Origin of the sequence: Methylobacterium sp. Leaf456 (assembly GCF_001425465.1) — a bacterium.
In the GTDB taxonomy this organism is placed as follows: Bacteria; Pseudomonadota; Alphaproteobacteria; order Rhizobiales; family Beijerinckiaceae; genus Methylobacterium.
In genome coordinates this window covers 218,889-275,417 of the sequence record NZ_LMQV01000042.1, presented here as the reverse complement: position 1 = coordinate 275,417, position 56,529 = coordinate 218,889, and the positions used below count along the sequence as shown (strand labels likewise).

General features: G+C 68.9%; 50 protein-coding genes and 1 tRNA gene (1 of these 51 cut by a window edge). 23 read left to right on the top strand and 28 right to left on the bottom strand.

What is annotated here, in order from left to right; all coding sequences use genetic code 11:
- Window positions 1-47: 47 nt before the first annotated feature.
- Together ASG52_RS21460 and ASG52_RS21455 are read right to left on the bottom strand one after the other, a co-directional pair.
- The gene (locus ASG52_RS21460; RefSeq protein WP_056247570.1) at window positions 48-476 is read right to left on the bottom strand and encodes a hypothetical protein; all 429 of its coding nucleotides are present in this window, start codon (window positions 474-476) and stop codon (window positions 48-50) included.
- 334 nt (window positions 477-810) lie between these two features.
- Entirely contained in the window at window positions 811-1,080 is a 270-nt protein-coding gene (locus ASG52_RS21455; RefSeq protein WP_056247568.1) for a hypothetical protein, read from the bottom strand.
- Between the two features lie 536 nt (window positions 1,081-1,616).
- Between ASG52_RS21455 and ASG52_RS27485 the strand changes: the two genes are divergently transcribed.
- The 3 genes from ASG52_RS27485 to ASG52_RS26680 all read left to right on the top strand — a co-directional run bounded on the left by ASG52_RS27485 (window position 1,617) and on the right by ASG52_RS26680 (window position 4,589).
- Entirely contained in the window at window positions 1,617-2,984 is a 1,368-nt protein-coding gene (locus ASG52_RS27485; protein WP_156384064.1) for a hypothetical protein, read from the top strand.
- Window positions 2,985-3,519: 535 nt separating this feature from the next.
- The gene (locus ASG52_RS21450) at window positions 3,520-4,002 is read left to right on the top strand and encodes an Hsp20 family protein (RefSeq protein ID WP_056247566.1); all 483 of its coding nucleotides are present in this window, start codon (window positions 3,520-3,522) and stop codon (window positions 4,000-4,002) included.
- A 98-nt stretch (window positions 4,003-4,100) separates the two neighbouring features.
- Complete coding sequence (locus ASG52_RS26680) at window positions 4,101-4,589, top strand: hypothetical protein (protein ID WP_082552671.1); 489 nt, start codon at window positions 4,101-4,103, stop codon at window positions 4,587-4,589.
- Window positions 4,590-5,131: 542 nt separating this feature from the next.
- Here ASG52_RS26680 and ASG52_RS21445 read toward each other — a convergent pair.
- Window positions 5,132-5,207, bottom strand: a tRNA-Thr gene (locus tag ASG52_RS21445).
- Window positions 5,208-5,432: 225 nt separating this feature from the next.
- On the opposite strand from ASG52_RS21445, the gene ASG52_RS21440 reads away from it, so the two are divergent.
- Complete coding sequence (locus ASG52_RS21440; protein ID WP_056247564.1) at window positions 5,433-5,900, top strand: sigma factor-like helix-turn-helix DNA-binding protein; 468 nt, start codon at window positions 5,433-5,435, stop codon at window positions 5,898-5,900.
- A 9-nt stretch (window positions 5,901-5,909) separates the two neighbouring features.
- Here ASG52_RS21440 and ASG52_RS21435 read toward each other — a convergent pair whose 3' ends face one another.
- From ASG52_RS21435 to aroA, 3 genes are all read right to left on the bottom strand, one after another.
- Window positions 5,910-8,372, bottom strand: a complete 2,463-nt coding sequence (locus ASG52_RS21435) for a sensor domain-containing protein (RefSeq protein ID WP_286159128.1) — start codon at window positions 8,370-8,372, stop codon at window positions 5,910-5,912.
- A gap of 423 nt (window positions 8,373-8,795) precedes the next feature.
- Window positions 8,796-9,434, bottom strand: coding sequence for a (d)CMP kinase (gene cmk / locus ASG52_RS21430; RefSeq protein ID WP_056247560.1), 639 nt, complete (start codon window positions 9,432-9,434; stop codon window positions 8,796-8,798).
- The gene (aroA, locus tag ASG52_RS21425; RefSeq protein WP_056247558.1) at window positions 9,434-10,795 is read right to left on the bottom strand and encodes a 3-phosphoshikimate 1-carboxyvinyltransferase; all 1,362 of its coding nucleotides are present in this window, start codon (window positions 10,793-10,795) and stop codon (window positions 9,434-9,436) included. Before aroA ends, cmk begins: the two co-directional genes overlap by 1 nt.
- Window positions 10,796-11,010: 215 nt before the next feature.
- On the opposite strand from aroA, the gene ASG52_RS21420 reads away from it, so the two are divergent.
- From ASG52_RS21420 to glpX, 4 genes are all read left to right on the top strand, one after another.
- Complete coding sequence (locus ASG52_RS21420) at window positions 11,011-11,316, top strand: hypothetical protein (RefSeq protein WP_286159127.1); 306 nt, start codon at window positions 11,011-11,013, stop codon at window positions 11,314-11,316.
- A 259-nt stretch (window positions 11,317-11,575) separates the two neighbouring features.
- Window positions 11,576-11,950 carry a TIGR02300 family protein gene (locus ASG52_RS21415; protein ID WP_082552670.1) on the top strand — a complete coding sequence of 125 codons (375 nt, stop codon included), beginning with the start codon at window positions 11,576-11,578 and terminating at the stop codon, window positions 11,948-11,950.
- A gap of 282 nt (window positions 11,951-12,232) precedes the next feature.
- Window positions 12,233-13,552 carry a homoserine dehydrogenase gene (locus ASG52_RS21410; protein ID WP_056247555.1) on the top strand — a complete coding sequence of 440 codons (1,320 nt, stop codon included), beginning with the start codon at window positions 12,233-12,235 and terminating at the stop codon, window positions 13,550-13,552.
- A 131-nt stretch (window positions 13,553-13,683) separates the two neighbouring features.
- A complete protein-coding gene (glpX, locus tag ASG52_RS21405; RefSeq protein ID WP_056247553.1) occupies window positions 13,684-14,682 on the top strand; it encodes a class II fructose-bisphosphatase in 999 nt (332 codons plus the stop codon).
- A 435-nt stretch (window positions 14,683-15,117) separates the two neighbouring features.
- On the opposite strand, the gene cckA is transcribed toward glpX, so the two are convergent.
- The 7 genes from cckA to flgB all read right to left on the bottom strand — a co-directional run bounded on the left by cckA (window position 15,118) and on the right by flgB (window position 21,484).
- A complete protein-coding gene (cckA, locus tag ASG52_RS21395; protein ID WP_056247550.1) occupies window positions 15,118-17,796 on the bottom strand; it encodes a cell cycle histidine kinase CckA in 2,679 nt (892 codons plus the stop codon).
- A gap of 125 nt (window positions 17,797-17,921) precedes the next feature.
- Window positions 17,922-18,989 (bottom strand): flagellar biosynthesis protein FlhB, encoded by a 1,068-nt coding sequence (gene flhB, locus ASG52_RS21390; RefSeq protein WP_056247548.1) that lies wholly within the window; start codon window positions 18,987-18,989, stop codon window positions 17,922-17,924.
- Between the two features lie 12 nt (window positions 18,990-19,001).
- On the bottom strand, window positions 19,002-19,778 hold the full coding sequence (fliR, locus tag ASG52_RS21385) for a flagellar biosynthetic protein FliR (RefSeq protein ID WP_056247546.1): 777 nt from the start codon (window positions 19,776-19,778) through the stop codon (window positions 19,002-19,004).
- Window positions 19,779-19,811: 33 nt separating this feature from the next.
- Window positions 19,812-20,078, bottom strand: a complete 267-nt coding sequence (gene fliQ / locus ASG52_RS21380) for a flagellar biosynthesis protein FliQ (protein ID WP_056247544.1) — start codon at window positions 20,076-20,078, stop codon at window positions 19,812-19,814.
- A gap of 246 nt (window positions 20,079-20,324) precedes the next feature.
- Window positions 20,325-20,633 carry a flagellar hook-basal body complex protein FliE gene (gene fliE / locus ASG52_RS21375; RefSeq protein WP_056247542.1) on the bottom strand — a complete coding sequence of 103 codons (309 nt, stop codon included), beginning with the start codon at window positions 20,631-20,633 and terminating at the stop codon, window positions 20,325-20,327.
- Window positions 20,634-20,635: 2 nt separating this feature from the next.
- Window positions 20,636-21,046: a flagellar basal body rod protein FlgC gene (gene flgC / locus ASG52_RS21370; RefSeq protein ID WP_056247540.1), complete on the bottom strand. Its 411-nt coding sequence runs from the start codon at window positions 21,044-21,046 to the stop codon at window positions 20,636-20,638.
- 15 nt (window positions 21,047-21,061) lie between these two features.
- The gene (gene flgB / locus ASG52_RS21365) at window positions 21,062-21,484 is read right to left on the bottom strand and encodes a flagellar basal body rod protein FlgB (RefSeq protein ID WP_056247536.1); all 423 of its coding nucleotides are present in this window, start codon (window positions 21,482-21,484) and stop codon (window positions 21,062-21,064) included.
- Between the two features lie 271 nt (window positions 21,485-21,755).
- Between flgB and ASG52_RS21360 the strand changes: the two genes are divergently transcribed.
- From ASG52_RS21360 to ASG52_RS21350, 3 genes are all read left to right on the top strand, one after another.
- The gene (locus ASG52_RS21360; protein WP_056247535.1) at window positions 21,756-23,042 is read left to right on the top strand and encodes a FliO/MopB family protein; all 1,287 of its coding nucleotides are present in this window, start codon (window positions 21,756-21,758) and stop codon (window positions 23,040-23,042) included.
- A 330-nt stretch (window positions 23,043-23,372) separates the two neighbouring features.
- Window positions 23,373-24,452, top strand: coding sequence for a recombinase RecA (recA, locus tag ASG52_RS21355; protein ID WP_502691100.1), 1,080 nt, complete (start codon window positions 23,373-23,375; stop codon window positions 24,450-24,452).
- A 358-nt stretch (window positions 24,453-24,810) separates the two neighbouring features.
- Window positions 24,811-25,029, top strand: a complete 219-nt coding sequence (locus tag ASG52_RS21350; protein WP_056247531.1) for a hypothetical protein — start codon at window positions 24,811-24,813, stop codon at window positions 25,027-25,029.
- Window positions 25,030-25,035: 6 nt separating this feature from the next.
- Here ASG52_RS21350 and ASG52_RS21345 read toward each other — a convergent pair whose 3' ends face one another.
- On the bottom strand, window positions 25,036-25,743 hold the full coding sequence (locus ASG52_RS21345) for a peptidoglycan-binding domain-containing protein (RefSeq protein ID WP_056247648.1): 708 nt from the start codon (window positions 25,741-25,743) through the stop codon (window positions 25,036-25,038).
- A 154-nt stretch (window positions 25,744-25,897) separates the two neighbouring features.
- On the bottom strand, window positions 25,898-27,778 hold the full coding sequence (locus ASG52_RS21340; protein WP_056247528.1) for an ATP-binding protein: 1,881 nt from the start codon (window positions 27,776-27,778) through the stop codon (window positions 25,898-25,900).
- Between the two features lie 352 nt (window positions 27,779-28,130).
- Between ASG52_RS21340 and ASG52_RS21335 the strand changes: the two genes are divergently transcribed.
- Complete coding sequence (locus ASG52_RS21335) at window positions 28,131-28,424, top strand: hypothetical protein (protein WP_056247526.1); 294 nt, start codon at window positions 28,131-28,133, stop codon at window positions 28,422-28,424.
- Window positions 28,425-28,599: 175 nt separating this feature from the next.
- Here the strand turns inward: ASG52_RS21335 and dgcA are convergent, their stop codons facing one another.
- The 4 genes from dgcA to ASG52_RS21315 form a co-directional block, all read right to left on the bottom strand.
- Window positions 28,600-29,583, bottom strand: a complete 984-nt coding sequence (gene dgcA, locus ASG52_RS21330) for an N-acetyl-D-Glu racemase DgcA (protein WP_056247524.1) — start codon at window positions 29,581-29,583, stop codon at window positions 28,600-28,602.
- A gap of 15 nt (window positions 29,584-29,598) precedes the next feature.
- Window positions 29,599-30,609 carry an N-acetyltransferase DgcN gene (gene dgcN, locus ASG52_RS21325; RefSeq protein WP_056247647.1) on the bottom strand — a complete coding sequence of 337 codons (1,011 nt, stop codon included), beginning with the start codon at window positions 30,607-30,609 and terminating at the stop codon, window positions 29,599-29,601.
- Window positions 30,610-30,686: 77 nt separating this feature from the next.
- Window positions 30,687-31,781 carry an NAD(P)/FAD-dependent oxidoreductase gene (locus ASG52_RS21320; protein ID WP_056247522.1) on the bottom strand — a complete coding sequence of 365 codons (1,095 nt, stop codon included), beginning with the start codon at window positions 31,779-31,781 and terminating at the stop codon, window positions 30,687-30,689.
- 170 nt (window positions 31,782-31,951) lie between these two features.
- The gene (locus ASG52_RS21315) at window positions 31,952-32,692 is read right to left on the bottom strand and encodes a hypothetical protein (protein WP_286159126.1); all 741 of its coding nucleotides are present in this window, start codon (window positions 32,690-32,692) and stop codon (window positions 31,952-31,954) included.
- Between the two features lie 256 nt (window positions 32,693-32,948).
- Here ASG52_RS21315 and ASG52_RS21310 point away from each other — a divergent pair, with 256 nt between their 5' ends.
- From ASG52_RS21310 to ASG52_RS21300, 3 genes are all read left to right on the top strand, one after another.
- Window positions 32,949-34,139 (top strand): YihY/virulence factor BrkB family protein, encoded by a 1,191-nt coding sequence (locus ASG52_RS21310; protein WP_056247518.1) that lies wholly within the window; start codon window positions 32,949-32,951, stop codon window positions 34,137-34,139.
- 375 nt (window positions 34,140-34,514) lie between these two features.
- Window positions 34,515-36,755: a TonB-dependent siderophore receptor gene (locus ASG52_RS21305; protein ID WP_056247516.1), complete on the top strand. Its 2,241-nt coding sequence runs from the start codon at window positions 34,515-34,517 to the stop codon at window positions 36,753-36,755.
- A gap of 20 nt (window positions 36,756-36,775) precedes the next feature.
- Window positions 36,776-37,972, top strand: coding sequence for a PepSY-associated TM helix domain-containing protein (locus tag ASG52_RS21300; protein ID WP_056247514.1), 1,197 nt, complete (start codon window positions 36,776-36,778; stop codon window positions 37,970-37,972).
- Here the strand turns inward: ASG52_RS21300 and ASG52_RS21295 are convergent.
- The 3 genes from ASG52_RS21295 to ASG52_RS21285 all read right to left on the bottom strand — a co-directional run bounded on the left by ASG52_RS21295 (window position 37,930) and on the right by ASG52_RS21285 (window position 39,803).
- Complete coding sequence (locus tag ASG52_RS21295) at window positions 37,930-38,421, bottom strand: cupin domain-containing protein (RefSeq protein ID WP_056247512.1); 492 nt, start codon at window positions 38,419-38,421, stop codon at window positions 37,930-37,932. The two genes, ASG52_RS21300 and ASG52_RS21295, sit on opposite strands and share 43 nt — an antisense overlap.
- A gap of 160 nt (window positions 38,422-38,581) precedes the next feature.
- The gene (locus ASG52_RS21290) at window positions 38,582-39,001 is read right to left on the bottom strand and encodes a hypothetical protein (protein WP_056247510.1); all 420 of its coding nucleotides are present in this window, start codon (window positions 38,999-39,001) and stop codon (window positions 38,582-38,584) included.
- Between the two features lie 331 nt (window positions 39,002-39,332).
- Window positions 39,333-39,803 (bottom strand): hypothetical protein, encoded by a 471-nt coding sequence (locus tag ASG52_RS21285; RefSeq protein WP_056247509.1) that lies wholly within the window; start codon window positions 39,801-39,803, stop codon window positions 39,333-39,335.
- Between the two features lie 208 nt (window positions 39,804-40,011).
- Between ASG52_RS21285 and polA the strand changes: the two genes are divergently transcribed.
- Window positions 40,012-43,143: a DNA polymerase I gene (polA, locus tag ASG52_RS21280; RefSeq protein WP_056247507.1), complete on the top strand. Its 3,132-nt coding sequence runs from the start codon at window positions 40,012-40,014 to the stop codon at window positions 43,141-43,143.
- Window positions 43,144-43,272: 129 nt separating this feature from the next.
- On the opposite strand, the gene ASG52_RS21275 is transcribed toward polA, so the two are convergent.
- The 3 genes from ASG52_RS21275 to ASG52_RS21265 all read right to left on the bottom strand — a co-directional run bounded on the left by ASG52_RS21275 (window position 43,273) and on the right by ASG52_RS21265 (window position 46,681).
- Window positions 43,273-43,593: a GIY-YIG nuclease family protein gene (locus ASG52_RS21275; protein WP_056247504.1), complete on the bottom strand. Its 321-nt coding sequence runs from the start codon at window positions 43,591-43,593 to the stop codon at window positions 43,273-43,275.
- A 207-nt stretch (window positions 43,594-43,800) separates the two neighbouring features.
- On the bottom strand, window positions 43,801-44,817 hold the full coding sequence (locus ASG52_RS21270) for a D-cysteine desulfhydrase family protein (RefSeq protein WP_056247502.1): 1,017 nt from the start codon (window positions 44,815-44,817) through the stop codon (window positions 43,801-43,803).
- A gap of 16 nt (window positions 44,818-44,833) precedes the next feature.
- Complete coding sequence (locus ASG52_RS21265) at window positions 44,834-46,681, bottom strand: ABC transporter transmembrane domain-containing protein (protein WP_082552669.1); 1,848 nt, start codon at window positions 46,679-46,681, stop codon at window positions 44,834-44,836.
- A 330-nt stretch (window positions 46,682-47,011) separates the two neighbouring features.
- Here ASG52_RS21265 and rpmE point away from each other — a divergent pair, with 330 nt between their 5' ends.
- Entirely contained in the window at window positions 47,012-47,266 is a 255-nt protein-coding gene (rpmE, locus tag ASG52_RS21260) for a 50S ribosomal protein L31 (protein WP_056247499.1), read from the top strand.
- A gap of 105 nt (window positions 47,267-47,371) precedes the next feature.
- On the opposite strand, the gene ASG52_RS26675 is transcribed toward rpmE, so the two are convergent.
- Both ASG52_RS26675 and rcdA read right to left on the bottom strand, forming a co-directional pair.
- Window positions 47,372-50,665: an FG-GAP-like repeat-containing protein gene (locus ASG52_RS26675; RefSeq protein ID WP_082552668.1), complete on the bottom strand. Its 3,294-nt coding sequence runs from the start codon at window positions 50,663-50,665 to the stop codon at window positions 47,372-47,374.
- 157 nt (window positions 50,666-50,822) lie between these two features.
- Window positions 50,823-51,356, bottom strand: a complete 534-nt coding sequence (gene rcdA, locus ASG52_RS21250; protein ID WP_056247494.1) for a protease adaptor protein RcdA — start codon at window positions 51,354-51,356, stop codon at window positions 50,823-50,825.
- Between the two features lie 675 nt (window positions 51,357-52,031).
- Between rcdA and rpmH the strand changes: the two genes are divergently transcribed.
- The 6 genes from rpmH to ASG52_RS21220 all read left to right on the top strand — a co-directional run bounded on the left by rpmH (window position 52,032) and on the right by ASG52_RS21220 (window position 56,155).
- Window positions 52,032-52,166, top strand: coding sequence for a 50S ribosomal protein L34 (rpmH, locus tag ASG52_RS21245; RefSeq protein WP_012253788.1), 135 nt, complete (start codon window positions 52,032-52,034; stop codon window positions 52,164-52,166).
- 72 nt (window positions 52,167-52,238) lie between these two features.
- Entirely contained in the window at window positions 52,239-52,724 is a 486-nt protein-coding gene (gene rnpA / locus ASG52_RS21240; RefSeq protein WP_056247492.1) for a ribonuclease P protein component, read from the top strand.
- On the top strand, window positions 52,717-54,561 hold the full coding sequence (yidC, locus tag ASG52_RS21235) for a membrane protein insertase YidC (RefSeq protein ID WP_056247490.1): 1,845 nt from the start codon (window positions 52,717-52,719) through the stop codon (window positions 54,559-54,561). The genes rnpA and yidC overlap by 8 nt, the downstream gene beginning before the upstream one ends.
- 226 nt (window positions 54,562-54,787) lie before the next feature.
- Window positions 54,788-55,447 (top strand): ribosome biogenesis GTP-binding protein YihA/YsxC, encoded by a 660-nt coding sequence (yihA, locus tag ASG52_RS21230; RefSeq protein WP_056247489.1) that lies wholly within the window; start codon window positions 54,788-54,790, stop codon window positions 55,445-55,447.
- The gene (locus ASG52_RS21225) at window positions 55,444-55,824 is read left to right on the top strand and encodes a DUF423 domain-containing protein (RefSeq protein WP_056247487.1); all 381 of its coding nucleotides are present in this window, start codon (window positions 55,444-55,446) and stop codon (window positions 55,822-55,824) included. The genes yihA and ASG52_RS21225 overlap by 4 nt, the downstream gene beginning before the upstream one ends.
- 16 nt (window positions 55,825-55,840) lie before the next feature.
- Window positions 55,841-56,155: a hypothetical protein gene (locus ASG52_RS21220; RefSeq protein ID WP_056247485.1), complete on the top strand. Its 315-nt coding sequence runs from the start codon at window positions 55,841-55,843 to the stop codon at window positions 56,153-56,155.
- A 19-nt stretch (window positions 56,156-56,174) separates the two neighbouring features.
- Here ASG52_RS21220 and ASG52_RS21215 read toward each other — a convergent pair whose 3' ends face one another.
- Window positions 56,175-56,529, bottom strand: the 3' portion of a protein-coding gene (locus ASG52_RS21215) for a carboxymuconolactone decarboxylase family protein (RefSeq protein WP_056247484.1). The gene runs 263 nt beyond the window's last position; the window shows 355 of its 618 coding nt (coding positions 264-618); its start codon lies off the right edge, out of view; it ends in the stop codon at window positions 56,175-56,177.

Genomic DNA, 56,529 nt, shown 5'->3' with positions numbered 1-56,529 from the left:
CGCCGGCTGCCACGTTCGCCCCGTTCGTGCGCGGCCGGCGCGTCCTCTCAGCCGTAGGGACCACGAAATAGGTCGCCCAGGGCCTTCCGCCGGAACACGGTAAGCCAGCGTCGTCGAAGGTGCTCAGGCCGGTCGTGGAGCATGTGGCAGCGCTGACACCAGGCCGCGAGGTTGGCCGGCGTGTTGTCGGCAGTGTCGTGGTTCCGGTGCGCGGTGGCGAGCACCACCCGCGTCGTTCGAACGGTCGTGAGCACGTCGTCGGCACCGATCGCGAGACAGACGATCCGGCCGGCGCCGTCGCGCCAGGACGCGGTCTCCTCGTCCCACCATCGCCCGTCACCGTGGCAGAACACCGTCTGCCCATGGGGACGGCCGCAGCTCTCGCAGCGCCCCTTGGCCCGGCCGAACCGGATCACCACCGACAGCTCGCGCCAGTCGATCGGGTAGAAGAAGCGATGCTCGCGCCGGATCGGCATGATGGGGATCGTGGGACGGGCAATAGCGAAGCTCTTGCCTAGGCCTCACCGCCCCGCTTGTCACCCGTAGGCGATCCGCCTGAGCGGACCACGAGCGCTGGGTGATCCGCAATTAATTGCGCGGGCCGGTCCCCCACCCCGAAACGCCCAGGGGCGCACATATGAAAACGGCGGAGCTTGTGCCCCGCCGTGCAATCATCAGGCTGTCAGCCTCAGAGGCCGAGCAGTACGTTGGCCGAGCCCACCACGGTCATGGCGACGCCGCTGACGAAGACGCCGATCATGGCGTAGGAGAACGCCTTTAGGATACGACCTTCCATCACTCAACCGCCGATTAGCAGCGGTAGCCGCCCGAGACCTGACCGTACTGCTTGGTCGGGAAGTGCTGCTGGTTGGCGTTACCCTCGGCCGCCGAACTCATCGGGCAGCGATCGTAGAGCGGGCCATCGAAGCTGTTGATCGAGCCCGTCGTCGTCACGTCGTAGGGCATGGTCGACACGTAGCGCCCCGGAGGAGCGTCGTAGCCGAAAGCCAGAGCGGACGAGGCCGGAGCAGCAACGCCAAGAGCAATGGCGGTGAGGGCGGCGGCAACACGGGTCATCATGGTGATCTCTCAACTCCTCAACGCAGCGTGCCCGGGTCATCCTGGGCTTTATCATCTTGCGTGATCTCGATGTGGGGATTGGTTTGCCGGCGTGACGTGCCAACGCACACGCTTCGCAAGGGAACGATCTCGAACCGGGCTCGGCAGTGTCGAGACATGGGGGGCTCGACGCTAGCGCCAGTTGATCGGCCTGCCAGGATGAGAGACTGCAAAGGGTGGTGACCGAACACCGACCCTCCACCTTGAAGCAGACGTTCTGCATCCGACCCAAATCAATTTATTTGGGCTCACCGAAGCAAAACCCGAAAGCCGACACTGAGCGGCGTATCTTTGTACGACTGTGCTCGTTGCGGAACATGTGCCCTTGATCCGCGCCGTAACGCACGCCAGACACACACTGATCGGTTTGACCAATGTGCACGAGCCTGCCAAAGGAGGCGCCACGCTTGCGATGATTAACGAGCCCCCCTAAAACCTCGTCATCGCAGAGTCGGCCGCAAATTGAATTCAGATTGATTTACAGCTGAGCATTCAAGATGGCAACCTCCACAAAGATAATTGAAAATATTATTTCTGAACTATCGGTCATACACAAACAAGGTCCAGCCGACATTACGAAAGGCGATGTTTTCCCTTTGCCAAGGCTTATACCGGCAGGACAACTCGGACAGACGATCCAGATCAACAAGAAAACAGACGACCTCATCACCTCGCTCGCTCACGAAATGAAGCGGAGCCGTCTGGAACTTGGCAGGGGCGTCAAAAACGATGAATGGCGACAATGGGTGCGCTCAGCGATCGGACCGCTGCTCGCAAAAACGTCATTAAAAATCAATCCTTCCACCTCCGCGCCGATCGTTTTGTCGGACCTGGAAGCAGTTCTTAAAGAATTGATCGATAATCTTGTCCCAAGGGAATATGCCTTCGGGGTTAGATTGTTTGGCAATCACGATGTCCAAGCATTCTCGTTCGGGCCGGCGATGTTCGAGCCGCGGGAAGATTGGCTGGATCGTAAAGCAAAGGCCGGCGACATATCGGCGATCAGCCAAAGACGCGTGAAGCAAATCTGGTCTGGAAAGAAACTTGCCGCAAGAAAACACAATATCGATCAGATGCGCGAGCAGGACATAATAAAATCAATCGGTACTGCGCCTTATATTTGCACAGTACAACTGAAGGCCGGATTTGCATCCGACGCCGGCCTGGAGACAGCGTTAGCCACAGCAAGGCTGGCGTTAGCCTGCGTATCTCTAGCGTTTGAAAAATCGTCCCGTGCTCTTTCGGGTTTTGGGCTGCACTATGATGGGCCTATCCATCTGCAGAAGGTTCTAACTTTTATACCAGGCAATATTATACTGTCTGGCTCCCGATTTAATCGGCTACCATTCGGTCCAAAAATATCCGACGCGGATTGGAAAGCTGAATTGACAAATCTTTCCCTTCCATACGCAAGCTGTTCGGACGTCCTGGATTATTTCACTGACAGCACGTCAAACAAACCACAAAATCTTGTGTTGAATGCTTTGCTGCAGTCTCTGCTCTGGTTCGAGAGGGGATGCAGAGAGGGGAACGATTTGGTCGCAATCATAAACCTTACCGCGTCTCTGGATGCCCTGGCCAAAGGTGATAGAGAAGGCGGGATCGTCCGCATCCTCGATGCAAGGCTCGGATTTAAACCTTCAGCGATTGCAACAGCAAGAGGTCAAACTTTCCAAGCTCTTGTGAAGGAATTTTATACTCAAGGGCGCAGCCGTGGGATACACGGTACGAGCGATCGTGTCGGCTATGACTGGTCGGATAGGCGTGCGACGGTCGAGTTTCTTGCTCGAAATGCCTTATTGGAATGTCTTGATTACGCAGCAAAAAACCCCGGAATGACAGCGCCCGGCGATTTTCAGAAGTAGTTAAGACTTTTTATCAATTTTAATTGCCTTTGTCCCGTAGAATTCCGTATTTCATGTTCGAATATTGGCGAATCTCTGAGCGCCTGCGATGGTAGGCGAGCGAGCGTAGTTATGGCATTTGCTTCGTCCAACGCATGTTCAAGAGCAGACTGTAGCAAATCCACCCGATTCGGACTTAGGTCATTCTCCACCAAGGTGCCGCAAAGCGGACGTTCCGAGGGTCCGAAAAGGGTCGATAGCGGTCCCTGATAGCTCGCGGCGGTAGGCATCACCCTGCGCAATCAATTGCCGGGCGAGCCGGAAGCGGTCTTCGGTGTGAACGAGTGCCGTGTTGCGTCACCGGCTACATGGCCCTGCAGAACGGATGAGCCTGAGACGGAAGGATCGAGCAGCAGAAAGTTTCTCAGGGCGAAGGAACCCACACTGACCCTCCGCGTTACGTGCGCGCGAGGCCCGATTGGGCTCGCATTTTGGGCGCCGGGCCAAGGTGTCCGGCGGCTCTCGTCATCACGTTGCTCTCAAGGAGGATGTGGTCATGAGGACCTACGACTTCGCACCGCTCTACCGTTCCACCGTCGGCTTCGATCGGCTGTTTTCGATGCTCGATCAGGCCGCACGGGTCGAGCCGTCCACGCAGTGGCCCCCTTACGACATCGAGAAGGTCGCGGAGAACGCTTACCGCATCACCATGGCGGTCGCGGGCTTTGGGCTGGACGAGATTGAGCTGACCCAGCACGACACCACCCTGCTCGTGACCGGTCAGAAGAAGGACAAGGATGAGGAACGGGCCTACCTCCACCGCGGTATCGCGGCGCGCGCCTTCCGCCAGACTTTCAACCTCGCCGACCACGTGAGGGTCACAGGCGCCAGCCTGGAGAACGGCCTGCTCGCCGTCGACCTGAAGCGCGAGGTGCCGGAGGCGCTGAAATCCCGTCGCATCGCCATCGGCGGCACTCAGGCCGCGGTCGGGCAGGACAACGCGCCTGCCCAGGTCGAGAATCACGCCAAAGCCGCCTGAGGCTGGCCTCGACCCATCGACGAGCGATCCTCGGGGGCCAGCGCCCCCGGGGCCAGATCCTTTTCGTGCAACCTCGGCACCATCAGGGAGGACGATCCATGTCGATGATGGAAACGCACCCCACCCGCTCTGGACCGATGAACCCGTCCGGCGCTCCTGCCGCCTCGTTCGAGGCGTGGCAGGCCCTCATCGCGCCCGGCGACGTGTTCCGGCACCCGCGCGAGGTTCTGGTACACCCGCACCTCTCCCGTGAGGAAAAGCGTGCGATCCTGGCGTCCTGGGCGTCGGACGCCTGCGCCTTAGAAGACGCGCCGGCCCTGCGCTGCCTGACCGGCAGCAAGTCCGAGCCCGTGTCGGTAGACACAGTGTTCGCCGCACTGGCCGAACTCGACCGCAAGCCCATCGCACTTCCGGTCAAACGGGTGCCGCCTCGCAGGCGGGCGCGCGGACTATCGAATCTGCGCCGTTACCTCCGATCTCGTCGCCGATATGACGATGACGACCCTCCGCCATGCCCTGCCGCTGTGAGGCCCCGGCCGCGGCCCCCATCGGGTATCGATGCCCTCGCTATCGCCATGCCAGCTTGAGTCAGAGTTCGAGGATGCTGGCGATCCTCGCATCCTCAGACGTTAGGAGACCGACCTGACAGCACCGGCAAGGGTGCGCTTGATCGTCGAGCGCGCCGCCTCGATGGCGATGCTGAGGACGCAGACGCGCAATTAATTGCGCAGGAATCGCAGGCGCTCAGCCAGCCGGCATCGCCCACACACGCTGTTGGCAGGAGCGTTGGCCTCTAAGTGGAGAGCCCGCCTTCCGTCCACTTCGCTGAACCGCGGTCTGCGCCTCTGCTCGGTTTCACCACGGCACTGGCTAAGCGATCGTCAGGCAGAAGACCGCGACCAAGCCGAGGGAGGCAGCTCCAACTGGGAGCGAAGCAGAGTCCCGATCCTACGGCACGAATCGGTCTTCAACCGGCGGAACGCCACAGGAACCCGTTCGGGAGATTTTCGGGACTTTTTGTCCCGAACCGTCGCGAATCAGGTCGACTGTTCCCTCTCGGTTCTAACGTACACATTGGTAAAAGGCCCCGGGGCCATCACAATTTTTGTTGTGGTGCAATGAGTTAGGGTGGTGCCGGTTGCGGGACTTGAACTCGCGACCTACCGCTTACAAGGCGGTTGCTCTACCAGCTGAGCTAAACCGGCGCTTCCGTTTCGCTACCAGCCCGCTTTCGCGCGCGCAACAAGCCGGGGATGTTTCTGGCTCGTTTCCGGACACTGTCGTTCGGCTGAATGCCCGTTTCAGAGTGAATTCAACCGCCTCGGCCTAATCCCGCCTCCGTCCCGGATCGCCGGGGCGGGTGCGGCCGGTCCTGAAGTGTTTTGGCGTCCCGGCCGCCCCCCACGCCATCGCATGGGAGGAGCCTCGCGATGCGGCCTGTCGGACCGTCGGCCCAAGCCGACCTGCGTGAGCGCCTGCTCGGCGCGGTGCCGGCGCTTCGGGCGTTCGCCCATTCGCTGGCCGACGATGGCGCGCGGGGCGACGACCTCGTGCAGGACACGCTGCTGCGCGCCTGGAGTTGCACGGACGGCGCCGCCCGCGGCGACGTCACCGCTTGGCTGTTCGCGATCCTGCACCGCCGGTTCTATGCCGAGCGACCGCCCGCCCTCCGACGGGTGGAGCGGCCCCCGCAAACCGAGCCGCTGGAGTTCCGCGAAGCCCTGGGGCGGCTGCCCGACACCCAGCGCGAGGCGCTGCTGCTCGTCGGCGCGCAACGCTTCAGCCACCGTGAGGCCGCCGCGATCTGCGGCGTGGCGGTCGGCACGCTCAAGAGCCGCGTCGCCCGCGGCCGCGCCCGCCTCGCCGCGGATTTGGGGCTGCGGCCCACGGGTCACTGAAGACGGGCCTCACGCCGCGTGCGGCGGCGACGCCTCCTGCCGCGTCGCGGCCTCGGGCAGGCGCGGGCGCGCCTCGGGACGGCCGAACAGGAAGCCCTGCAGGTCGGGGCAGCGCTCCTTGACCAGGATCAGGCGCTGTGCCTCGGTCTCGACGCCCTCGGCGGTGACCGCGAGGCCGAGGCTGCGCGACAGGCCGAGGATCGCCCGCACGATCGCGGTCGATTGCGGGTCCTGGCCCAGCCCCTTCACGAAGCTGCGGTCGATCTTGATCCGGCTTAAGGGGAAGCTGTGCACGAAGCTCAGCGACGAGTAGCCGGTGCCGAAATCGTCGAGCGCGATGCGCACGCCGAGCGCGGCGATGCGCTGGAGCAGGGCCAGCGCCAGCTCGCGGTTCTCCAGCACCGCGGTCTCGGTGATCTCGATCTCGAGCCGCGCGGCGGGCAGGCCGGAGGCGGCGAGCGCCGACTCCACCGTCTCGGTGAAACGGGGGTCGCGCAGCTGCGTCGCCGAGACGTTGACCGCCACGGTGAGCCCGGCGGGCCAGCGCGCGGCCTCGCGGCAGGCCTCCCTCAGCACCCAGGCGCCGATCTCGGGCATCAGCCCCGCCTCCTCGGCCACCGGCACGAAGATCGCGGGCGAGATCGCGCTGCCGTCGACCCGGTGCCAGCGCAGCAGCGTCTCGAAGCCGATCGTGGTCCCCGTCCGGGCGCGCACGATCGGCTGGTAATGCAGACTCAAGGCCCCCTCGCGGAACGCCCGGCGCAGCTCGGATTCCAGCGTCGCGCGGGCGTTGACGATCTCGCTCATGCTCGGATCGTAGAAGCGGTGGCGGTTACGGCCGTCGTTCTTGGCCCGGTAGAGGGCGAGGTCGGCGTCGCGCAGCAGCTCGTCCGACGTGTGGGCGGTCTCGGAGGAGACCGCGATGCCGATGCTGGCGCCCACCGTCAGCGACAGCCCGTCGAAGGTGAAGGGCCGGTTGAGGGCGTCGATGATCCGGTCGGCGATGTTCGGCAGGTGGACCACCTCGACCGCGTCGAGCACCACGGCGAACTCGTCGCCGCCGAGCCGCGCCACGAGGTCGTGGGCGCGCACCGCTCCGCGCAGGCGGCGGGCGACCTCCTGCAGCAGCCGGTCGCCGACGCCGTGGCCGAGCGTGTCGTTGATCGGCTTGAACCGGTCGAGGTCGAGGAACAGGATGGCGCGGCGCTCGTCGTCGGACCGCTCGCCGCCGGGCCCAGAGAACCGCAGCACCGCGGCGAGGTGCTCGTGCAGGGTCGTCCGGTTGGCGAGCCCCGTCAGCGCGTCGTGGCGGGCGAGGTAGCGGATGCGGTCCTCGTAGCGGCGGCGCTCGCTCGTGTCGGTGAAGGTCGAGACCCAGCCGCCCCCGGCGAGCGGCCGGGTGGTGGCGGACAGGATGCGCTCGGGCCCGGCGATTTCGGAGACCACCGGCCGGTCCGTCGGCAGGTCGTGCCGCAGGTGATCGTGCACGAAGGCGTCCGCCGCTGCCGGGCCGAACGCAGCCGCGAGGAAGACGTGTGCGCTCAAGCCCACCGGTGAGACGTCGGCGGCGGTGTCGAGCATCTCGGCGAGCCGCGCGTTGGCCAGCACCAGCCGGCCCTCGCCGTCGATCAGGCACAGGCCCTGGGACATGTTGGCCAGCGCGAGGTCGAGTTTTTGGCGCGCGGCTTCGAGCTTGAGATCGGTCACGCGCTGCTCGGTGCAGTCGCGGGTGATCTTGGCGAAACCCAGGAAGGCGCCCTCGTCGTCCTTGATCGCGTCGATCACCACATGGGCCCAGAAGCGCGTGCCGTCCTTGCGCAGGCGCCAGCCCTCGGCCTCGAAGCGCCCTTCCGCCCGCGCGGTGGCCAGTCCGTGCTCGGGCAGGCCCGCGGCCCGGTCCTCAGGGCTGTAGAAGCAGGAGAAGTGGCGCCCGACGATCTCGTCCGCAGCGTAACCCTTGGCCCGCTGCGCCCCGGCGTTCCAGTTGGCCACCGTGCCGTCGGGGCCGAGCATGTAGATCGCGTAGTCGGTCACGCCCTGCACCAGCAGGCGGAAGCGCCGCTCGTGCTCGCGCGAGGCGTCGATCATCCGCTGCTGGTCGGTCCAGTCGCGGGTCACCTTGGCGAAGCCGAGGAAGGTGCCGTCCTCGTCGTGGATCGGATCGATCACGACATGGGCCCAGAAGCGGGTGCCGTCCTTGCGCAGGCGCCAGCCTTGCGTCTCGTAGCGGCCGTCCTCGCGCGCCGAAGCGAGACCGCGCTCGGGTAGGCCCTCGGCCCGGTCCTCCGGGGTGTAGAAGCAGGAGAAGTGGCGCCCGACGATTTCCTCGGCGGCGTAGCCCTTCGCCTGTTGCGCCCCGGCATTCCAGTTCGCCACCGTCCCGTCGGGGCGGAGCATGTAGATCGCGTAATCGGTCACGCCCTGCACCAGCAGGCGGTACATCGCGTCGGAATCGTAGGATCGATTCGGCATCGTCGGCTCTTCGACAGGCATCTTGCCTACATCGAGAGCCCACAAATGTTAATCAGCTTGAAAAGCCTCGATTTTTCACGCGGGCGGCTGTGTCGCAGCCGGCCCCGTACTCAAGTCATCTGGCCTGGTTCGAGTCCAGAAAATTGCGCGCAAGCCAAGCGGATGGACCCAAAAGAAGCCCGACGCACCCGTATTCGCCGCTAGAGCCGAGCGCATAAGAGGGTATCGCACAAGTTATCACGATTGCGTGAAGCGACCTGCGGAGCGGACGAAAACCCAGCCCAAGACCTTGCCCTGAATCCGGGATTCCAAAGGACGAGTCCTTTGCCGGGGCACCGGGGCAGAGCCCCGGTTTCCCTCGAAAATCAGGACTCTGCCCTGGACCCGTAAAAGGATTTATCCTTTCGAAACCTCAATTCAAGCCTACAAGCCACCGAGGCGGGTGACGATCGCGAGCGCCTCGGCGAAGGCGGCGTCGGCGTCGAGTTCGGTCGTGTCCAGCACCACCGCGTCGGCGGCGGCCTTGAGCGGGGCGGCGGCGCGGCTCGAATCGCGGGCGTCGCGGGCGCGGATGTCGGCCAGGATCGCCTCGGGCGAAGCCGCCTCGCCCCGGCCCGCGAGTTCGCGGTGGCGGCGGCGCGCCCGCTCCTCCGGGGTCGCCGTGATGAACAGTTTGACCCGCGCATCGGGGCAGACCACCGTGCCGATGTCGCGCCCGTCGAGCACGGCGCCTTCGCCCCCCCCGGCGAAGCGCTGCTGCCAGGACAGCAGGGCGGCCCGCACCTCAGGCACCGACGAAACCCGCGAGGCGGCCTCGCCCATCGCCCGCTCCCGCAGGCGTGGATCGGAGAGACCCTCGGCCGAGAGCGCGGCGGCAGCCCGCGCCGCTGCCGCCTCGTCGCCGAGATCGGTGTCGGCATCGATCAGCGCCAGCGCCACCGCGCGATAGAGCAGGCCGGTGTCGAGATGCGGCAGGCGGAAATGCGCGGCCAGCCGCTTGGCGAGCGTGCCCTTGCCGGAGGCGGCCGGGCCGTCGATGGCGATGACGAGGGGCGCGCCCATCAGCGGCTCGCCTCCTCGACGATCTCGGCACCCAATGCCGCCATGGTCGGGCGGAAGCTCGGGAAGCTCGTGGCGATCATCGCCCCGTCATCGACCGTCACCGGGTTCTGCGACGCCATCCCCATGACGAGGAAGGCCATGGCGATGCGGTGGTCGAGATGGGTCGCGACCGTACCGCCACCCTTCGCCGCCGCGCCGTTGCCGGTGACGATCAGGTCGTCGCCCTCGATGGCGTGGTCCACGCCGTTGGCCGCGAGCCCGGCCGCGACCGCGGCAAGCCGATCGGATTCCTTCACCCGCAACTCGTGCAGGCCGTTCATCCGGGTGGTGCCCTCGGCAAACGAAGCCGCGACCGCGAGCACCGGGTACTCGTCGATCATGGAGGGCGCGCGCTCGGCCGGCACGTCGACGCCGGTGAGACGGCTCGCCCGAACGCGCAGGTCGGCCACCGTCTCACCGCCCTCCTCGCGCTCGTCGAGGCGTTCGATGTCGGCGCCCATCTCGATCAGCGTGGTGATGAGGCCGGTGCGCAGCGGGTTCATCATGACCCCGCGCAGGGTCACCTCGGAGCCCGGCACGATCAGCGCCGCGACCAGCGGAAAGGCCGCCGACGACGGGTCGGCGGGCACGATCACGTCGGTGCCCCGCAGGGTCGGCTGGCCGGTGAGTGCGATGGAGCGACCGTGGCCGCCCGCGCCGTAGGGCTCGACGGTCACCTCGGCCCCGAACAGGCGCAGCATCCGCTCGGTGTGGTCGCGCGACGCCGCCCGCTCGATCACGGTGGTGACGCCCGGCGCGTTGAGGCCGGCGAGCAGCACCGCCGACTTGATCTGCGCCGAGGCGACGGGAAGCTCGTAGCGGATCGGAATGCCCTCGCGCGGGCCCCGGATCGTCAGCGGCACCCGCCCGCCCTCGGCCTCGGAGACGATCTCGGCGCCCATCTGCAGCAACGGATCGAGGATGCGCCGCATCGGCCGCTTGCGGAGGCTGGCGTCGCCGTCGAAGGTCGCGGTGACGGGCTGGCCGCCGACCACGCCCATCATCAGCCGCGAGCCGGTGCCGGCATTGCCGAAATCGAGCACGCCCGCCGGATCCTGCATCCCGCCGATGCCGGTGCCGAGGACGCGCCAGCGGCCCTCGCCCTCGCGGGTGATCGTGGCGCCGAGCGCGCGGGCGGCGTCCGCCGTGCGCAGCACGTCGTCGCCTTCCAGCAGGCCCTCGACGCGGGTCTCGCCGATGGAGAGCAGCCCGAAGATCATCGCCCGGTGCGAGATCGACTTGTCGCCCGGCGGCTTCAGGTCGCCGCGGAGCGCGTGGCCCGGACGCGCGGTGAGGGGCTGTGGATCGGAATCGTGCGACACGGGAGGCCAGGGCTTCCGGCGAGAGGGCGGGACGGCCCCGCATGCGTGGATGTGGGGCTTTTCGGACGTGAACGTCCGACGGGAAGCGGCCCGTTACCATGCGGGTCCGGCCGCGTCATCCGAAGCCCCCATGCGCCGACCCGCGCATGGGGGCAACGCGCGGGGGCGACTCGACAGAGGCCAACATAAGTTTATGTTCGCCCGCCATGACGCCCGTGCGCCGTTGCCTCCGCAAGGTCGATGAAGCCGCCGCGACCGCCGATCCGGCGCTCGCCGCGCACATCCGCGAAGCCTTGGGCGAGCTGGAGGCGGCCTACGCCCGCCCGAGCGAGCGCATCGTCGCCCTCGAAGCGCTCCTCCACGAATTCGGGCGCGGCCACTCGGCCGGAAACACGCTGCTCGCCCGCCTCCTGCGCGTCGCGGTCGATCGGCGCCAGGGCACGTGGTCCCACCGCGCACGCGTGCGGGGCATGACGCAGGCGCCGCGGCTGACGGCCTCGCTGCAGGCGACCGCTCTGTGACGGATCGGTGACGGCAGCGGTCTGTGAGGCTGTGGCGCATCGAGCACAGCGACGGCCGGGACGATGCAGTAACGCTCGCCCCAGTTCCTTCCTGAGACCCGGAACCACCTGAGAGGCGCGCTCATCCACCGTGATGGCGCGCCTTGCTTTTTTCCGGATGGGCCCGCGCCGCGCACCCATTTGACATGGGCGGAGGCTGCGACTAACGGGGCCGCTTCTCCTCGCCCCCCTTCGACATACTGCCCAGAGGTTCGCTGCCGTGGCTAGACCGGAACTCGGCGTCAAGCGCCAGTGCATGAATTGCGGTGCCAAGTTCTACGATCTCGACCGCGATCCGGCGACCTGCCCGAAATGCGGCACGATCTACCAGGTCGCCACCAGCCGCGTCGCCCCGCCGATCGCCAGCCGCGCCGCTGACGAAGACGAGGAGGAAGAGGAGAAGGCCGGCCCGGAGATCGTCTCCCTGGATGAGGCCGAGACGAACGACGATTCCGACGACATCAGCGTGGACGACGAGAGCGGCGACGAGGCCAGCTCGGGCGGCGACGACGACACCTTCCTGGAAGAGGAAGACGGCGACGACGACGTCTCCGACCTGATAGACAACGATTCGGACAACGACGAGGAGGGCTGAGGCCCGCCTCGCTTTCCAATCCTCCACCGTCATTCCGGGTTCGCTTCGCGCCCCGGAATGACGGTGAAGCGGGATCGACTTACCCTCGCATCGGCGACGGGCGTCGCTCCACGGCCCGCCCCGGCGGCCCCGGTTTCCTTGCGCCCCTGCCGAAATCGTTGCAGAAGTGCGCGCCGTTCCGGACGCGCCTTCGTGCCTCCCGCCGGCCTCCCGCCCGGAGGCCCTTGAGAGCCGCTCCGCCGTCCGGGCCGCACACCCGAATCCACGCAAGACGGCACGCCCATGACCCAGCCCCTTCGCCTCGGCATCGCCGGTCTCGGCACCGTCGGCGCCGCCGTGGTGGGGATGGTGGCGCGCCGCGCCGAGGCGCTGGAAGCCTCCGGCCGCAGCGTCGTCGTCACCGCGGTCTCGGCCCGTGACAAGTCCCGCGACCGCGGCCTCGACCTTTCCGGGTTCACGTGGTTCGACGATCCGGTGGCGCTAGCGCAGTCCGACGACATCGACGTGTTCGTGGAACTCGTCGGCGGGGCCGAAGGGCCGGCCAAGGCGGCGGTCGAGGCGGCCATCGCGTCGGGCAAGCATGTCGTGACCGCCAACAAGGCGCTGCTCGCCCGCCACGGCGCGGCGCTGGCCAAGGCCGCGGAAGAGCGGGGCGTGGCGCTGGCCTACGAGGCCTCGGTCGCGGGCGGCATCCCGGTGATCAAGGCGATCCGCGAGGGGCTCGCCGGCAACGCGGTCGCCCGCGTCTACGGAATCCTTAACGGCACCTGCAACTACATCCTCAGCCGAATGGAAGCCGAGGGGCTGACGTTCGAGGCCTGCCTCAAGGACGCGCAGGCGCTCGGCTACGCGGAGGCCGACCCGACCTTCGACGTCGAGGGCTTCGACACCGCCCACAAGCTCGCGATCCTGACGAGCCTCGCCTTCGGGGTCGAGATCGACGCCGACGGCGTCTCGGTCGAGGGGATTTCCGCGATCCAGCCGCTCGACCTCGCCATGGCGGACGAGCTCGGCTACCGCATCAAGCTGCTCGGCGTCGCCCAGGCGACCGAGGCCGGCATCGAGCAGCGCGTCCATCCGACCATGGTGGCGAAGTCGTCCGCCATTGCCCAGGTGATGGGCGTGACCAACGCCGTCACGGTCGATGCCGACGCGGTCGGCGAACTCACCCTGATCGGCCCCGGCGCGGGCGGCAAGGCCACGGCCTCGGCCGTCGTCGCCGACATCGCCGACGTGGCCGCGGGCGTGCGCCGCCCGACCTTCGGCCGTCCGGTCGCCGCGCTCTCGCCCCCCCGGCGGGTCGAGATGCAGCGCCACGAGGGCGGCTACTACATCCGGCTCACCGTCCACGACCGCACCGGCGTCGCCGCGGGCGTGGCCACCCGCATGGCCGAGGCCGGCATCTCGATCGAGAGCATCGTCCAGCGCCGCTCCGCCAAGGCCGCGTCGAGCGATCCGAGGGGCCAGTCGGGCCAGCCGGTGCCGCTGGTGCTGATCACCTACGCGGCGACCGAGGGGACCGTGCGCGAGGCGCTCGCCGCCATCGACCGGGACGGTTTGCTGGCGGAAGCCCCCCAGCTCATCCGCATCGAGCGCGAATAGCGGGGACGCCGTCCCTGCACCATCGTGCCGGGCTTTTCGGCGGACGAAGCCTGCGGCATGAACTCTCGTGCACGGCATGTGTTAGGCACCGACGGAAGGTCGGGCTTTCCGGGACGAGGGACTCAAGGGCGATGGCGGCGGCCGATACCGGAATCTTCAGCGATCCCACCGCGCGGGGCCTGACCCTCGAACTCGTGCGCGTCACCGAATCCGCGGCCATCGCCGCCGCGCGCCTGCGCGGCCAGGGCCGCGAGAAGGAGGCGGACCAAGCCGCCGTCGATGCCATGCGGGCCGAGCTGATGGCCCTCGCGGTCGAGGGCACGGTGGTGATCGGCGAGGGCGAGCGCGACGAGGCGCCGATGCTGTTCATCGGCGAGCAGGTTGGCAACGGCTCCGGCCCGGCGGTCGACATCGCCGTCGATCCGCTGGAGGGCACGACGCTCTGCGCCAAGGACATGCCCGGCGCCATCGCGGTGATGGCCTTGGCCGAGCGCGGCACGCTGCTGGCGGCACCCGACGTCTACATGCAGAAGATCGCCATCGGCCCCGGCTACCCGCCCGGCACCGTCGATCTCGATTGGAGCCCGGCCCAGAACATCGCCTCGCTCGCCCGCGCCAAGGGCGTCGAGCCGTCCGGCCTCACCGCGATCATCCTCGACCGGCCCCGGCACATGGACCTGATCGCCGCCGTGCGGGCCACGGGGGCGGGCATCCGCCTGATCTCGGACGGCGACATCGCCGCGATCATCCACTGCACCAAGCCGGACGAGACCGGCGTCGACATCTACATGGGCACGGGCGCCGCGCCCGAGGGCGTGATCGCGGCCTCGGCGCTCCGCTGCATCGGCGGCCAGATGCAGGGCCGGCTGATCCTCGATTCCGCCGACAAGCGGGCGCGGGCGGCCAAGATGGGCATCACCGACCCGGGCCGGAAATACGACATGCACGACATGGCCCGCGGCGACGTGATCGTCGCGGCAACGGGCGTGACCACAGGGGCGCTGCTCTCGGGCGTGCGCTTCCGCCCCGGCCGGATCGAGACCGAAACGGTGGTCTACCGCTCCAACACCGGCACGGTCCGCCGCATCGCCAGCGAGCACCGCCGGCCGGAGGTTTCTCCGCACAGCTGAGCGGCGCGGCTCAGACGCCTCGGATGACCCGCACCGTCATCGCGAGGTGGGGCCGAAGCGATCCAGGGCGCGACCTTTTCGGAATTGGCGAGACCGCAGCGACAGCACGGCCACCAAGGGCCTGTTCGACTCGACTCTTCGAGATCGAACCGGTGTGATGCTGCGATGATCCCAATCCTCACCCTCCTCCGGTGTTGCAGAGCGAAGCGGAGCCTCGAAGGAGGGCTCCAGGGATCGCGCAGCTGGCTGGAGCCCTCCTTCGAGGCTGCTTCGCAGCACCTCAGGATGAGAGGGTCCGATAGGATGAAGGTGGTCGGACGGGCTCCGAGCGACGCTTTCGTCGAGTGCGGAGCACTGGATTGCTTCGGCTTCGCGTCGCAATGACGGGGTGAGGCGGCAACGACGGTCCCGGCGAGCGAGCCGAGGCGCCCTCCCCTACCCCGCCGCCATCGTCGTCTTCACCGTCTCCACCAGCTGCTTCAGGCTGAAGGGCTTGGGCAGGAAGTTGAAGGCCTCGCCCTCGGGGAGGTTCTTGCGGAAGGCGTCCTCGGCGTAGCCCGAGACGAAGATCACCTTCAGGTCGGGGCGGTGCTTGCGCAACTCGCGCAGCAGGGTCGGGCCGTCCATCTCGGGCATCACCACGTCGGAGACGACGACGTCGATGCCGTCGGCATGCTCCTCGATCAACCGCAGGGCCTCGACGCCGGAGGCCGCTTCCAGCACCGTGTAGCCGCGGGCCGAGAGCGCGCGGGAATTGACCGCGCGGACCGGGTCCTCGTCCTCGACCAGCAGCACCGTGCCCTGGCCGGTATGGTCGGCGGCGGGCTTTTGCGGCTCCGGCTTGGGGGCCGGCTTCGGCTCGGATTTGGCTTCCAGCGCGCCCGGCTCGCCGACGGTCGGCGTCGCCTCGCTCGGCTCGGAGGTGCGCTCGGGGCGGGGCAGCGCCGCGACCGGCTCGGGCTCCGGCAGGGTCTCGGTGCTCGGCTCGTGGCGCGGCAGGTAGATGCGGAACGTCGTGCCCTCCCCCACCGTCGATTGCACGTCGATGGCGCCGCCCGACTGGTTGACGATGCCGAACACCGTCGAGAGCCCGAGCCCCGTGCCCTTGCCGATCTCCTTCGTGGTGAAGAACGGCTCGAAGATTTTTTGCAGCACCGCCGGGGGAATGCCCTCGCCGGTGTCGGTGACCTCGATCATCACGTGGTCGCCCGCCGGGATGCCGACGGGGCGCTCGGCATCGACCGCGCAATTGGTGGTGCGGATCGACAGGCGCCCGCCGCCGGGCATGGCATCGCGGGCGTTGACCGCGAGGTTCACGATGACCTGCTCGAACTGGTTCACGTCGGCCTTGATCGGCCAGATCTCGCGGCCGTGGCGGAAATCGAGCTGCACCCGCTCGCCCAGCAGCCGCTTCAACAGCAGCGTCAGGTCGGACAGGGCCTCGCCGACATCCATCACCTCCGGCCGCAGGGTCTGGCGGCGGGAGAAGGCCAGCAGCTGACGAACGAGCGACGCGGCCCGGTTCGCGTTCTGCTTGATCTGCATGATGTCCTGGAAGGCGTGGTCGGTCGGCCGGTGGCTCGCGAGCAGGAGATCCGAGTAGCCGATGATCGCCTGGAGCACGTTGTTGAAGTCGTGGGCGATGCCGCCCGCGAGCTGGCCCACCGTGTCCATCTTCTGGGTCTGGGCGATCTGCTGCTCGAGCTGACGCTGGGCCGTGGTGTCCAGCGCGTAGAGGATCACCCGCTCGCGGTCGGCGTCGGTTTCGGCGCGCTGCGTCCCGTCGGCGTCGGCCGGGCTCATCCACACGCGGGCCGAGCGCTCGCCCTCGCCCAGGAGCCCGATCTCGATCGGGTCGAGCCCGCCGAAGCCGTTGGCGGCCCGCGCCAGCGCCGCCTCGATCGCGTGGCGGTCGCGCTCCAGCACGGCCTCGCGCATCATCGGCTCGGGCGCGTCGCGGCCGGCCTCGGCCGAGGGCTGGCGCGGCATGCCGGAGAACAGGCGCACGAACGAGGCGTTGGCGCGGATGACGCGGCCGTCGCCGTCGAGCGTCGCGATGGCGATCGGGCTGGTGTTGAGGAAGCGGGCGAGCCGCACCTCCGCCGCCCGCTGCGGCTCGTCGGAATCCGAGCCCGCCGAGCGGTTGAGCACGAAGGTGCGGGACGGGCCGGGCGCCCCGTCCTGGCCGTAGGCGACGCGGTGATAGAGCCGGGTCGGCAGCGGCTGGCCGTTGCGGCGGCGCAGGTCGATGTCGAAGCGGTCGGTGCGCACCTCGCCGGGCAGGCCGGGGGCGGCGGACAGCACGTCGGCGCCCGGCGCGATCTCGAGAAGCTTGAGCCCGCCCGAGCCGACGGTGGCGAGGTCGTAGCCGAGCCAGGAGGCGAGCGTGGCGTTCATGTAGACGATCGCGCCCGCGGCATCGATCGACAGGAAGCCCGCCGGGGCGTGGTCGAGATAGTCGATCGCGTGCTGGAGCTCCTGGAAGACGTTCTCCTGGCGCTCGCGCTCGTGGGTGATGTCGCTCACCGTCCAGAGCGCCGCCGCGCCGCGGGGGCGCGGGATCGGCCGCACGGCGATGCGGTACCACGCGAAGTCGCGCTCGGCCGCGCCGCCGGGCGGCGGCGACATGCGGATCTCTTCCGTGTAGGCGCGCTCGTCGCGGGCGGCCTGGGCGAGGCGGTAGACCGCTTCCGACACCTCGGGGGCGCCCACGAAAATCCGCTCGATCGAGCGGAGGTTGGAAAAGCTGTCGCCGCCGGCCAGCCGCATATAGGCTTCGTTGGCGTAGATCATCCGCCCGCCGTCCTCGACGACGAGCTTGCCCTCGGGCGCCGCGTCGGTGATCGCGCGGGTGATGTCGTCGCGGGAGGCCGGGCCGGCGAGCTGGATCGCCCCGATGGCGAGCGCGAACAGGAAGAACACGCCGGCCATGGCGAGCAGCGCCAGCAGGCCGAGGATGAGCGGCTGGGCCTGCTCGTTGGCCACGAACGACAGGCCGACGGCGGCCCCCACGAGGAGGCCGGCCAGCATCAGCAGCAGCCCGACCCGGCCGGGGCGCTCCGAGCGGTCGATCGAGCCCGACGCCGGCACCGCTGGTCCGCTGACCTCAGCCATCAGGCCCTACCCATCCCCGCGTCACCCACCTTCCGGGCTGACGCCTTCGCGGGCATCCTATCCGGACAAAGGTGCATAAACCGTGGCATTTGAGGGACTTCGCCGTCTCGGGACGAGGTGCCTCCTTATGCCGCGCGGCGGCGCAGGCGAAGCACGAAACCGATCACCTCCGCAACCGCGCGATAATGCTCGGCCGGGATCTCGTCATCGACCTCGACGGTGGCGTAGAGGGCACGCGCCAGCGGCGGGTTCTCCAGCACGGGCACGTCGTGGTCCTTGGCGACCGCGCGGATGCGCAAGGCCAGGGAGTCGACGCCCTTGGCGACGCAAATCGGCGCCCCCATGCCGGCCTCGTAGCGGAGCGCCACGGCGAAGTGGGTCGGGTTCGTCACGATCACGGTGGCAGTGGGCACGGCGGCCATCATCCGCTTCTTCACCTTGGCCTGGCGCAGCTGGCGCTGGCGGGCCTTCACCTCGGGGCTGCCCTCGCTCTCCTTGTGCTCCTGCTTCATCTCCTCCTTGGACATGCGCAGGCGCGCCCGCCAGCGGTGACGCTGGTAGAGCGCGTCGGCGAGCGCGATCGCCGCGTAGATCGCCAGCATCCCGCCCATCATCTTGACGGCGAGCGTGAGGGTGGCGGCGAGCGCGGCGCCGGGCTCCAGCTGCGCGAAGGATTCCACCCGGTCGTGCTCGGCCCACAGGATCGCGCCGGCCACCACGCCGACGAGGATGAGTTTTGCGAGTCCCTTGCCGAAGTTGACCCAGGCCTCCATCCCGAACAGTCGCTTCATCCCGGCCATCGGCGAGATGCGCGAGAATTGCGGCATCAGGCTCTGCGCCGTCAGGATCGGCCGGTGCTGCAGGAAGCCCGCGGCCAGCGCCGCCACCACGGCGAGGCCGAGCGGGATCGCGAGCGCCTTCAGTCCGATCCAGGCCGCGCGCATGGCGACGCCTAGGAACGTGCCGGGATCGGCCGGCACCTCGCCGGCATGCAGGAGGAAGCCGCGCATGTCGCGCGACAGGCCCTCCGCGATGGGCTTGGCCGAGACGATCAGCGCCAGCGTCAGCGCCGCCAGGATGAAGAAGGTGTAGATTTCGGATGAGTTCGGAACGTCGCCGCGCTCGATCGCCTGCTCGATGCGGCGGAAGGTCGGTTCTTCGGTCTTGTCTTCCTGGTCGGTTTCCTCGGCCACGGCTCTAGCGCCTCATCGGCCGACGAGCTGGCCGAGATAGCGGCCGAGATCGTCCAGAAACAGGCTCATGAGCAGCCCCAGCGCGCCCGCGAGCAGCAGCATTCCGATGATCACCGAGGCCGGCACCGCGAGGAAGAACACCTGCAATTGCGGCATCAGCCGCGACAGCACGCCGAGCCCGAGATTGAACAGGATCGCGAAGACGATGAAGGGGCCGGCGATCCGCACGCCCAGCGCGAAGCTGCGGGCAAACGCATCGAGCGCGAGCTTGGCCGCGTCCCCCAGCGCCGGCAGCCCGGTCGGCGGCAGCACGACGTAGCTGCGGGCGATGCCCTCCAGCGCGAGGTGATGCAGGTCCGTCGCCATCACCAGCGTGATGCCGAGCAAGGACAAAAAGTTGCCGATGGCGGCCTGCTGCCCGCCCATCGTCGGGTCCACCGTCATGGCGTAGGACAGGCCGAGCTGCTGCGAGATGACGTTGCCCGCCGTCGTCAGCGCTGCGAGGATCATGCGCACGCACAGGCCAAGCATCAGCCCGATCAGGATCTCGCTGAACAAGAGCCCGATCAGCACCGGCGGGGCGAGCGTGCCGTTCACGGCGGGCAGCATCGGCCGCACCACGGGAAACAGCACCAGCGTGACGAGGAGCGCGAGCGCCAGCCGGACGCGCGCCGAGACGAGCTGCTCGCCCACTCCCGGCATCAGCATGATCAGCGTGCCGACGCGGGCGAAGGTGAGGAGGTAGGCCGCGGCGAGCCCCGGCAGCAGCAGGTTGAGCGAAGCGGGCATTCTGGCCGCTTCTACACCGCGGCGGGGCGCGCATCATCCACCCGCGGCGATGCGGGCGGCGATGCGGGCCATGTAGGCCGCCATGGCATCGCCCATGAACGGCAGCATCAGCAGCAGCACGCCGAACACGGTGACGATCTTGGGCACGTAGATCAGGGTCTGCTCCTGGATCTGCGTCAGCGCCTGGAACAGCGACACCACGAGGCCGACCAGCAGCGCGACCAGCATCAGCGGCCCGGCCACCTTGAGGAAGACGAAGATGCCGTCGCGGGCGACGTCGAGGATGGCGAGGCCGGTCATGTTTCTTGGATGTCCCGTCTCTGGGCTGTGAGTTCCCTCTCCCCGCCGTGCGGGGAGAGGGCTTCGGCGACCTCGTCGTCGCCGAAGCGAGGCGGCAGCCGATGGTGAGGGGGCGTTTCAAGGTGAGGCAGGACCGGATACGCCCCTTCACCGCCGCTGCAGCTTCGCCTCCGCTTCCTGCATGGACGACGAGGTACATGCAGGCCTCTCCCCGCGTGCGGGGAGAGGGGGACAAGAAACAAAAAACTAGATCGGCATCCGCATGATCTCTTCGTAGGCCGAGATCACCCGGTCGCGCACGGCGACCAGCGTCTGGAGCGCGGTCTCGCTCTCGGCCACCGCGGTGACGACATCGACCACGTTGGCCTTGCCCGATGCTGCCGAGAGGGCGGCGCGGTCGGCCTTCTCGCCGGATTGCGCCACGCCGTCGAGGGTCTGCTGCAGCAGGCCGGAGAAGCCGGAGGCCCCCGTCGCCTGGACCGGTTTCGGACCCGTCGGACGGCTGATGCCCTGGGCGGCGGCGTAGGCGCCCGCGGCGAAGGCGGAACTCGGCATGGTCAGGCCTTCAGGATCTCGAGGGTCTTGGAGATCATCCGCCGCGTCGCGGTGACCATGTTGAGGTTGGCCTCGTAGGAGCGCTGGGCCTCGCGCATGTCCATGTTCTCGATCAGCCCGTTGACGTTGGGCAGGCGCACCTCGCCGCGGGCGTCGGCCGCCGGGTTGCCGGGGTCGTACTTGGTGCGGAAGGGCGACGGATCGCGCCGCACGCGGCCGGCCTCGACGACGTGGGCGTTCAGCTCGCGGTCGAGGCGGCTGGAGAAGGTCGGGATCTTGCGGCGGTAGGGCTCGCCGCCCGCGGTGCTCGCGGTGGAATCCGCGTTGGCGATGTTCTCGGCGATGATGCGCATCCGCCCGGACTGCGCCTTGAGACCGGAGGCGGCGATGCCGAGGCTCTTCAGGAAGTCCATGGCTCAGCTCCTCGCTCAGCGCTTGCCGACGGCGATCTTCAGGGCGTCGAGGCTCTTCTGGTAGAGCGAGGCGACGAGCTGATAGTCCGACTGGTTGTCGCCGGCCTTCATCATCTCCTCCTCAAGGTTCACGCCGTTGCCCGAGGGGCGCACCTCGAAGCCCTTGAAGCGGCGGGGGTCGGCGTTGGGCCCGCCTTCCGTCGAGAGCCCGAAATGGGCCGGCTCGGTGCGGGCGAGCCCGTCACCGCCAACCGAAGCGCCCAAAGGCGCCGCAAGTCCGGCGGCAGGGCCGTTGCCGGCGGGCTCGGCCAGATCGCGGGGCCGAAAATTCGGCAGGTCGGCGTTGGCGACGTTCTCGGCGAGCAGCGCCTGGCGGGCCTGATGCCAGTGCATCCGGGTGCGCAGCATGCCGAGGATGGGCAGGTCGGTGAGGGACATGGGAAGACCTTGCCGAGAAATCCGGCCGTCTCCGGTGTGGGAACGAAGGCGGCGGACCCGGCAGAAAATGCCGCCGCCATGGTTAAGGACGCGTTAACTCGGCAAATCCTGCCCGGTCGCCGCGGCTTTCGTACCGAAACGGGGCAGGACGCGGCGCACGGGCCTGTTAACGAACGATTCGGATTTGTTGCGGTGCCATCGCCCCGCAGCGATAATCGCGCGGTCTCAAGAGCGGGCCCGAATGGGGCCCCGACTGCGAAAGACACGGGTCTTGCAAGCGTTCTTCAGTTCCGACGGTTCGTTCGTCGTGCAGTTCCTGGTGATCTTCCTCGTCATCCTGGTTCTGCTGATCGGGGCGGTGCTGCTGTTCCGGCGTTTTTCCGGGCGCGGCCGATCGCTGACGGCGGGCGCGAACGGGCGCGGGCGCCAGCCGCGGCTCGGCATCGTCGACATCTACGAGCTCGACCGGCAGCGGCAGCTCATCCTGCTGCGCCGGGACAATGTCGAGCACCTGCTCCTCGTCGGCGGCCCGAACGACGTGGTGATCGAGCGCAACATCCAGCGCGGCGCGGGCGCCCGCTACGCCCCCGAGCCCGACCAGACCGCCGATCCCGCCCACGACGGCGCCCGGACCGAACGTTTCCTCGACAGCCCGGCCCCGCCCGCCTTCGCGATGCCGGAAATCGTGCCGCCCGCCATGCCCGGCGCCGAGCCGCCGCACCCCGAGCGCACGCCGCCGCTCGATCCCGGACTGTTCGAGCCGGAGGTCGTGGCGCCCGCCGCCGCGCCGGCCCGCTCCCGGCCCGCCTCGCCGGTCAGCCGCCTGATCCGGCGTACCGCGCCCCCGCTCGCCGACACCCCGCCCGAGCCCGCGCCGGTCCCTGCTCCTGCCCCGCCGCCAGCCTCCGAGCCGGTGCCGGAGACGCCGCCGGTGATCGCCGGGCGCGGGCCGCGACCGGTCGATCCGGCGGTGCTGTCGGACATGGCGCGCCAGCTTCAGGTCGCGCTCAAGCGCCCCTCCTCCGCGGTGACGCCGCCGCCGGGCGGGCCCGAATCCCCGCCCCTGCCGCCCGCCCCCGACCTGCGCCCCGACCCGCTCGCCGCCGCGATGGCCGCCGCCCAGGCCGAGCCGGCGCCGGCCCCGAAGGCGCCTGCACCCGCCAAGCCCGTTCCAGCCAAGCCGGCCGTAGATGCGAAGCCCGCGCCCGAGGCAAAGGTCGAGGCCGCCGCCAAATCCATCCCAGCCCTGACCGCGCTGGCCGATCCCGCCCCCGTGACCGTGGTGCCGCCCCCGCCCCCGCCCCCGCCGCCGGCACCGCCCCAACCTGCGCCGGCCCCGGCCAAACCCGCCGAGGCCGCGCCCAAACCCGCCCCCAAGCCTGCGCCGGAGGCGAAGCCCGCCCCCCCGCCGGCCCCGCCCAAGCCGGCAAAGCCCGAGACCGCGAAGCCGGAGGCTCCCGCCGCCGAGACCACGACGCAGAATCCGTTCTCGGTCGAGGAGATCGAAGCCGAGTTCGCCCGCCTGCTCGGGCGCCCGCTCGACAACAACAAGGGATAGCGTCTGTCCCCTCCCCCTTGTGGGGAGGGGTTCGGGGTGGGGGTGGTTCAAGGTGGGGCGCCGAGCTTCATCCGGCACCACCCCCACCTCCTCCCTCCGCCCCACAAGGGGGAGGAGAAGCGCAGCGGCGACCGACGCGATTCTTCGGAAGCCACGTCGGCGGAGAGAGACAGGGATGCGTCCCTCTCAACGGGATCGGCACCCAAACCGCCTTCGGCGCTTGCGCGATGAGAACAAAACAAGTACGAAATGCATCGGCCCGGGCGCATTGAGCCTTGCGCCCCTCCCATGCATAAGGAGCCTCACGCGATGGCCCAGCCTGCGCTGAAGATGGTGGAATCCACGACGATGGCTGCTGCGGACAAGGACAAGGCGAAGGCGATCGAAGCCGCGCTGACGCAGATCGAGCGGGCCTTCGGCAAGGGCTCGATCATGCGCCTGGGCAAGAACGACAAGGTCGCCGAGGTCGAGACCGTCTCCACCGGCTCGCTCGGGCTCGACATCGCGCTGGGCGTCGGCGGCCTGCCGCGGGGCCGCGTCGTCGAGATCTACGGGCCGGAATCCTCGGGTAAGACGACGCTGGCGCTCCACACCATCGCCGAGGCCCAGAAGAAGGGCGGCGTCTGCGCCTTCGTCGATGCCGAGCACGCCCTCGACCCGGTCTATGCGCGCAAGCTCGGCGTCAACCTCGACGATCTGCTGATCTCGCAGCCCGATACCGGCGAGCAGGCCCTGGAGATCACCGATACGCTGGTGCGCTCGGGCGCCATCGACGTGCTCGTGGTCGATTCGGTCGCAGCCCTCACCCCGCGGGCCGAGATCGAGGGCGAGATGGGCGAGAGCCAACCCGGCCTCCAGGCCCGCCTGATGAGCCAGGCCTTGCGCAAGCTCACCGGTTCGATCTCGCGCTCGAACTGCATGGTGATCTTCATCAACCAGATCCGGATGAAGATCGGCGTGATGTACGGCAGCCCCGAGACCACGACGGGCGGCAACGCGCTCAAGTTCTACGCCTCGGTGCGCCTCGACATCCGCCGCGTCTCGACCCTGAAGGACCGCGACGAGGCGATCGGCAACCAAGTCCGCGTCAAGGTCGTCAAGAACAAGGTCGCGCCGCCGTTCAAGCAGGTCGAGTTCGACATCATGTTCGGCGAGGGCGTGTCCAAGGTCGGCGAGTTGGTCGATCTCGGCGTGAAGGCCGGCATCGTCGACAAGTCGGGCGCGTGGTTCTCCTACGACAGCCAGCGCCTCGGCCAGGGCCGCGAGAACGCCAAGGGCTTCCTGCGCGACAACCCGGACATCGCCAACAAGATCGAGGCATCGATCCGGCAGAACTCGGGACTGGTGGCCGACCGCATCCTCGAGAACGCCAAGCCGACGGCGGACGACCTCGACGAGGGCGAGGCCTGACGGCCTCCTACGACATCTGAAGCACGATCCGCGGGGCGGGAGGTTCATCCTCCCGCCCTTTTTCGTGTTCGCCGCGGACTTTCCGGATTCGTCCCTGCGGCAAACCCGACGCAAGTCCGCGGCTTGCGCCAGCGCACATCATGGCAAGATCGACCTACTTGGTATAATGAATACATGGATTAAAGGAAGAAACAATCTCCTATAGATTAGTCCAAAGATAAGGCCTCCTTGATCGAAGTCATTTCTTGGATTAAACATCTCTTGTACGCCGTCCGTCCTAATGGCTGCGGACGTTGCAGCGCCTCCAGAAATGACTTGGCCCGCCTTCGGCGGCGGGCCTCTTTCTGCGCGATCAGAGATGAATCAGACGATATCGACGCTGAACCAGAGGCAGATGCGCGCCTTGCAATGGCTGGCGGATCAGGAGGAGCACCGATGGATCCCGGTCCACGACAGCGGCCCCTGCCGCACCACCCTCAACGCCCTCGTCCGCCGCGGCCTCGCGGTGCGCTCCTCGGCCAACACCGACCATTACCGGATCACCATGCACGGCCGCGCCGTGAGCCCGGTGATCTGACCCGGCTCAGCCCTGCACCGCAGCGGCCTTGGCGGTGGTGAGTTCGCGCAGCGTCCGGCCGGCGGCCTCGCCCTTGACCGGGAGCTTGCGGTCGCGCTCGAACCGCTCGATGGCGGCCCGGGTGCCGGGGCCCATCAGGCCGTCGTCCTTGAGCGGGCCGTAGCCGAGCTTGACCAGGGCGCGCTGGGCGCGGGCCACCGCCGGATCGGGCTTTGCCGGGTCGGCCTTTGACACATCGACCTTGGCGGCCTCCTTGGCGGAGGACTTCGGCGTCACCGAGGCGGTGGTCTCGCCGGAGCGGATCATGTCGGCGATGGCGTCGCGGGGGGGCGGTGCCTCGGCGCGCACCTCCCGCGCCGGAGCGGGGCGGACGGGCGAAGGTTTCGCCTCGGCCACCTTCGCGTCCGGGGCCTTGGGCGCGACCGCCTTGGCCTCGACGGTCGGCAGGATCGGCGCCGGGTGACGGCCGTCCTGGAAGCCGACCGCGTTGAGGCAGACGTAGATCGCCGCCCCACACGCGGCGAGCGAGCCGAGCGCACCGCCCGGATGGCGCAGGCACCAAGTCCCCGCGGCGCGGGCGAAGGCCTTGGCGGAATCCGGGACGCCGTGCGTCGCTGCGTTCGGTTTCGTCCGGCGCGGGGCCGCCCGGCCGCCGCGCATGTCGCCCGGCACCACGATGTCGCGCCGATCCCGTCCGGCGGGTGTCTCCCGCATCATCCCATTCCTCTTGTGTCAGACCGATCGGCGATGATCGTCCCGCGTCGGCGGGCGCCCCGTTCGAGAAGACGAGACGCGGGCGCGGTTTTCCTCCGCCGGGGGCCCGGACCCGAACCGTCGGACATCTTGCGGGAGGCCCGGTTAAAGTTCCTCACCCGGCCCGCCGCATCGGCGAACGGGCGGCGGGCGCCGGGTCGAACAGGCCGACTGGCAGGCGGATCGGCTCCGGCGCGATCTCGGGGGCCGCCCCCCGCACGGAGGTGCGGATCGGGGCCGGCCCATCGCTGCCGCGGGCGCGGCTGCAATCGAGCGGGAGCGTCACGGCGATCAGGGTGCCCTGGCCCGGCGCGCTCTCGACCGAGACCGAGCCGCCGTGGAGGCCCGCGAGCCCGCGCACCACCGAGAGGCCGAGGCCGGTCCCCTCGTGGCTGCGGCCGTAGCCGCCGCCGACCTGGAAGAAGGGGTCGCCGAGCCGCGGCAGGTCGGCCTCGCTGACACCGATGCCGTCGTCGGCCACGACGAAGTCGAGATAGCCGCCGCCGCGGCGGACCATCACCTCGACCCGCCCGCCCCGCGGCGTGAACTTCACCGCGTTGGAGATCAGGTTGATCAGCATCTGGCGGCAGGCGCGGGCGTCGGCGATCAGCGCGCTGCCCGCGGGGACGGGGGCGAAGCTCAGCGCCACGCCCGAGGCGTCGGCCTTCAATCGCATCAGGTCGCAGCAGCCGCGGATCAGCGCCTCGACGTCGATCGGCTCGGGCTGGAAGTCGAAATGGCCGCTGCGGATGCGCGAGATGTCGAGCAGCGTGTTGACCACGTCGAGGAGGTGGCGGCCCGAATTGCCGATGATGCCGGCATATTCCTGCGCCCGCTCGGCCGAGAGCGTCATGGCGCCCTCGCCGGCCAGCACGTCGGAGAAGCCGATGATGGCGTTGAGCGGCGTGCGCAGTTCGTGGCTGACGGTGGCGAGGAAGTGCGTCTTCACCTCGTCGGCGCGCTCGGCCTCGGTGCGGGCCCGGTCGAGTTCGGCCGCGCGGCGGCGGTGCTCGGACACGTCGCGGGTGACCGCCACGACGGTGCCGCCGTTGGCGCCGGCGAGCGCGGATTCGATCCGGTGGGCGCGCATCTCGGCATAGATGGTGCGCTCGCCGTCGGCGCGCGGCGCATCGAGATGGAGGCGGAACGGCACGGTGGCGGGGGTGCCGCTGGCGGCGACGTCGCTGATCGCCTGAAGCAGGGCCGGCCGGTCGCCGATATGGACGCGGTCGAGCAGGCCGTGGCCGCGCAGGCGGCCGGGATCGGCGCCGACGAAGCGGGTCGAGGAGCCGCTCGCCTCCAGCACCCGGCCGTTGGCGTCGTGCCACGTCACGAGGTCGTCGATGGCCGAGAGCAGCAGCCGGTCGCGGGCCTCGTTGTCCTGCATCCGGGCGCGCCACTCGCCCTCGCGGCGGATGTGCTCGATCGCCTGCGCGGTGATGTGGCCGATGGCCGTGATGGCGAAGACCGGCAGCGCCACCGCGTTCGGCCAGTCGAGGGCCGGGCCGTCGATCGGGAAGTGGCCGGAGATCGCCACCGCGATGGCGCCGAGGACCGCGATGATGGCGGCGGCGAGCGTGGCCCGGCGCGAGCCGGACACCATCGCCTCCAGCGGCACCGCGACCAGCCAGATCGCGGCGGCCGAACTGGGGCCTCCGGTGAGCGCGGCGAGGCAGACGAGCAGCCCGGTGAGCCCGGCCGAGGACAGAGCGTGGGCGACCCAGAGCGAGCCGGTGCGCGACAGGACGACGGCGGCCAGAACCGGCAGGAACAGGCTGGCGATCGCCACCGCCTCGACGCCGCTCGGCACCCCGCGCCAGACGAGATAGGGCGGGAGTGCGGCCATCATCACGGCGCCGGTGGCGAGCCGGGAGACGAGGAAGCGCTCGTGGCGGAAGCGCACGCCCGGCTCGGGCAGGGCCGAGGCGTGGACGAGCCCGGCGAGCCGGTCGTCGAAGAGAGACGCAAGGGTACCGTCGTTACGCAACACCACCACGCACAGCGCCGGATGTCGGACCGAATTCGGCCCCCGTCCCGCGCCCCTCGACTGCTCGTTTCGAACCCCCGAACCGTCGCAGAGGCGGTTTAAGCGAGGATGAAAAGGGTCAGTCGGTTGCCGTCCATCGGGGCGTCCGGAGCCCCCCGGAGGACCCGATTCGAGGGGGTTGTCGGGTGCTGTCCACAGGGCCGGAGAGGGGCATCGTGAAGGGGAACGGGAGCCGAAAAAGCCTTCGTTCACCACGTCCGCGCATCGCCGCGGTTTTCAGGCTCCGGCAGGGTCGGATCGCTCACCCGGCGGTGGCAATCTCAGGGCGTTCCCGAAGCGGCCCCGAGCCCGGACCGGCCCCATGACCTTCCTCCTGCGCGCCGCCCTGGTGATCGGCGTCCTCTCCTACCTCGCCGCCACGCGCCAGGGCACGGCCCCTACCGGCCTCGACGCGGCGGCCCTGCGCTCGACCGTGGCGACGACGACCGGCAGCCTCGCGAGTCTGGCCGCCTCGCTCCCACCGGAGGCGCGGACGGAAGCGTTGCGGCTCGGCGGCGAGGCGGTGGCGCGGCGGCTGACGGGCCAGCCGGCTTCCGCCGACACGCTCTCGGCGAGCGACCGGGCGCCGGCGTGGCGGGGCGCGGGCGGGCATTGAAGCGGTTTACACCCCGCTCTCTCCCACCCACACCCTCATCCTGAGGTGCTGCGAAGCAGCCTCGAAGGAGGGCTCCAGCCCGCCGCGCGATCCCTGGAGCCCTCCTTCGAGGCTCCGCCTTCGGCGAAGCACCTCAGGATGAGGGGGTTGGGGTCGGTACGGGGCTACCCTGCCCTCACCCCCACAGCTCCGCCAGCGGCGGATGTACGACGCTGCCCTCGTAGAGCAGGGCCGGCGTGCGGTCCTGCGCCAGCAGCAGCGGGCCGTCGAGATCGACGTAAGCGGCGTGGTGGGCGATCAGCATGGCCGGGGCCATGGCGAGCGAGGTGCCGACCATGCAGCCGACCATGATCTCGAAGCCGCGGACGCGGGCCTCGTGCGCCAGCCGGATCGCCTCGGTGAGGCCGCCGGCCTTGTCGAGCTTGATGTTGATCGCGTCGTAGCGCTTGGCCAGCGCGTCGAGCCCGGCCCGGTCGTGCAGGCTCTCGTCGGCGCAGATCGGAATTTTTCGGGAGATTTCGGCCAGCAGGCCGTCATCGTCGGCGGGGAGCGGCTGCTCGATCAGGGCGACGCCCGCCGCCGCGCAGGCCGCGAGGTTGGCTTGAATCGTCTCCGCCCGCCACGCCTCGTTGGCGTCGACGATCAACCGCGCATCCGGTGCGCCGCGGCGCACGGCGGCGATGCGCTCCGGGTCACCCTCGCCGCCGAGCTTCACCTTCAGCAGCGGCCGGTGGGCGGCGGTGCGGGCGGCCTCCTCCATCGCCTCCGGTTCGCCGAGGCTCAGCGTGTAGGCGGTGGTCACAGCGCCGGGCTCGGACAGGCCGGCGATGGCCCAGGCCGGGCGGCCCTGGCGCTTGGCCTCGAAATCCCACAGGGCGCAGTCGATGGCGTTGCGGGCCGCCCCCGGCCCCAACCGCTCGAACAGGTCCGAGCGGGTGCCGCCGCCGGCCAGCCACGCGGCTTGGGCTTCGATCGCGGCGGCGACGCTCTCGACGCTCTCGCCGTAGCGGGCATAGGGCACGCACTCGCCTCGCCCGCGGATGTCGCCGTCCTCGATCGCGGCGGTGACGACGACGGCCTCGGTGCGGCTTCCGCGGGCGATGGTGAAGGCGCCCGCGATGGGGAAGCGCTCGACGGCGACGGAGAGGCGGCGGGACATGCTTTCCAGTCCTTCTCAGGCCGGGAACGCGGCGGCGAGCCGGTCGAGGATGCCGTCCACGCCGAAGCGGACCGGATCGGTCGCGGGCAGCTCGTGGGCGGCCTCCGCCTCCTGCAGCAGCGTACGAGCCTGCGACTCGGGCAGGCCGTGCGTGTTCACCGCGATGCCGACCGGGCGGATGTCGGGATTGGTGAGCCGCCCGAGTTGCACCGTCAGGTCGATCACCTCCCGGATCGTCGGCAGGCGCGCCTCGACGCCGCGCATATGGGTGCGGGTCGGCTCGTGGCAGACCACGAAGGCGTCGGCCTGCGCCCCGTGCAGCAGGCCAAGGCTGACCCCGGCGAACGAGGGGTGGAACAGCGAGCCCTGGCCCTCGATCAGGTCCCAGTGGTTCGGATCGGCGGCGGGCGAGACCCACTCGACGGCGCCGGAGATGAAGTCGGCCACCACGGCGTCGATGGCGACGCCCCGGCCGGAGATGAACACGCCAGTCTGCCCGGTGGCACGGAAATCCGCGTCCAGCCCGCGCGCGCGCATGCCCTTTTCGAGTGCCAGGACGGTGTATTTCTTGCCGACCGAGCAATCGGTTCCGACGGTCAGGAGGCGCCGGCCGGGGCGCTTGGTGCCCTTGCCGGTCGGAAACGTTTCGGTGGTGTGGCGGACATCGTGCAGGGCGCGGCCGTGGCGCTCGGCAGCCTTCGCGATCTCAGGGATCGAGCCGAGGCGCGCATGCAGGCCGCTCGCCACGTCGAGCCCGGCGTCCAGCGCGGCGACGATCTCGGCGACCCAGTGGTCGGGCAGCACGCCGCCCGCGTTGACCACACCGACCACCATGGTCTTGCAGCCCTTGGCGACCGCCTCCTCCAGCGTCAGGTCCGGGATGCCGAGGTCGGCGGCGCATCCCTCCATGCGCAACTGCCCGACACACCATTCGGGCCGCCAATCGTTGATGCCGTAGGCGGTCTTGGCCGCCAGCGTGTCCGGCACGTCGCCGAGAAACATCAGGTAGGGCGTGGCGATCTGCATCGATTCGGTCCCGTCCGGCACGTAAGTCCATGCCGTCTATGCGCGATCCGTGCCCAATGCGCGAGCCGCCCATCGGTTCAGGCGTCGAGCCGGGCCGCCACCTCTTCGGCCAGCGACAGCGACGCGGTCAGCCCCGGACTCTCGATGCCGAAGAGGTGAACGAGGCCCGGCAGGCCGTGCTCGGCCGGGCCGTCGATGCGGAAGTCGGCCGCCGGCGCGCCGGGGCCGGTGAGCTTGGGGCGGATGCCGGCGTAATCCGGCGTCAGGCGGTCCTCGGTCAGCGCCGGCCAGTAGCACCGGATCGCCGCGGCGAAGGTTTTGGCGCGGGCCGGATCGACGGCGTAATCCTCCGCCTCCACCCACTCGACATCGGGACCGAAGCGCATGCGGCCGGCGAGATCGAGGGTGAGATGGATGCCCAAGCCCCCCTCAACCGGGGCCGGGTAGATCAGCCGGGAGAAGGCGGGGCGCCCGGTGCAGCCGAAATAGCTGCCCTTGGCCAGCACCTGTCGCGGCACCCGATCCGCTGCGACGCCCTCGATGGATCGGGCGAGCGCCTGCGCCCCGAGGCCGGCGGCGTTGACGAGCACATCGACGGTGAGCGTGTCCAGCGCCGGCCCGCCGAAGCGGACGAGCCAGCGACCGTCCCGGCGCTCGGCCGAGAGGATCGGGGTGCGGAGCGCCAGGGCGCCGCCGGCATCCTCGATCTCGCCCAGCAGCGCCAGCATCAGGGCATGGCTGTCGACGATGCCGGTGGCGGGCGAGTGCAGGGCCGCGACGCAGGACAGCGACGGCTCCAGTGCGAGGGCCTCGTCGCGCTCCAGAAAGGCCAGACCCTCGACGCCGTTCGCCAGCCCCCGGGAAAAGATGCCCTCGATGGCGGCGCGCTCTTCTTCGCGCGTGGCGACGATGAGCTTGCCGCAGAGGCGGTGCGGCACGCCGTGGCTCTCGCAGAAGGCGACGAGGCGGCGCCGCCCCTCGACGCAATGGCGGGCGCGCAAGGAGTCCGGCGGATAGTACATCCCGCCGTGGATCACCTCGGAGCTGCGGGCCGAGACACCGGTGCCGAAACTGTCCGCCGCCTCGGCGACGATGACGGAGGTTCCACGCCGCGTCAGCGCCCGCCCGACCGCGAGCCCCACCACCCCGGCCCCGACGACGAGCGCCTCCATCGGCCGATGCCCTCCTCACGCGCGCATCCGGTGCCGGGACGGCCGACGCGCGCCGGGACGATGGGTGGAAACCGAGGCGGTTGGCAACGGGGAGCCGACCGGGCTCGGCGGTTCCAGGGAAGCCTGTCCGACAGGCTCCGAGAGATCGCAGCCGATCCTCCGAGAAAAAACTACTGCGCGACCTTCCACAGGTTGATCACCCGCGTGCCCTCGCCGGCCTCGTTGCGGGCTTGGCGGGTCAGAGTCTCGATCTCCTCCTTCGGCGCGAGGCGGCGGGCCTTGGCCAGCACCTTGCGGGCCTCTTCCGCCGGCATGGCGCCCTGGGGGAGCATCATGGCGAGGAGCTGCTTGCGGATCTTGGGATCGAGGGAGCGGGCGCTGCGCACGTCCTCGAAATCGCTCATACGGTGGCGGGCCGCCTTGGTGCCGCGTCCGCGCTCCTCGTGGCCCAAGAAGACCCTCGGGCCGTTCGGCATCACCACGATGTCGCCGGGGCGCAGGGTCTCGTCGCGCAGGATGGCGGCGGTGGGGTTGGCCGCGATCGCCTTCTGATCCACCGGCTGCTTGCCGCTGACGCCAGAGACGTCCTCGGCGTTCGGCAGGGCGGCGTAGCGCACCTTCGGCTTGGCACGCTGCTCGGCCCCGCGGGCATGGCGGCGCCAGCGGTAGCGCTGGTTCACTTCGCCGCCGCCGTAATATGCGCTGGGCGCAGCCTGGACCGGCGCGGGCTGCTCGGCCTGCCGCGGCGTGCCGCCGAACAGATGCCCGAACAGGCCGCCCAAGCCGGCCTCCTGGGCGTGGACGCCCGCGACCGTCGAAAGAATCAGGGCGGACGAGGCCAGGACGAGCGCGGCGCGCCGTCCGGAGCGGGGCAGGATCGAGGGCATCGACGGCTCCTGAAGCTGCCTCACGACGCTCCCGCTCCTCGGGAGTCCGTTTGCGCCCGACGGGGGCGAAAAGTCGTGAGAGACACTCGGCGAGGTTGGTCGCGTTCGACCGATGCGCACTCAACATGGAGCTCGGCTGCAGAGTTCCGGCGGGGCGGTGCCGCGATTGTGATTTTTTTAAGACTTCGTCCGATCCGCCTTACGCCGATGTGAACCGGCCGTGCCGAGGGTCGGTTGCCCGGGAGTGCCGCATTCTGCCGCGGACGGAGCCGATCGCCCGATGTCGACGAACGAGCCTGCCTTGCCCGCGACCTTGCCCGCCCCCCAACCCGATCCGCGCCACGCCACCCTGTGGACGCTCGCCGTCTCGGCCGCACTGCTCGGCCTCGTCGCCCTGCCGCGCCGGCCCGCCCTGCGGGCGGGCGACGCCCCGCGTCCCGACACGTCCGCACCGGCCGGCGGCGCTGACAACGCGCGCCAAGAATCCCCCTCGCACGAGGGCGCGGACGCCCACCGGGTGGCGCAGGCCGAAAAACACCGCGGGCGCGCGGCCGACAGCCCCGAAAAGATCCCGGCGGCGGGGTGGTGGGACATCCTCAAGCGGGCCTACCACGATGTCGGCGAGAACCGGCTGACGCTGGTCTCGGCGGGCGTGACCTTCTTCGTGCTGCTGGCGCTCTTCCCGGCGGTCGCCGCTCTGGTCTCGGTCTACGGCCTGGTCGCCGACGTCTCGACGATCAATCAACAGATCGCGTCGCTGCGCGGCATCCTGCCCTCGGGCGGACTCGACATCGTCGCCGAGCAGGTCAAGCGCGTGACCGAGAAGGGCGACACGACCCTCGGCCTCACCGCGCTCACCGGCATCGTGCTCTCGGTCTGGAGCGCCAACGGGGGCGTGAAGCACGTCTTCGACGCGCTCAACCTCGTCTACAACGAGCGGGAGCGGCGCGGTTTCTTCAAGCTGAACCTCGTCTCGCTCGGCTTCACGGCCGGCGCGCTGCTGTTCGTGGTATTGGCGCTCGCCGGCATCGTCGCCGTGCCGGTGGCGATCCAGACGCTGGGCCTCAGCACGGAAGGCTGGTGGATCGCGCTGCTACGCTGGCCCGCGCTCTTCCTCGTCGTGCTCGGCATGCTCGCGGTGCTCTACCGCTACGGCCCGAGCCGCGACGCGCCGCGCTGGCGCTGGGTGACGCCCGGCGGCACGCTCGCGGCCTTCCTGTGGCTCGCGGGCTCGCTGCTGTTCTCGTGGTACGTCTCGAACTTCGGCTCGTACGACAAGACCTACGGCTCGCTGGGCGCCGCCATCGGCTTCATGACGTGGATCTGGATCTCGACCACGATCGTGCTGCTCGGCGCCCAGGTCAACGCCGAGACCGAGCACCAGACCGCCGAGGACACCACGGTCGGCGCGCCCAAGCCTCTGGGCGAGCGCGACGCCAAGATGGCCGACACGGTGGGGGCGGCGGCCTGATGCCGTCGGATCGGACCAGCCTCGGCGCCGTCTCCGACCCATGGCTTCACGGCGGCGGCTCCCGGCTGTCGTCGTGCTGCGTCGTCTTTCGGCGGGCCGGCCTCCATCGCTCTTCGATGGGCTCAAACGGCGGCCCGGCATCATGTTTCGGAATCACGGCGGCCACAATGCAGGTTATCGCCTCATGACTGGAAGTAAATTTCCGAACAGTCGAGCGTTCGATGCCTAATTTGGAAGTGTTATAATAAAAATATGAGATATTGGCGCTAAACTCAATTTCGCTTGACTGTGAGGATTAACATTTTTTAATACCCGTACCCGACAGCCGGAACGATCCGCCCCTGCGGCCCCGACCGGGACGGAGACTCCGTTTTCATGTTTCGATCTGCACGTGCCGCGCCCCTCCTCGCTCTCGGCACGCTCCTCGCCGCGTCCGGCGCCGGTGCGCAGGACGGGGACAATCCCGTCGTCACCCTCGACGAGTTGTCGGTGGCGGGCGACGGCAAGCCGATCTCGCGGGGCTACCAGCCGGTGCGCTCCTCGGTGGCGACCATCACCGAGACGCCGCTCATCAAGGTGCCGCAGGCGGTGGCGGTGGTGACCGAGCAGGTGCTTCAGGATCAGGCGGTGCGCAGCCTCGACGAGGCGCTGGTCAACGTCTCGGGCATCACCCAGACCAACACGCTCGGCGGCACGCAGGACGCCTTCATCCGCCGCGGCTTCGGCGACAACCGCGACGGCTCGATCCTACGGGACGGCCTGCGCACGGCCCTGCCCCGCGCCTTCATGCCGACGACCCAGCGGGTCGAGGTGCTGAAGGGCCCGGCCTCGGCCCTCTACGGCATCCTCGATCCGGGCGGGCTCATCAACATCGTCACCAAGAAGCCGCGCTTCACCCAGGCGGGCTACCTCGAAGTGTTCGGCACGAGCTTCAACGGAGGCGGCGTCGAGATGGACCAGAGCGGGCCGGTCGAGGGCACGAACCTCGCCTACCGCTTCATCGCGCAACACCGCAATCAGGAATACTGGCGCAACTTCGGTATGCAGAGCCAGCAGGTGATCGCGCCGTCGGTGACCTGGGAGGGCGACGACACCCGGGTGACGCTGGCCTACGAATGGTCGCATTACCGCACGCCGTTCGACCGCGGCACGGTGTTCGATCCCTTCACCCGCAAGGCGGTGGCGATCCCGCGGGGCCGCCGCCTCGACGAGCCCTGGTCCGTCACCGCGGGCGAGAGCCACGTCGCCTCGCTCTCGGTCGAGCGCCGCTTCAGCGAGAGCTGGAAAGCGAGCCTCAATTATGCGTTCAGCCACAACTTCTACCAGGACGACCAGTCCCGCCGGGTCAAATACGATCCGGCCACCGGCGACCTGACCCGCCGTTCGGACGCGACGCAGGACTCGAACTTCACCGTCCATTCCGGCCGGCTCGACATCGTCGGCCAGGAGACCCTCTTCGGTGTGCCGCACGAGATCCTGGTCGGCGCCTCCTACGACGAGTCGAACGTGGTGCGCAGCCGCATCATCCGCGATTCCAACCGGACACTGTTCGACGTCTTCAATCCGGCCTACGGCCGCACGCAGACGAGCACCTCCGTATTCGATTCGGACAGCAACCAGCGGGAGCACATCGCCACCGCCTCGGTCTACGCGCAGGATTCGATCTCGCTGACCGAACAGTTCATCGTCACCGGCGGCCTGCGCTACCAGTCGTTCGATCAGGTCGCGGGCCGCGGCGTCCTGGGGCCCCTGGCCGGCACGAACTACAATCCCGCCATCGACACGAACGTCGACTTCCGCCGCAACACCGACGTCTCGGGCGGGCGAGCCGTGCCGCGGGTCGGCCTCGTCTATCTTCTGACGCCGACGCTCTCGCTCTACGGCTCCTACAGCGAGACCTTCCGGCCGAACGCGTCGATCTCGAGCCCCATCGGCGCGCTGCCGCCGGAGCAGGGCGACGCCTTCGAGATCGGGCTGAAGACCGAATTGTTCGACGGGATCACGGCCACCGCCGCGCTCTACGACATCATGAAGTCGAACGTGCTGTACACTAGCACCTCCGGCGGCGAGACGGTGACCAACGTCGCCGGCCGGGTTCGCTCGCGCGGCTTCGAACTCGACGTGGCGGGCCAGATCGCCGAGGGCTGGAGCCTCATCGCCACCTACGCCTACACCGACGCGAAGGTCGTCGCGGACACGGACACGAGCCTGATCGGCAACGGGCTCGCCAATGTCGCCCCCCACACCGCCTCGTTGTTCCTGACGCACGATTTCGGGATCGTGCTGGGCCCCTTCGGCGAGGGGCGTCTGCGGGCGGGCCTGGGCGGGCGGTATGTCGGCGTGCGGCCGGGCAATGCGACCAACATCTTCAGCTCCGACGATTACGGAACGTTCCCCGGCCCGACGACGGTCCCCTTCTTCCTGCCGGACTACGCCGTGGCCGACGCCTTCCTGGCCTACGACACCCAGGTCGCCGGCCGCCCGACCACGCTGCAGCTCAACCTGCGCAACCTGACCGACACGACCTATTACGCCTCCTCCATCGGCACGAATTCGCTCAACGTGGCCGTCGGCGAGCCTTTCCAGGCGATCGTCACCGGCCGCGTGTTCTGGTGACGGCGATGGGGACGTCCGGCATGACGGTGAGCCTGCGCCCGATCCTGTTCCGCCTGCACTGGGCGCTCGGCCTCACCGCCGGCCTCGTCCTCGCCCTGATGGGCGTGACCGGCGCGCTGATGAGCTACGAGGAGGCGATTCAGGATGTCCTCGACGCGGACCTCGCTCACGTGCGCGTCGAGGAGCGGGCGCGCCTCGGGCCGGAGGCGCTGATCGCGCGGGCGCAGGCGCAGCGGCCGGGGCTCACGGTGGATGCCCTGACGATGCCGGGCGATGCCGCGCGCGCGCCCCGCGCCCGCTTCGCGCGGGTGGACGGCCGACGCCCGGCCTCGGCCTATCTCGACCCCCATGACGGCACCGTGCGCGGGCAGGCGCGGGCCGAGGAAGCCTTCGCGACGATCCGGTCGCTGCACCGCTGGCTGCTGCTTCCGGGCGACGGCGGAGGCTGGGGCCGGACCGTGACCGGATTCTGTGCGCTGGCCCTCATCGCCTTCCTGGCCACCGGCCTCTACCTGCGCTGGCCGGGGATCCACCGCTGGCGGATCTGGCTCAGGCCGAGCCTCGCCCGGCCGGGACGGGCGCGGTGGTGGTCGCTCCACGCGGTCCTCGGCACGTGGCTCGTGCCGGTCTATCTCGTTCTCGTCCTCACCGGGCTGTGGTGGTCCTACGGGTGGTATCGCACCGGAGCCACATGGCTTCTCACCGGCACCGCCCCGGCGGCAAAGACCGCGAAGGCGCCCGCGCCGGAGGGGCCCTACGCCCTCGACGCAGCCTGGGCCGCCTTCTCGGCCGGCGCGGGCCGCGACATGACGGTCGCGACGCTGACCCTTCCCGGGCCGGACCTCGCCGTGATCCGCATCCGCTGGGTCAGGGCCGGGGCGGGGCAATCGCCGGAGGACCGGGACGAGATGACCTTCGCGCCCGCGACCGGCCTGCCGCTCGGCATAAAGCGCGCGGCGGACAAGCCGCTCGGCCGCCGCATCGCCGACAACATGGTGGAAGTGCATCGCGGGCGCTTCTTCGGCGCGCCGCTCGCCTTCCTGTTCTTCCTCGCCGCCCTCGGTCTGCCGGTCTTCGCCGCGACCGGCGTGACGCTCTACGTCCTGCGCCGGCGGGCGGGTCGCCGCCGGGGGACGGCGGCAGGCGGCGCGCCGGACCGTCCGGCTCCGGCGCGTCAGTTCCTGGCGCGGCTCGGGTCGTCGGCCGGGTTCAGGTAATCGACGCCGAACGGGCCGCTGCCGTTGACCTGCAGCACCACCGCCTCATCCGTCGTCCAGAGGGAATGCGGCATCGCCTCGGGGAGGTAGACGAAGCCGCCGGCCCTGAGCTGCTCGCCCTTGCTCTTGTCCACCGTCCTGCCGTGCTGGTGATAGATCGAGCCGGTGAGGATCGTCAGCGTCTCGTCCTTGGAGTGGGTGTGCGGCGCGATCACGGTGTTGGCCGGGAACTTGATCCGCAGCACGAACGGGCCGGGCTTGGCCGGGTCGCCCGCGAGCGCCACGATCTGCGTGCCCTTGGGCAGGTTCGCCGGCCCCGGCTGCCATTGGATCGCCGACCCGTCCGGCAGCGTCACGGCGGCGGCATGCCCGTGCTCGCCCGCGGCGACGGCAGGAGCGGCGAGCAGCGCGGACAGGGCCGCAACGGTCAGGGTGGTTCGAACGGGCATCCTCACCTCGAATGTTGAGTGCGTTGGGGCAGCGTGCCGCCCGAAGCCCATTCGAGCGCGTCGTCGCCGAGCGCACAAGTCGGCGCCCGTCATTCACACAAAAAGGGGAGCGGCGGAGCTCATCGCCCCGCCACTCCCTCATTCGACGCTCGGGTCCGGCTTAGTAAGCCGGGCCGCCGCTCACGCGGCCGTACTGCGGCACGGGGCGGTCGAGCTGCTCGGCGTTGCCGCCGCGGGCCGAGTAATCGACGTCGCGGCGGGTGTTGACCGAGCCGGTGACGATGTCTTCGGTCGCGCGGACCGTACCGCCGACCACGCCGCCCACGACGTTGCCCGCCGCGCCGACGGTGCCGGTGACGATGTTTCCGGCCGCGTTGGTCACGCCGCCGACCACGGAGCCGACGCCGCCGAGGAGGCCGGTGCCCGGACGGGTCGGCTCGATATGCGCGCCCCAGACGTTGAGCGTGCCGTCACGGTTGTAGCTGGCGCTGTCGCCGTAGACACTCTGGGCGAGCGACGGGGTGGCGGCCATGCCGAGCGACAGGGCGACGGCGGCGGTGATCTTGGTGAAGGTCTTCATGATCGGTCCTTTGACTATGGGTTCCGAGCGGATCGTCTGATGCAGTCAGCGTATTCGCCGTCCGCACCATCACCGCTCGTTTGCGATGAGCCTGATTTGGTACCGATCATCTGCAGGACAACGTCCGCTTTGTCGCACCGCACCATCGTTATTTTTCGAGATAGACTTATTGTCATGCAGTTTGGTGCAGCGACAGGATGCACTCCGGAATTACTTCAATGATAACAATGCGTTCCTTGATTTTTGCACCGCACGCCCGCCACGTGCATCACCGCACCTCGGGGGGCGACGGCACGCAGTTCTTCACGGGCGGCCATGCGGCGCGCCCGGCTCAGGGCTGGAAGTCGAGCTGAGGTTCGAGGTTGGCGCGAGCCGTGTCACCGCAGCGCCCGTCGCTCAGGAGTTTTTCGCTGCGACTCTGGGCGACGCCGTGCAGGAAGCCGACAAGGGCGACCACCCGGTCGCTCTTACGCCGGGTCTTGCGCCAATAGGCCAGCATCGGCAGGTAGTTGCGGTTCTGCCAGTCCATGCCGCAGCGGGCGGCGAACCCGCTCACGACGCCACGCCGGATCACGGCGCGCGCCTCCTCGATCGTGATCGGTGGCTTGGCGAGTTCGGCGGGCGTGGCGGGGGCGCAGGAGCGTCCGCCCTCGCATTTGAGCTGCCCCATATTCTCCAGCCCGAGGCGGATGAAGCCGCTCACCTGCTCGTCGTTCATGCCGCCGGGCGGCGTCTGCGCCGAGGCCGCCGCCGTGAGGCCGAGCAGGGCCGCGCCGCAGACGCGCGCCGCCCCTCGGGCCATGCGACGGCACAAAACGCGGTGCCCTGCGGCGTTTCCCGAGCGCAGGACGATGGCCGCCCCGCGCAAAAATGATCTATGCATCCCCTGCCCCTTGGTGTCTCTCACGAACCGCCCGCCACACTGCCCTGCCCATCGGGGCAGCTAGCGGTGACCGGGAGTTGTGCGAGGCGCTTCTACTCGTTTTCGCGTTCCGATGGTGGCCCGCCCCATGTCCGACGAGATCCAGCCTGCCCCGGCCAAGCCCGTCGGCGCCGACGACCGGGTGATCCTGGTCGATGGCTCGTCCTTCATCTTCCGCGCGTATTTCCAGTCGATCAACCAAGACCAGAAGTACAACACCCGGCCCAGCGACGGCCTGCCGACCGGCGCGGTGCGGCTGTTCTGCACCAAGATCGCGCAGTTCCTCCAAGAGGGCGCCGCCGGCGTGAAGCCGACCCATCTCGGCATCGTCTTCGACAAGTCCGAGGGCTCGTTCCGCAAGGAGATGTTCCCCGACTACAAGGGCCACCGCCCCGACGCGCCGGACGATCTCAAGCGGCAGATGCCGCTGATGCGCGACGCCGTGCGCGCCTTCGGCCTGCACGCGGTCGAGCTGATCCGCTACGAGGCCGACGACCTGATCGCGACCTACGCGCGCCAGGCCGAGGCGCGGGGCGCCGAGGTCATCATCGTGTCCTCCGACAAGGACCTGATGCAACTCGTCTCGGACAAGATCCGGTTCTACGACTTCGAATCCGGCGCCAAGGGCAAGCCCGGCTACCGGCCCGAGCGCAACCTCGACCGCGACGCGATCATCGCCAAGTGGGAGGGGCTGACCCCGGAGCAGATAGGCGACGCCTTGGCGCTCATCGGCGACACCTCGGACAACGTGCCGGGCGTGCCGGGCATCGGCCTCAAGACCGCCGCCGCGCTGATCAAGGAATACGGCAGCCTCGCGCAGTTGCTGGAGCGGGCTGCCGAGATAAAGCAACCCAAGCGCCGCGAGACGCTGCTGGCCAACATCGATCAGGCCAAGCTCTCCCGCCGCCTCGTCGCGTTGGAGGAGGCGGTGCCGGTGCCGGTGCCGCTCGACGAACTCGGCGTGCCGGAGCCGGACCCGCAAAAGCTTGTCGGCTTCCTGAAGGCGATGGAGTTCAACACGCTCACGCGGCGCATCGCGCAGATGCTCCACGTCGATCCGGAGGCGGTGAAGCCCGATCCGGCGCTGCTGCCGGGCGCGCAGCCCCACGCCTACACTAACGCGGCCGGCGGCTCCGACGCGGTGCCGTTCTTCGACGACACCGCCGTGCCGGTCGATCCCGAGACCGCGGCGGCGCCCGAGCGTACCGACGGCCAAGCCCCGCCGGAAGCCGGTGAGGCCGATCCCTTCGCCGATCTCGATCTGCCGGACGCCGCGCCGAAGAAGCGCGGCTCGTCCGAGCCCACGCCCTCCACGCTGGTCGCGGCCCGCGCGGCCGAATCCGTCAAACCGTTCGACACGGCGGCCTACGAGACCGTCACCACGGTGGCGCAGCTGGAAGCCTGGATCGCCGAGGCTTACGAGGCCGGAATCATCGCGGTCGATACCGAGACCGACGCGCTCGACGCGGCGAAAGCCGGGCTGGTGGGCGTCTCGCTCGCCACCGCGCCGGGGCGGGCCTGCTACATCCCGCTCGCCCACGTCGCGCCCGACGCCAAGGGCGGCGACCTGTTCGGCGACGGCGCGGAAGTCGCCAAGGCGCCGGAGCAGATCCCCCTCGACACGGCACTCAAGCTGCTCAAGCCGCTGCTCGAAGACCCCGGCACCCTCAAAGTGGGCCAGAACCTCAAATACGACCTGTCGGTGCTGCACCGCTATCGCATCGACGTGACACCGTTCGACGACACGATGCTGATCTCCTACGTGCTCGATGCCGGCAAGGGCGGCCACGGCATGGACGAGCTGGCGCGGCGCCATCTCGGCCACCAGCCGATCACCTTCTCGGACGTGTGCGGCACCGGCCGCAACAAGATCACCTTCGAGCGGGTGGCGCTGGACAAGGCCACGGCCTACGCGGCCGAGGACGCCGACGTGACCCTGCGGTTGTGGCGGATGATGAAGCCGCGCCTCGCTGCCGAGCGGCGCGTCACCGTCTACGAGACTCTGGAGCGTCCGCTGGTGCCGGTGCTCGCCCGAATGGAGCGCGCGGGCATCCGCATCGACCGCAACATGCTGAGCCGCCTCTCGGGCGACTTTTCGCAGATCCTGGCGCGGCTGGAGGAGGAGATTCAGGAGGACGCGGGCGAAAAATTCCAGGTCTCGTCCCCGAAGCAGATCGGCGACGTGCTGTTCGGCAAGATGGGCCTGCCCGGCGCGAAGAAGACGCCGTCCGGCCAATGGGCCACGCCCGCCACGCTGCTGGAAGAGCTGGCCCAGGCCGGCCACGAACTGCCCAAGAAAATCCTGAACTGGCGCCAGCTCGCCAAGCTGAAATCGACCTACACCGACTCGCTGCAGGAGCACGCCGACCGCAAGACCGACCGGGTCCACACCTCGTTCTCGCTCGCCGCCACCACCACGGGCCGGCTTTCCTCCTCCGATCCGAACCTGCAGAACATCCCAATCCGCACCGAGGAGGGCCGTCGCATCCGCCGCGCCTTCGTGGCGCCGGAGGGCAAGCGGCTGATCTCGGCCGACTACAGCCAAATCGAGCTGCGCCTGCTCGCCCACATCGCCGACATCCCGCAGTTGCGGGAAGCATTCGAGCAGGGGCTCGACATCCACGCGGCGACGGCCAGCGCCATGTTCGGCGTGCCCCTCGACCAGATGACCGGCGATCTCAGGCGCCGGGCCAAGACCATCAATTTCGGCATCATCTACGGCATCTCGGCCTTCGGGCTGGCCGACCGCCTCGGCATCGGTCGCGAGGAGGCGTCCACCTTCATCAAGCAGTATTTCGAGCGGTTTCCCGGCATCCGCGACTACATCGACACGACGAAGCGTTCGTGCCGCGACAAGGGCTACGTCACCACCCTGTTCGGCCGCGTCTGCCACTATCCGCAGATCCGCTCGAACAACCCGTCCGAGCGGGCGAGCGTCGAGCGCCAAGCCATCAACGCCCCGATCCAGGGCACCGCCGCCGACATCATCCGCCGCGCCATGACGCGGATGGAGGACGCGCTGACGGCCAAAAACCTCGACGTGCGGATGCTGCTGCAGGTGCACGACGAACTGGTGTTCGAGGCCCATGCCGACGAGGTGGAGCGGGCGATTCCCGTGATCGCCCGGGTGATGGAGGAGGCGCCGGCCCCGGCCCTCACTTTAAGCGTGCCGCTGGTGGTGGAGGCGCGGGCGGCGGGGAATTGGGAGGAGGCGCATTGAGGGCGCGGCCTTCTTTCATCCCAACCAACCCCCTCATCCTGAGGTGCTGCGAAGCAGCCTCGAAGGAGGGCTCCAGCGTGTCGCGCGATCCCTGGAGCCCTCCTTCGAGGCTCCGCTTCGCTGCGCACCTCAGGATGAGGGGGGTGGGTCGGAGAAGTGTGGTTTTCCCTGCCGCTTGGCGGCCTCCTGCAGCCCATCCCAATCGCCGCGGATCAGCACCTCCTTTTTCGCCCGGCTCCATCCCTTCAATCGACGCTCGTAGGCAATCGCTTCGTCGAAGCGTTCGAACCGCTCCGACCAGACGAGCGTGACCGGGCGCCGCTGGCTGGTGTAGCCAGCATAGGTTCCGGTTTGATGCTCGCTGAGACGCTTATCCAGGGACTCACCGCGCGACGAGCCGACGTAGTAGCTGCCGTCGGCACAGCGGAGCATGTAGACGAAGGCGGGCATGAACGGAGCGGCGACTCACTGTTGATCCGCTTCATCCTACCCAATTCCCTCATCCTGAGGTGCGCAGCGCAGCGTAGCCTCGAAGGAGGGCTCCAGGGATCGCGAGCAGGCTGGAGCCCTCCTTCGAGGCCGCTTCGCGGCACCTCAGGATGAGGGGGGTGGGTGGGAGAGCCTGAGCCGGCTCTCGCAAAGCGCCGCCCTCAACCCTCACTCCCCCGAAAACTCTCCCCGATACGCAAACAACCCCGGCACCCCACCGGTCATCACGAACAGCAAAGCCGCCCCCGCCGGATAGACCCCCGCGCGCACGTCGTGCAGCAGGCCGGCGAAGGCCTTGCCGCTATAGACCGGGTCGAGCAGCAGGCCTTCGGTGCGGGCCATCAACCGTACGGCCTCGCGCATGCCCTCCGTGGGGATGCCGTAGCCGGGGCCGCGATGGGCGCCGTCGATGCAGATCGCGTCCTCGGGCAGCGTGAGGCCGGGATCGATCAGCGCGGCGGTGTCGCGCGCCCGCGCGAGGGTGGCGGCCTCGGCCTCCGCCTGCGGAGCGAGCACGGTGTAGGAGAGGACGCGCCGGGGATCGTGTCCCATCGCGAAAAAGCCGGCGGCGAGGCCGGCATGAGTGCCGGCGCTGCCGTTGGGGACGACGACGCGGGCGAAGTCGAGGCTCAGCACGGCGGCCTGCTCGGCGATCTCGGCGGCGCAGGCCGCGTAGCCGAGGCAGCCGAGAGGGCTCGATCCGCCGGAGGGGAAGACGCAGACGCGCCGGCCCTCCGCGCGCAACGCGTCCGCCCGCGCCTCGGCTTGCTTCAGCGAATCGGCCTCCCCCGGCAGGAGATGGACGCGGGCGCCAAAGAGGTCGTGCAGCAGGCGGTTGCCGTTGCCGGTGTAGTCGGCATCCTCCCGCGGCACGCTGCGGGTGAGGAACAGCTCGCAGGCGAGCCCGAGGCGGGCGGCGGCGGCGGCGGTGAGCCGCGCGTGGTTCGATTGCAGGGCGCCGACGGTGATGACCGTGTCGGCCCCCTCGGCCAGCGCTTGGCCGAGCAGGAATTCGAGCTTGCGCAGCTTGTTGCCGCCCCCGCCCACGGGGCCGACGTCGTCGCGCTTCACGAACAGGCGCACGCCGTTCAGCTCCGCCCCGAGATGGGTCGAGAGCCGGTCGAGCGAGCGGATCGGCGTCGGGCCGTCGGTGAGCGCCGCGCGGGGGAAGCGGGTGAGGTCCAAAGCGCCTACTCCCGGCCTACTCCGCGGCGACCTTCGGGCCGGGATCGCGGGCCCGCGCGCTGTCGTCGAAGGCGTCGGTGAATTGCAGGCTCGCGAGCTGCGCGTAGAGGCGGCCTTCCGCCAGCAGGCTCTCGTGCGTGCCCTCCTCGACGATGCGGCCGCCGTCGAAGACGAGGATGCGGTTGGCCGCGCGGATCGTGGCCAGCCGATGGGCGATGACGATCGTGGTGCGCCCCTGCATCAGCCGGTCGAGGGCGGTCTGCACCGCGCGCTCGCTCTCGGCATCGAGCGCCGAGGTCGCCTCGTCGAGGAGCAGCACGGGGGCGTCCTTGAGGATCGCGCGGGCGATGGCGACGCGCTGGCGCTGGCCGCCCGACAGGGTGGTGCCGCGCTCGCCCAGCAGCGTCGCGTAGCCCTGCGGCAGGGCGCGGATGAACCCGTCGGCGTTGGCAAGGCGGGCCGCCTCCTCGACCTGCGCGTCGGTAGCGTCGGGCCGGCCGTAGCGGATGTTCTCCGAGACCGTGCCGGAAAAGACCACCGGGTCCTGCGGCACCAGCGACAGGCGGGCGCGGAGCTGGTCGAGGTCGGCCTGCGGCAGGCTCAAGCCGTCGAGGCGCACCGCGCCCTCGTCCGGATCGTAGAAGCGCAGCAGCAATTGCAGCACCGTGGTCTTGCCCGCCCCGGAGGGGCCGACCAGTGCGATCCGCTCGCCCGGCGCCACCGCGAAGGAGACGCCGTCGAGAGCCGCGTGTTCGGGGCGCGTCGGGTAGCGGAATCGCACGTTCTCGAGAGCGATGGCGCCGCGGGCCGGGCTCGGCAGCGGAACCGGTTCTTTGGGAGACTGGATCACCGGCTCGGTGGCGAGGATCTCGCCGAGGCGCTCGGCGGCGCCCGCGGCCTGGGCGAGTTCGCCGTAGACCTCCGAGAGCTGGCCGAGCGCGCTCGCGCCGAACACCGCGTAGAGCACGAACTGCGAGAGCTGGCCGGCCGAGGTGGTGCCCGCGAGCACCTCCTTGGCGCCGTACCACATCACGCCGACGACCGAGGCCGAGATGAGGAAGATCGCCACACCGGTCAGCAGGGCGCGGGCCGTGATCGAGGCGCGGGCCGCGCCGTAGGCGTTCTCCGACGCCCCGGCGAAACGCTCGGCGGTGGTGCGGCCCATGCCGAAGGCCTGCATCGTGCGGATCGCGCCGACAGCCTCCGCGGCGTAGGCCGAGGCGTCGGCCAGCCGATCCTGCGCGGCCCGCGAGCGGCGGCGCACGCCGCGGCCCGAGACGATCAGCGGGAAGACGATCAGGGGGATTGCGGCGAGCACGAGGATCGACAGGCCGGGGCTCGTCCACACCATCATCACGACGGCGCCGACGAATAGGAACAGGTTGCGCAGCAGGATCGAGATCGAGACGCCGAACACCGCCTTGACCTGGGTCGCGTCGGCGGTGAGCCGCGAGACGATCTCGCCGGATTGCGACTTGTCGAAGAAGGTCGGGTCGAGGCTGGTCAGCCGCGCGAACACGGCCGAGCGCAGGTCGGCCACGACCCGCTCGCCCAGCGTCACCACGGAGTAGTAGCGGCCCGCGCTCGACACCGCGAGCACCGCCACGACGCCCAGCAGCGCGATGAAGTAGGAGTTGATGAAGGCCTGCCCCTCCGGCGAGAAGCCGTGGTCGATCACCCGGCGGATCGCCACCGGCACCACCAGCGTCGCGCCCGACGCGGCGATCAGCGAGATCAGCGCCGCCAGGATGCGGCCGCGGTAGCGGGCGGCGAACGGAACGAGCGGTCTCAGCGCGCCGAGCGGCGCCTTCCCCCTGGTGTTCGCGTCCGCGGCTCCGGACATCCCCTCACGCGCGCGGGCCATCGTTCCTCGTCATCGTTTCTTCCCGTGGGATCATCGCTGCCGCGATGATCCCCTTCCTTATAGCCTCAGTCGCCGGCGGTCGCGTCCGCGACCTTTGGCTTTCGCTCCGCTCAACGCCTCGGCTGAGCCGAGGCCGCTTCGCGGGGCGCTCTTCGCGCCCGGTCATACGGCATAATTCCTCGGATCGGACGATAGCCGTGTCCTAGGCTCACTTGTCCGGCCCCGGACGCTGCGGTATAGGCGCGCCCTCAACCGAATGCGCGCGATCTTTTGCCCTAGGCCGGTTTCACGGCGGCGTGGCCGGTCGGGTTGCTACCTCAGGAATGCGTCATGGCAAAGAATGCGGCCGACAAGGCCAAGGGGACCGAGCACCCCGACTACCACTTCATCAAGGTCGTGATGACCGACGGCACCGAGTACCGGACCCGCTCCACCTACGGCAAGGAAGGCGACGTCCTCAACCTCGACATCGATCCGAGCACGCACCCGGCCTGGACCGGCGGCGAGCAGAAGATGCTCGATCGCGGCGGCCGCGTCTCGCGCTTCAACACCCGCTTCGCCGGCCTCGGCTTCGCCAAGAAGTGATCTTTTGGGGCTCGGGTTCAGGCCCGACTCACTGAAACGGCGCCGCTTGCGGCGCCGTTTTCGTCTGTGCCCGGTGTGGACGCGGTCGCCCGCGCCCCACCCGAATCAGATCACGAAGAAGTCGTCGTGGGTGAGCTTGGGCTGGCCGTCCAGCACCGCGAACTTCACCGCGGCACCCTTCCCCGCGCCGTCGGCATCGTAGAACAGCTCGCCGGTCGCCTGCCGGTAGAGGATGCGGTCGTCGGCATCGACCTTGCCGGTGGTGATGTTCTTGAACGCGTTTCCCGCGAGCGGGCCGGGATCGAGGGCGGAAAAAACGTCCTCAGCCAAGCGGATCGTGTCGTCCACCGGCACGAAATCGACGATGCGATCAACGTTGCTGTTGCCGAGCGCGGTCGAGAACACGAAGGCGTCCTGCCCGCGTCCGCCGGTCAGGATGTCGGCGCCGCCCTTGCCGTCGAGGACGTTGTTGCCGTCGCCGCCGCGCAGGGCCTGGCCGAATTCATTGCCGGTGAGATCGAGGTTGAGCTGGCCGGTGGAGCGGTCGAGCCGCACCAGCTCGATCTCCTGGCCGGCGGCGAGCCCGTAGGACGTCTTGGTCACGATCGTGTCGTAGCCGCCGCCCACAGCCTCGCGGACGACGTCGCGGGCCTGGTCCACGGCGTAGGTGTCGTTGCCGGCCCCGCCGATCATCGTGTCGGCGCCGCCCTTGCCGTCGAGCACGTTGGCGCTCGCATTGCCGAAGAGCGTCTGCGCCAGTTCGTTGCCCCGCAGGTAGAACTGATCCGTCCCGCTCTGCTCGACGAGTTGCATCGTCTCGACCGCCTGCCCGCTCCCGAGCGCGTAGGAGGTGGAGGCCAGCACCCGGTCGTTGCCTTGGCCCGCCGCCTCGACGATCTGATCCCCGAGGTCGTCGACGATGTAGGTGTCGTCCCCCTTGCCGCCGACCAGCACGTCGGCGCCGCCCTTGCCGTCGAGCACGTTGGCGCCGGCATTGCCCGCCAGCGTCTGGGCGAACTCGTTTCCGGTGAGGTCGAGCTTCGCCGCCCCGGTCGAGGCGAGGAGGCGCAGCGCCTCGATCTCCTGCCCGGCCGCGAGGCTGTAGGCGACCGAGGTGTAGATCCGGTCGTTCCCGCCGCCGCCGACCGCCTCGATGACCTGATCCGCGCTGTCGTCGACGGCGTAGAGGTCGTCGCCGCCCCCGCCCCGCATCACGTCGGCGCCGACGCCGCCCTCCAGCGTGTCGGCCCCGTTGCCGCCGACGAGCGTCTGCGCGAAGGCGTTGCCGGTCAGCTTGAGGCCTCCCGTGTTGACGGCCAGATTGGCCTGCAGGCGCTCGATCTCCTGGCCGGCGCCCAGGGCGTAGCTCACGCTCGCGATGACCGTGTCGTCCCCCCCGCCGACCGCCTCCAGGACGACGTCCCGGGCCGAATCGACGGAGTAGGTGTCGTTGCCGGCCAGGCCCCGGAAGGTTTCGGCGCCGCCGCGGCCGTGGAACACGTCGTTGCCGGCCGTTCCAACATAACCGTCGATCTGCAGCGTGCCGGCCGGGTTGGTCGCGGCGCCCGCCAGCACGAGGTCGTTGCCGGCCTCGTCCCAGATGGAGGCCCCGTTGAGCACGAGGCTCGTCACCGTGAGATCGGGCGTCACCTGATCGACGGCTACGGTGTAGCGGAAGACGAGCTGCGTCGCCGCGGAGGCGGTCGCATCGTAGACGGCCCGTCCGCCGTCGTTCAGGGACAGGACCATCGATCCGGCATTCCTCACGACGAGGGCTTCGGACGCCGTGAGCGTGATCGTGGCGACCTGGCCGGCGGTGAGCGTTCCGGTTCCAGCGACGAGGCCGGGACCGGTGATCGTGGCGCCCGTGAAGACCGGCTTCGTCGTATCGACGCGAAGGCCGGTCTGCGCACCGGTTGCAGTTCCGACGCTCGCGTCGTCGAATCGGTCGGGCACGTCGAGCGATCCGTTGTGTAGGTACGACAAGGCGTAGCTTTGGGGCGTCGTCCCGCTCGAGATGGTGATGACGTCGAGCTTTCCGTCGCCGTCCAGATCCGCGAGAGCGAGGCCGGATAGACTGTAATCGGTCGTGAAGATCCGCGCCGGCTCGAATGTTCCGTCGCCGCGCCCGCGCATCACATGGACGGCATTGTAGGCCGGCGGGCCATACGAGGATGTTACATTGTAATTGGACTGACCATAGGTCACGATATCTTCGAAGCCATCCGCGTCGATGTCGGCAATTTCGAACCGCGGTGGAACGGATGCGTTGAATGCGTCCAGAACGGCTCGCGATGCCGCCTGAAACGTTCCGTCGCCGTCTCCGAATAGGATCACGTTGTCGGCACGCTGGCCCCTATCCGAACGATAACCTTCGACCAGCAGGTCGAGATTTCCGTCCGCATTCAAGTCGCACGTCCGGACCCCCATCAGAAACTGTGGAGTAGGCACGCCGCCGAACAGCTCGAACAACTTATTCGTAGAGCCGAGACGAATTTCGACGACAGAACTGAACAAGGCGATCTTGTAAGTAACCAGATCGGCAAGCCCGTCGTTGTTGAAATCGCCTACGGGGCCGATCGATCGATCCGGGAAGGATCCTTCCGACACGAAGGAACCTTGATAATTATTGCCGTATACGGGTATGATACCATCTTCGGATCCGACCGCAATGTCTTTGATTCCGTCACCATTGATGTCTATAAGATGAAAGGCACTCGAACCGGATTGCTGAGTGTAAGTGGACGAGATCTGAAGGTCGGCGAACGTTCCATCGCCAAACCCCAAATTGTACGTCAGATATTTTCCGCTATCTGCAAAACCAACGAGATCGGCGATTCCATCCCTATTGATATCGGTTGTCGCAGCCACTGATACGGACGAAAACCCGCTATTTGCCGAAATAGACTGCGACAACTCGCCAAACGTACCGTCGCTATTACTCAGATATACCGCTGCTTTCTGACCATCTTTCGAAACAAGGATATCGTCCTTGCCGTCGCCATTGAAATCATCGACGATTCTTCGATCAAAGACGCCCACTTCGATAATCGGCTGCGACTTATCGAGGTAGAGATTCTTCGGCACGAGGCTGACGCCGTTGGGACGGAAGCCCGCCACGGACAGCTCGGCGACATCCTGCCCTTGGACGACATCGTAATAGAACTCGGAATTGCCCTGGGCATCGACGCCGAGGAAGGTCGCGATCCCACCGTTGTTGAGGGTGAGATACGGCTGATTGAAATTGAAGCCGTCATAGGGATATCCGGGCGCGGCGACGGGATGGTCGGTCAGGAGCGTGAAGACGATCCTGTCATTGATGCCGACGACCGTGTCGCTTTCGCTCCAGGGCCCCGAATGGATGATCCGGGTCTGGATCTGCGAGACTTTCACGCTCATTCGAATCGCCTGGACATGAGTCGATCACGTCCCCGCGACGCACGACGCGCCATGGTGGCACAATACAGCCGATTCGGGGGAGAGCACCCGGCCGGATTGCATGCATTGTCGCGCGCGCGCCACAGGTGGCGCGCGCCGAGGCGAGCGGGCAGAGACGCTATTGGCCGCCGAACGCCGCCTGCAGGCGCCCGAACTGGGCCGTCACCGGGCTCTCCATCGGAACCGGCGCCGGACGATCCTCGCTGATGAGTTGGTCGAGGTGCAGGATGCGGGCGTGCAGCCGGCGCGAGCGGCGCACGAGGTCCTGCAGCCGCAGCGGCAGGGCGGCGAAGGTCTCGCTCGTCTCGGGCGGCACCCGGTCGGGCTCGTTGAGCTTGACCCGCGTCTTCTCTTCCTGCGCCTGCATCAGGGTCAGTTCGCCTTCGGAGACCGCACGCTGCACGAGGAGCCAGGAGGCGATCTGCATCAGGCGGGTCGTCAGCCGCATGCTCTCGCTGGCATAGGCCAACGTCGCGTCGCGCGAGATCAGGCGCGATTCGGCCCGGCCCTCGCCGTCGAGATAGGCCGCGGTCTCCTCGACCAGCAGCATCCCCTCGCGGAACAGGGCGCGAAACCCCTCCGACGCCACGTAGGACTCGCCGAAGCTCACCCAATGGCGCTCGTCCCGGAACGTCACGTCGAACTGGTTCATCCTGCCTCCTGTGCCGCGCGGCGCTCGTTTCGTCCCGATGTGGGACGGGTTCGGTGCGGCTGCGTTCACGGTGGCAAGTGTAGCGCCGATCGGAGCGCGGAAGGGGCTTCACGATCTTTTAAGGTTAACGGCGCAGCGGCGACGCATGGCGGCCGGGCGGTGAGCCGCGGCGACGAAAAAAAAGCCGCTCCGAAGAGCGGCTTGTCGCGAGTCTACAGGGAGGCATCAAACAGAGTGGACAGAAGACCCACTCAGGATCCAGACAATCTGGATGTGCCCCTTCGTACCTTGGAAAGGTTAACGGCGGGTTAAGCGCGCCGACGCGCGGCGCCGGCATCACCCGCGACTCCCCTGGACCACCGCTCGCAGAAGGACCGGCTGTGAACCGGGCGCGAAAAGCGCCCCGCGCAGTGGGCCTCGGCTCTGCCGAGGCGTCTAACGGAGCGAGAAGCCTAAGCCCGCGGACGCGGGCGCCGGCGCTTGAGGCCAACCAATGATCCGCGCTCGCGCGGATCATTGACTTGAGCCGTACCCTCCGCCATAAGCCGCGCCATTGCGAAGCGGCGCCCTGTCCGGGCGCCCTTCGCGTTTGCAGATCCCATTTCGAGGCTCAAGGCCGGTTCGCGCGCTCGTGCAGCGCCGCCGGGCCGTCCCCTCGGCCGCCGGAGACCCGCCATGAAGAGAACCTACCAGCCCAGCAAGCTCGTCCGGAAGCGCCGTCACGGCTTCCGCGCCCGCATGGCGACCGCCGGCGGCCGCAAGGTCATCGCCGCCCGCCGTGCGCACGGCCGCAAGCGCCTCTCCGCCTGATCGCGAGGACCGGCGCCGCCCTTACGGGTGGTGCCGCATCGCCGGCCTTGTGAGGCCGGCTTCGGAGCGCCCGTGTCGACGATCCGCCGACTCCGGCGGCGCCCGGACTTCCTGGCCGCGGCCGGGGGCCGGCGCTTCCACACCGAGCGCATGAGCGCCCAGGGGCGCCTGCGCGAGCCGGACGAGCAGCGCGACGGCGCACCGGCCGAGGGCCTGTTCCTCGGCTTCACCATCACCAAGCGCGTGGGCCATGCGACCGAACGCAACCGGATTCGCCGCCGCCTGCGCAGCGCGCTCGCCCTCGCGGCCGACGGCGCGCCCGAGGTCGGGGCCGACGTGGTCGTGATCGCCCGCCGCCCCGCGATCGATGCTCCGTTCGAGAGCCTCGTCGAGGACCTGCGCCGGGCGCTCCGCACGGTGACCAAGCCTCCGGGCCCCAAGCAATCGTCCGACCGGCCGAACCCGGCCCGCGGCCCCCGCCGCGGCCGGGATCGGCCTGTCGGCAAGCCTTCCTCCCTTCCCGCACCGATGGCGCCTGACGGATCGACCGATGGGTAACGACAAGACGAACATGTTCGTCGCGATCGCCTTGTCTCTGGTGGTCCTGCTCGGCTGGCACTACTTCGTGACCGGACCGGCGACCGAGAAGCAGCGGCAGCAGCAGGCGGCAGCGCAGAGCCAGACCACGCAGCAGCCCGGCGGCACCTCGCCCGCCGACGGCGTGCCGGGCCCGAGCCCGCAGCAGGGCGGCCCCTCGGCCCCCGTGCCGGGCACCCTGCCCCAGGCCGGCCCGGTCTCTCGCGAGGACGCGCTCGCCCGCTCGGCCCGCATCCGCATCGACACGCCCGCGCTCTACGGTTCGGTGGCGCTGAAAGGCGCCCGCATCGACGACGTGAGCCTGAAGAACTACCACGAGACCGTCAGCGACGAGAGCCCGCGCATCGTTCTGCTCTCGCCGACGGGAAGCCCGAACCCCTACTACGCCGAGTTCGGCTGGGTCGGCCAGAACGCCGGGCCTCTGCCCAACGCCGACACGCTGTGGACCGCCGAGGGCGACCTGCTGGCACCGGGCAAGCCCGTGACGCTGACCTGGGACAACGGCCAGGGCCTCGTCTTCAAGCGCATCCTCGCCGTCGACGACAAGTTCATGTTCACGGTCCGCGACGAGGTCGAGAACAAGTCGGGCAACGCGGTCACGCTCTATCCCTACAGCCTCGTCTCGCGCTGGGGTAAGCCGGCAACCCAGGGCTACTACGTGCTGCACGAGGGCCTGATCGGCTGGCTCGGCGACGACCGGCTGCAGGAGTTCAGCTACGACGCGGTGGCCAAGGAGCCGGCCTACGGCGGCGCCAACACCCGCGGCAAGGCGTGGTCGAACGTCACCGGCGGCTGGGTCGGCATCACCGACAAGTACTGGGCTGCGGCCGCGATTCCCGAGCAGGACAAGCCGTTCACCGGCGCCTTCACCGAGCGCACCGATGGGGCCACCAAGGTCTTCCAGACCAGCGTGCGGGGCGATGCCGTCGCGGTGGCGCCGGGCGCCTCCTCGGCCACGACCCAGCGCCTGTTCGCGGGCGCCAAGGAGGTCAACCAGATCAACGAGTACAAGCGCGATCTCAACATCCGCGAGTTCGACTCGATGATCGACTGGGGCTGGTTCTGGTTCCTGACCAAGCCGATGTTCCGCGCGCTGGACTTCTTCTTCCACCTCGCGGGCAATTTCGGCGTCTCGATCCTGCTTGTGACCCTGATCCTGAAGATTTTCTTCCTGCCGATCGCCAACCGCTCCTACGTCTCCATGGCCAAGATGAAGGCCGTGCAGCCCGAGATGATGTCTATCCGGGAGCGGTACAAAGACGACAAGATGAAGCAGCAACAGGCGATGATGGAGCTGTACAAGAAGGAGAAGATCAACCCGGTCGCCGGCTGCTGGCCGGTGCTGATTCAGATCCCGGTCTTCTTCGCGCTGTACAAGGTGCTGTTCATCACCATCGAGATGCGGCACGCGCCGTTCTTCGGCTGGATTCAGGACCTCGCCGCACCCGATCCGACCAGTATCCTGAACCTGTTCGGCGCCCTTCCGTGGGCGGCGCCCGACTTCGTCCATCTCGGCGTCTGGCCGCTGATCATGGGCGTGACGATGTTCATCCAGATGAAGATGAACCCCGCGCCGCCGGACCCGGTCCAGGCGCAGGTCTTCGCCTTCATGCCGATCATCTTCACCTTCATGCTCGGCTCGTTCCCGGCCGGCCTGGTAATCTACTGGGCCTGGAACAACACCCTCTCGGTGATCCAGCAATACGTCATCATGCGCCGCAACGGCGTGAAGGTGGAGTTATGGGACAACCTCCGGGGTACGTTCAAACGCGGCAAGGGCGCCGCGGCCAAGAGCTGACCTGACGGACAGACCAAGTCGAATGAGTCGCGGGCTCTCCTCCCCCATGGATCTCGGGCTTGCCCGAGATCCAGATCTTGCTTGCCTAGATCGGGCAGGCCCGATCTAGGTGGGGAGGAGGTAGGAGGTGGGGGTGGTTCAGGCGGAACCGTCGCGGTGCCTTCTGCCCGACCCCCACCCCTAACCCCTCCCCACAAGGAGGAGGGGAACGAGCGGCCCCAGACCCATGACAGACGCCGCAACCGACGAACCCACCCCCGAACTGCTGGAAGCCGGTCGCCTGCTCTTCGCGGGCGCCGCCGACTTCACCTGGGCCGCTCCCGAACTCGGGGCGCTGCCGCCGATGGAGGGCGTCGAGATCGCCTTTGCCGGGCGCTCCAACGTCGGCAAGTCGAGCCTCGTCAACGCGCTCACCGGGCGCAACACGCTGGCCCGCACCTCGCACACCCCGGGGCGCACGCAGCAGCTCAATTTCTTCCGCATCGGCGAGCGCTTCACCCTGGTGGACATGCCGGGCTACGGCTACGCCCAGGTCGAGAAGGCCAAGGTCGAGGCCTGGACCCGGCTGATCCACGCCTACCTCAAGGGCCGCTCGAACCTCGCGCGGGTCTACGTGCTGATCGATTCGCGCCACGGCCTGAAGGAGATCGACACCGCGCTGCTCGACGGGCTCGACAAGGCCGCGGTGTCCTACCAGCTCGTGCTGACCAAGGGTGACGCGCTGAAGAAATCCGAGATGGAGAAGCGCATCGCCGGCATCCACGCGGCTTTGGCCAAGCGTCCGGCGGCTTACCCCGAGGTGCTGCTGACCTCGAGCCGCGACGATCAGGGCGTGCCGGAACTGCGCGCCAGCATCGCCCGCCTGCTGCAGGAGCGCGGCGCGTGACGGGGCTCGACCGCGCGCTCGCCGCACTGGCGGCGCTGGCGGGCCTCCTCGGCGTCGCCGGGAGTGCGGCGGCCGCGCATACCAGCGGCGGCGAGACGCTGAAGACGGCCTCGCAGTTCCTGCTGTTCCACGCCCCCGCGATCCTGGCGCTGGTGGCCCTCGCCGCCGCCGGCCTAACCCGCGGCGCCCTCACCCGCACGGCGGCGGGCGCGATGGTCGTCGGGCTCGCGCTGTTCTCAGGGGACCTCGCGATGCGGGCGCTCATGGGCCAGCCGCTCTTCCCGATGGCCGCGCCGACCGGTGGGTTCGTGCTGATGGCGGGCTGGCTGTTGGCAGCGGTCGCAGCCCTGGTCCCCGCCGGACCTCGACGCCTCTGACCGGACCGTCGCATCCATGCGGTGGGGACTGAACCTCCGAGGCGACCTCGCCAAGCTCGGGGGCGATACCCTGGAAGAGCGGATGGACACCCTCATCGCGGAGCGGCAAGCCCTGTCGGCCTCGCTGTCCGACCTGGGCACCGTCGGCAATGCCTCCCTCTACCGGAGCGGCCTCGGGATGCCGTTCGGCCGCGGCCTTCTGCACGCGAGGCCGGTCTACGCGATCAATGCGCTACTCTACGGCGGCTCATGCCGACGGGGGCTCGGTCGGCTCTACATGATCGACTGCGAGTTGAAGGACCTGTTGGATGAGATCCGGCGGCGTCTCTGACGCCGCCGACCACGCGGTCCTACGGGATCAGGCTTGGCAGCGGCGGCTTCGCCCCGTTCGGCAGCGCGGTGCGGGCCATGTTCAGTGTCATGGCGAGCAGCGTGTAGTAGCCGTTGATGCCGGCCAAATCGATCGCGCCCTGCTCGCCGAACTTGGCGACCACGCGGCCGTAGGTCGTGTCGCTGATCGCCTTGCTGCGGTGAAGCTCGGTCGAGAAGGCGTAGACCAGCGCCTCCTCCTCGCCCATGGCGTCGGGGCGGCGCCCCTCCCGCACCGCCTCGACGATGGCCGGATCGAGCCCGGCCTTCAGCGCGATCGGCTCATGGATGTGCCATTCGAGCTGCTGGCTCCATTCCCGCGCGGTGAGCAGGATC

Coding starts and splice junctions, on each gene's coding strand:
- ASG52_RS21460 (WP_056247570.1), bottom strand. CDS start 476: ATGCCGATCCGGCGCGAGCATCGCTTCTTCTACCCGATCGACTGGCGC.
- ASG52_RS21455 (WP_056247568.1), bottom strand. CDS start 1,080: ATGATGACCCGTGTTGCCGCCGCCCTCACCGCCATTGCTCTTGGCGTT.
- ASG52_RS27485 (WP_156384064.1), top strand. CDS start 1,617: ATGGCAACCTCCACAAAGATAATTGAAAATATTATTTCTGAACTATCG.
- ASG52_RS21450 (WP_056247566.1), top strand. CDS start 3,520: ATGAGGACCTACGACTTCGCACCGCTCTACCGTTCCACCGTCGGCTTC.
- ASG52_RS26680 (WP_082552671.1), top strand. CDS start 4,101: ATGTCGATGATGGAAACGCACCCCACCCGCTCTGGACCGATGAACCCG.
- ASG52_RS21440 (WP_056247564.1), top strand. CDS start 5,433: ATGCGGCCTGTCGGACCGTCGGCCCAAGCCGACCTGCGTGAGCGCCTG.
- ASG52_RS21435 (WP_286159128.1), bottom strand. CDS start 8,372: ATGCCGAATCGATCCTACGATTCCGACGCGATGTACCGCCTGCTGGTG.
- cmk (WP_056247560.1), bottom strand. CDS start 9,434: ATGGGCGCGCCCCTCGTCATCGCCATCGACGGCCCGGCCGCCTCCGGC.
- ASG52_RS21410 (WP_056247555.1), top strand. CDS start 12,233: ATGACCCAGCCCCTTCGCCTCGGCATCGCCGGTCTCGGCACCGTCGGC.
- glpX (WP_056247553.1), top strand. CDS start 13,684: ATGGCGGCGGCCGATACCGGAATCTTCAGCGATCCCACCGCGCGGGGC.
- cckA (WP_056247550.1), bottom strand. CDS start 17,796: ATGGCTGAGGTCAGCGGACCAGCGGTGCCGGCGTCGGGCTCGATCGAC.
- fliR (WP_056247546.1), bottom strand. CDS start 19,778: ATGCCCGCTTCGCTCAACCTGCTGCTGCCGGGGCTCGCCGCGGCCTAC.
- fliQ (WP_056247544.1), bottom strand. CDS start 20,078: ATGACCGGCCTCGCCATCCTCGACGTCGCCCGCGACGGCATCTTCGTC.
- fliE (WP_056247542.1), bottom strand. CDS start 20,633: ATGCCGAGTTCCGCCTTCGCCGCGGGCGCCTACGCCGCCGCCCAGGGC.
- flgC (WP_056247540.1), bottom strand. CDS start 21,046: ATGGACTTCCTGAAGAGCCTCGGCATCGCCGCCTCCGGTCTCAAGGCG.
- flgB (WP_056247536.1), bottom strand. CDS start 21,484: ATGTCCCTCACCGACCTGCCCATCCTCGGCATGCTGCGCACCCGGATG.
- recA (WP_502691100.1), top strand. CDS start 23,373: ATGGTGGAATCCACGACGATGGCTGCTGCGGACAAGGACAAGGCGAAG.
- ASG52_RS21350 (WP_056247531.1), top strand. CDS start 24,811: ATGAATCAGACGATATCGACGCTGAACCAGAGGCAGATGCGCGCCTTG.
- ASG52_RS21345 (WP_056247648.1), bottom strand. CDS start 25,743: ATGCGGGAGACACCCGCCGGACGGGATCGGCGCGACATCGTGGTGCCG.
- ASG52_RS21335 (WP_056247526.1), top strand. CDS start 28,131: ATGACCTTCCTCCTGCGCGCCGCCCTGGTGATCGGCGTCCTCTCCTAC.
- dgcA (WP_056247524.1), bottom strand. CDS start 29,583: ATGTCCCGCCGCCTCTCCGTCGCCGTCGAGCGCTTCCCCATCGCGGGC.
- dgcN (WP_056247647.1), bottom strand. CDS start 30,609: ATGCAGATCGCCACGCCCTACCTGATGTTTCTCGGCGACGTGCCGGAC.
- ASG52_RS21320 (WP_056247522.1), bottom strand. CDS start 31,781: ATGGAGGCGCTCGTCGTCGGGGCCGGGGTGGTGGGGCTCGCGGTCGGG.
- ASG52_RS21310 (WP_056247518.1), top strand. CDS start 32,949: ATGTCGACGAACGAGCCTGCCTTGCCCGCGACCTTGCCCGCCCCCCAA.
- ASG52_RS21305 (WP_056247516.1), top strand. CDS start 34,515: ATGTTTCGATCTGCACGTGCCGCGCCCCTCCTCGCTCTCGGCACGCTC.
- ASG52_RS21300 (WP_056247514.1), top strand. CDS start 36,776: ATGACGGTGAGCCTGCGCCCGATCCTGTTCCGCCTGCACTGGGCGCTC.
- ASG52_RS21295 (WP_056247512.1), bottom strand. CDS start 38,421: ATGCCCGTTCGAACCACCCTGACCGTTGCGGCCCTGTCCGCGCTGCTC.
- ASG52_RS21290 (WP_056247510.1), bottom strand. CDS start 39,001: ATGAAGACCTTCACCAAGATCACCGCCGCCGTCGCCCTGTCGCTCGGC.
- ASG52_RS21285 (WP_056247509.1), bottom strand. CDS start 39,803: ATGGCCCGAGGGGCGGCGCGCGTCTGCGGCGCGGCCCTGCTCGGCCTC.
- polA (WP_056247507.1), top strand. CDS start 40,012: ATGTCCGACGAGATCCAGCCTGCCCCGGCCAAGCCCGTCGGCGCCGAC.
- ASG52_RS21275 (WP_056247504.1), bottom strand. CDS start 43,593: ATGCCCGCCTTCGTCTACATGCTCCGCTGTGCCGACGGCAGCTACTAC.
- ASG52_RS21265 (WP_082552669.1), bottom strand. CDS start 46,681: ATGGCCCGCGCGCGTGAGGGGATGTCCGGAGCCGCGGACGCGAACACC.
- rpmE (WP_056247499.1), top strand. CDS start 47,012: ATGGCAAAGAATGCGGCCGACAAGGCCAAGGGGACCGAGCACCCCGAC.
- ASG52_RS26675 (WP_082552668.1), bottom strand. CDS start 50,665: ATGAGCGTGAAAGTCTCGCAGATCCAGACCCGGATCATCCATTCGGGG.
- rcdA (WP_056247494.1), bottom strand. CDS start 51,356: ATGAACCAGTTCGACGTGACGTTCCGGGACGAGCGCCATTGGGTGAGC.
- rpmH (WP_012253788.1), top strand. CDS start 52,032: ATGAAGAGAACCTACCAGCCCAGCAAGCTCGTCCGGAAGCGCCGTCAC.
- yidC (WP_056247490.1), top strand. CDS start 52,717: ATGGGTAACGACAAGACGAACATGTTCGTCGCGATCGCCTTGTCTCTG.
- yihA (WP_056247489.1), top strand. CDS start 54,788: ATGACAGACGCCGCAACCGACGAACCCACCCCCGAACTGCTGGAAGCC.
- ASG52_RS21220 (WP_056247485.1), top strand. CDS start 55,841: ATGCGGTGGGGACTGAACCTCCGAGGCGACCTCGCCAAGCTCGGGGGC.